Annotated in this window: 32 protein-coding genes and 1 riboswitch; of the genes, 26 read left to right on the plus strand and 6 right to left on the minus strand. The window is 42.1% G+C overall.

What is annotated here, in order from left to right; genetic code table 11:
* Window positions 1–475: 475 nt before the first annotated feature.
* The 14 genes from Q0I54_RS05610 (at window position 476) to Q0I54_RS05675 (ending at window position 19,430) form a co-directional block, all read left to right on the plus strand.
* Window positions 476–823 carry an Hpt domain-containing protein gene (locus Q0I54_RS05610; RefSeq protein WP_294785901.1) on the plus strand — a complete coding sequence of 116 codons (348 nt, stop codon included), beginning with the start codon at window positions 476–478 and terminating at the stop codon, window positions 821–823.
* A 23-nt stretch (window positions 824–846) separates the two neighbouring features.
* Window positions 847–2,805: a diguanylate cyclase domain-containing protein gene (locus tag Q0I54_RS05615; RefSeq protein WP_296117150.1), complete on the plus strand. Its 1,959-nt coding sequence runs from the start codon at window positions 847–849 to the stop codon at window positions 2,803–2,805.
* Window positions 2,806–3,081: 276 nt separating this feature from the next.
* Complete coding sequence (sdaAB, locus tag Q0I54_RS05620) at window positions 3,082–3,747, plus strand: L-serine ammonia-lyase, iron-sulfur-dependent subunit beta (protein WP_296117152.1); 666 nt, start codon at window positions 3,082–3,084, stop codon at window positions 3,745–3,747.
* A gap of 28 nt (window positions 3,748–3,775) precedes the next feature.
* Complete coding sequence (gene sdaAA, locus Q0I54_RS05625; protein WP_296117153.1) at window positions 3,776–4,639, plus strand: L-serine ammonia-lyase, iron-sulfur-dependent, subunit alpha; 864 nt, start codon at window positions 3,776–3,778, stop codon at window positions 4,637–4,639.
* Window positions 4,640–4,710: 71 nt separating this feature from the next.
* A complete protein-coding gene (locus Q0I54_RS05630) occupies window positions 4,711–5,190 on the plus strand; it encodes a gamma carbonic anhydrase family protein (RefSeq protein WP_296117155.1) in 480 nt (159 codons plus the stop codon).
* 587 nt (window positions 5,191–5,777) lie between these two features.
* Window positions 5,778–8,816, plus strand: coding sequence for a hypothetical protein (locus Q0I54_RS05635; protein ID WP_296117157.1), 3,039 nt, complete (start codon window positions 5,778–5,780; stop codon window positions 8,814–8,816).
* A 374-nt stretch (window positions 8,817–9,190) separates the two neighbouring features.
* Window positions 9,191–10,126 carry a substrate-binding domain-containing protein gene (locus tag Q0I54_RS05640; protein WP_296117158.1) on the plus strand — a complete coding sequence of 312 codons (936 nt, stop codon included), beginning with the start codon at window positions 9,191–9,193 and terminating at the stop codon, window positions 10,124–10,126.
* 157 nt (window positions 10,127–10,283) lie between these two features.
* Window positions 10,284–11,144 (plus strand): phosphate ABC transporter permease subunit PstC, encoded by an 861-nt coding sequence (gene pstC, locus Q0I54_RS05645; protein WP_296117160.1) that lies wholly within the window; start codon window positions 10,284–10,286, stop codon window positions 11,142–11,144.
* Entirely contained in the window at window positions 11,144–11,980 is an 837-nt protein-coding gene (gene pstA, locus Q0I54_RS05650) for a phosphate ABC transporter permease PstA (RefSeq protein WP_296117161.1), read from the plus strand. The genes pstC and pstA overlap by 1 nt, the downstream gene beginning before the upstream one ends.
* A 119-nt stretch (window positions 11,981–12,099) precedes the next feature.
* A complete protein-coding gene (pstB, locus tag Q0I54_RS05655; RefSeq protein ID WP_109215090.1) occupies window positions 12,100–12,858 on the plus strand; it encodes a phosphate ABC transporter ATP-binding protein PstB in 759 nt (252 codons plus the stop codon).
* Between the two features lie 19 nt (window positions 12,859–12,877).
* On the plus strand, window positions 12,878–13,543 hold the full coding sequence (gene phoU, locus Q0I54_RS05660; protein WP_296117164.1) for a phosphate signaling complex protein PhoU: 666 nt from the start codon (window positions 12,878–12,880) through the stop codon (window positions 13,541–13,543).
* Between the two features lie 143 nt (window positions 13,544–13,686).
* Window positions 13,687–16,179: a metallophosphoesterase gene (locus Q0I54_RS05665; RefSeq protein ID WP_296117166.1), complete on the plus strand. Its 2,493-nt coding sequence runs from the start codon at window positions 13,687–13,689 to the stop codon at window positions 16,177–16,179.
* Window positions 16,180–16,330: 151 nt separating this feature from the next.
* Window positions 16,331–17,479 carry a YibE/F family protein gene (locus Q0I54_RS05670; RefSeq protein ID WP_296117167.1) on the plus strand — a complete coding sequence of 383 codons (1,149 nt, stop codon included), beginning with the start codon at window positions 16,331–16,333 and terminating at the stop codon, window positions 17,477–17,479.
* A gap of 175 nt (window positions 17,480–17,654) precedes the next feature.
* The gene (locus Q0I54_RS05675) at window positions 17,655–19,430 is read left to right on the plus strand and encodes a Na/Pi cotransporter family protein (protein WP_296117169.1); all 1,776 of its coding nucleotides are present in this window, start codon (window positions 17,655–17,657) and stop codon (window positions 19,428–19,430) included.
* A 167-nt stretch (window positions 19,431–19,597) separates the two neighbouring features.
* Here Q0I54_RS05675 and Q0I54_RS05680 read toward each other — a convergent pair whose 3' ends face one another.
* The gene (locus tag Q0I54_RS05680) at window positions 19,598–20,254 is read right to left on the minus strand and encodes an HAD family hydrolase (RefSeq protein WP_296117171.1); all 657 of its coding nucleotides are present in this window, start codon (window positions 20,252–20,254) and stop codon (window positions 19,598–19,600) included.
* Window positions 20,255–20,817: 563 nt separating this feature from the next.
* Here Q0I54_RS05680 and Q0I54_RS05685 point away from each other — a divergent pair.
* The 5 genes from Q0I54_RS05685 (at window position 20,818) to Q0I54_RS05705 (ending at window position 34,584) form a co-directional block, all read left to right on the plus strand.
* Window positions 20,818–21,414 carry a histidine phosphatase family protein gene (locus Q0I54_RS05685; protein ID WP_296117173.1) on the plus strand — a complete coding sequence of 199 codons (597 nt, stop codon included), beginning with the start codon at window positions 20,818–20,820 and terminating at the stop codon, window positions 21,412–21,414.
* Entirely contained in the window at window positions 21,383–21,841 is a 459-nt protein-coding gene (locus Q0I54_RS05690; RefSeq protein WP_296117175.1) for a GNAT family N-acetyltransferase, read from the plus strand. Before Q0I54_RS05685 ends, Q0I54_RS05690 begins: the two co-directional genes overlap by 32 nt.
* Window positions 21,842–21,895: 54 nt before the next feature.
* Complete coding sequence (locus tag Q0I54_RS05695) at window positions 21,896–23,251, plus strand: MATE family efflux transporter (RefSeq protein WP_296117176.1); 1,356 nt, start codon at window positions 21,896–21,898, stop codon at window positions 23,249–23,251.
* 1,091 nt (window positions 23,252–24,342) lie between these two features.
* Window positions 24,343–28,008: a hypothetical protein gene (locus tag Q0I54_RS05700; protein ID WP_296117178.1), complete on the plus strand. Its 3,666-nt coding sequence runs from the start codon at window positions 24,343–24,345 to the stop codon at window positions 28,006–28,008.
* Between the two features lie 630 nt (window positions 28,009–28,638).
* A complete protein-coding gene (locus Q0I54_RS05705) occupies window positions 28,639–34,584 on the plus strand; it encodes an endo-alpha-N-acetylgalactosaminidase family protein (RefSeq protein ID WP_296117181.1) in 5,946 nt (1,981 codons plus the stop codon).
* Window positions 34,585–34,722: 138 nt separating this feature from the next.
* On the opposite strand, the gene Q0I54_RS05710 is transcribed toward Q0I54_RS05705, so the two are convergent.
* Window positions 34,723–35,604 (minus strand): AraC family transcriptional regulator, encoded by an 882-nt coding sequence (locus tag Q0I54_RS05710; protein ID WP_296117182.1) that lies wholly within the window; start codon window positions 35,602–35,604, stop codon window positions 34,723–34,725.
* A 339-nt stretch (window positions 35,605–35,943) separates the two neighbouring features.
* Here Q0I54_RS05710 and Q0I54_RS05715 point away from each other — a divergent pair, with 339 nt between their 5' ends.
* The 7 genes from Q0I54_RS05715 to ribE all read left to right on the plus strand — a co-directional run bounded on the left by Q0I54_RS05715 (window position 35,944) and on the right by ribE (window position 43,387).
* Window positions 35,944–37,167, plus strand: a complete 1,224-nt coding sequence (locus tag Q0I54_RS05715; RefSeq protein WP_296117184.1) for an MFS transporter — start codon at window positions 35,944–35,946, stop codon at window positions 37,165–37,167.
* A 160-nt stretch (window positions 37,168–37,327) separates the two neighbouring features.
* Window positions 37,328–38,266, plus strand: a complete 939-nt coding sequence (locus tag Q0I54_RS05720; RefSeq protein WP_296117186.1) for a D-2-hydroxyacid dehydrogenase — start codon at window positions 37,328–37,330, stop codon at window positions 38,264–38,266.
* Window positions 38,256–39,245 (plus strand): lysylphosphatidylglycerol synthase transmembrane domain-containing protein, encoded by a 990-nt coding sequence (locus Q0I54_RS05725; RefSeq protein WP_296117189.1) that lies wholly within the window; start codon window positions 38,256–38,258, stop codon window positions 39,243–39,245. The genes Q0I54_RS05720 and Q0I54_RS05725 overlap by 11 nt, the downstream gene beginning before the upstream one ends.
* Window positions 39,246–39,305: 60 nt before the next feature.
* Window positions 39,306–39,463, plus strand: a riboswitch (FMN riboswitch).
* Window positions 39,464–39,721: 258 nt separating this feature from the next.
* Complete coding sequence (gene ribD, locus Q0I54_RS05730; RefSeq protein ID WP_296117200.1) at window positions 39,722–40,825, plus strand: bifunctional diaminohydroxyphosphoribosylaminopyrimidine deaminase/5-amino-6-(5-phosphoribosylamino)uracil reductase RibD; 1,104 nt, start codon at window positions 39,722–39,724, stop codon at window positions 40,823–40,825.
* Window positions 40,826–40,925: 100 nt separating this feature from the next.
* Window positions 40,926–41,582, plus strand: coding sequence for a riboflavin synthase (locus Q0I54_RS05735; protein ID WP_296117191.1), 657 nt, complete (start codon window positions 40,926–40,928; stop codon window positions 41,580–41,582).
* A 112-nt stretch (window positions 41,583–41,694) separates the two neighbouring features.
* Complete coding sequence (locus Q0I54_RS05740) at window positions 41,695–42,900, plus strand: bifunctional 3,4-dihydroxy-2-butanone-4-phosphate synthase/GTP cyclohydrolase II (protein ID WP_296117192.1); 1,206 nt, start codon at window positions 41,695–41,697, stop codon at window positions 42,898–42,900.
* Window positions 42,901–42,925: 25 nt separating this feature from the next.
* The gene (gene ribE, locus Q0I54_RS05745) at window positions 42,926–43,387 is read left to right on the plus strand and encodes a 6,7-dimethyl-8-ribityllumazine synthase (protein WP_177976282.1); all 462 of its coding nucleotides are present in this window, start codon (window positions 42,926–42,928) and stop codon (window positions 43,385–43,387) included.
* Between the two features lie 101 nt (window positions 43,388–43,488).
* Here the strand turns inward: ribE and Q0I54_RS05750 are convergent, their stop codons facing one another.
* The 4 genes from Q0I54_RS05750 to Q0I54_RS05765 all read right to left on the minus strand — a co-directional run bounded on the left by Q0I54_RS05750 (window position 43,489) and on the right by Q0I54_RS05765 (window position 46,771).
* On the minus strand, window positions 43,489–44,172 hold the full coding sequence (locus Q0I54_RS05750) for an HAD family phosphatase (protein WP_296117193.1): 684 nt from the start codon (window positions 44,170–44,172) through the stop codon (window positions 43,489–43,491).
* A 43-nt stretch (window positions 44,173–44,215) separates the two neighbouring features.
* Window positions 44,216–44,362, minus strand: coding sequence for a hypothetical protein (locus Q0I54_RS05755; RefSeq protein ID WP_296117194.1), 147 nt, complete (start codon window positions 44,360–44,362; stop codon window positions 44,216–44,218).
* A 93-nt stretch (window positions 44,363–44,455) separates the two neighbouring features.
* Window positions 44,456–45,982 carry a sodium/proline symporter gene (locus tag Q0I54_RS05760; RefSeq protein ID WP_296117196.1) on the minus strand — a complete coding sequence of 509 codons (1,527 nt, stop codon included), beginning with the start codon at window positions 45,980–45,982 and terminating at the stop codon, window positions 44,456–44,458.
* Between the two features lie 198 nt (window positions 45,983–46,180).
* Complete coding sequence (locus Q0I54_RS05765; protein WP_296117198.1) at window positions 46,181–46,771, minus strand: TetR/AcrR family transcriptional regulator; 591 nt, start codon at window positions 46,769–46,771, stop codon at window positions 46,181–46,183.
* Window positions 46,772–46,988: the final 217 nt, after the last annotated feature.

A 46,988-nucleotide genomic window follows, 5' to 3' on the forward strand; every position in this document is an offset into this window, starting at 1 on the left:
TCAGTTGGTAGAGCACTTGACTTTTAATCAAGTTGTCCCGGGTTCGAACCCCGGCACGCTCACTATAAAAGAACACGTAAGTGTTCTTTTTTTTGTGCCGGCGTTCGAACCAAGGTTCGGTCTCCGCTTCGCTTCGGTCGGACCTAAACAGACATCCCCTGGATGTCTGTTTAGGTCCCCGGCACGCTCACTACAAGGAATGCGAAAGCATTCCTTTTTTCTATTTTTCATATAATACATTAAAAATATATGTAAAAAATTTCTGTACACGTTTAGTTAATACTTGTGATTACAGAGAATATCCTCTATAATGTGCATATATAAGCGAAAAATGTGGTTGATAGACGAAAGCATTATAGAACAATTTAGTAACTATATAAGTTTATTGGAATGAGCCACGCCTAAGGCGTGGCTCATTATGACATATGGAGAGATATACAACGAAATATACAGGTACTATTACAGGAGAAAAATAATGACAATCAGAGAATGCTACGACAAGATGGGCGGAGATTTTGATGACGTAATGCAGCGCCTTGGAAGCGAAAGCTTTATTCAGCGTTTTGCGGTACGTTTTTTAGATGATACAAGTTTTCAGATGATCAAAGATGGTATTGCGAATGGAGATGCAGAGCTTGCATTTCGCGGAGCACATACGTTAAAAGGTGTATGTTCTAATCTTGGTTTTACAAAATTATACGAAGTTAGTTCAGAACTGACAGAAATTCTTCGTGGACGGGAGTTGAAAGCATACGAAGAAGCATTTGCTGAAGTGGAAAAATGGTATCAGATCACCGTGGATGCAATTAAAGGTTTGAACTAGTAGAAAGTAATCAGGGATAAGATATGAAGTCAGAGATAAAAATGACGATGGAACAGGCTCAACAGGAAATGGAATTATTTCGCCGTTTATTCAGCGAAGTTCGTTTGCTGGACGCAGAGGAGCTTGGACTGAAACCGGAAACGGACGGATGGAACGGTTTTAAATCTTGCATCTGTAAATCATGTCTGGGACAGGATAGTTGTGAGGAAGAATGTATTGCAAGAAAGGTTTTGCAGGAGAAAAAACAGAAAACAAAATTTGAATATATTGATGAAAATCTCCACGAGATCATTGCAAAATATGTGGAAGTAGATGATACGCCATATGTGATGGAACTGGTGCGACATGTGGATACAGATGTAATGATTGGAAAAGTGCAGCATCAGACAGAAAAGGCAAACATGGCCGAGTTTTATGACCTGTTGTATACGGATGCGCTTTCGCAGGCATATAACCGCAGATACTTTGAAGACCGGATTCGTAAGAAAGAAGTGACTGCGGGTATTGCAATGATTGATCTGGATGATTTCAAGATCAGCAATGATACTTATGGTCATGAAATTGGAGATAAACTGCTTTGCACGGTTGCAGCAACGATTAAAAATGTAATTCGAACAACTGATACGCTAATCCGTTATGGTGGCGATGAGTTTTTGCTTGTTATTCCGAATATCTCTCAGAAAATGTTTGAACAGAAACTGAATGAAATACTGTATCATATTCGACTGATACAGATTTTGGAAAGCAAAAATCTGTATCTTTCTGTCAGCATTGGTGCTGTTATGGCGAAAAATCAGCGTGTGGAAGATGCCATGCAGAAGGCTGACAAGTTGATGTATGAGGCGAAACAGACGAAAAATACGGTTGTGGCAGAGTGGGGCAGAATAGGTGAGAAAGAAGCGTCAGAGCAGTACGGCGGCAAAAATCAGCGACAGTGTATTCTGATCGTAGATGATTCTGAGATGAATCGTGCAATTCTCTATGAAATGCTGCACAATAATTTTGATATTCTGGAAGCGGAAAGCGGAGAAATCTGTATCAGCATGCTGGAAAAATACAACAGGGATATTTCTTTACTGCTGCTTGATATTGTAATGCCTGGAATGAATGGTTTCGATGTGCTGGAGCAGATGAATCGGAGAAAATGGATTAAATCCATACCGGTTATTATGATTTCCAGTGAGCATTCTGATTTTTATATTCAAAACGCATATGACATGGGCGTGTCAGATTACATCAGTCGCCCGTTTGACATAAAAGTGGTATGCCGTCGGGTGAATAATACAATAAAACTGTATGCAAAACAGAGACGATTGACCACGATCCTGACAGAACAGGTGAAATCAAAAGAGGAAAGCCGGAAGATTATGGTGGCAATTTTGAGCCAGATCGTTGAGTTCCGTAATGGAGAGAGCGGTCTGCACGTTACCCATGTAAATGTTCTGGTAAAAATGCTGATCGAGCGGCTGCGTCAGGTGACAGATCAATACGATATTTCCTGGGTGAAACAGGATCTGATCGTCATGGCATCATCGCTTCATGATATTGGAAAAATCGGTATTGATGACAAGATTTTAAATAAAAAAGGAAAACTGACCCAAGAAGAGTTTGAAATTATGAAAACTCATACATTGATCGGTGCGTCGATTCTGGAAAATCTGGAAGAGTATCAACAGGAACCACTGGTACAGACGGCCTATGATATTTGCCGCTGGCATCATGAGCGATATGACGGAAACGGATATCCGGATGGATTGAAGGGTGAGGAGATTCCGATTTCTGCGCAGGTTGTTTCCATTGCGGATGTGTATGATGCATTGGTAAGCAAACGTGTATACAAAGAGCGTTATACTTATGATAAGACCCTGGAGATGATTCTGGGAGGAGAATGTGGAGTGTTTAATCCAATTCTTCTGCAATGTCTGAAAGACATTCATGCAGAAATCCCTGATAAAATCTATCGGGGGGGGGTAAAAATATGATATGGTAAGTGGTAAGCAGGAAGTGTTGTTTATATAAAAACCGGAGCCTGTAAAGGCACATATGATAGACCCGAAAACGACAGAGCGTTTTTTGAAAAACAAACGATCTGTCGTACTTTTTGTTATAAACAAAAAATGAAGTAGTGACTATTATTGATACATTTATTGAAAAAATCTGTATGGAGGTGAAATCCAGCAGATGGAAAATCCACATGCCATGCATTATGAAACATTGTATGACTGGAAACATTTTAGAAAACAGAGGAGATAGCAGGAATGGATTTGTTTGATATTGTAGGTCCGATCATGGTCGGACCTTCCAGCTCCCATACTGCGGGAGCCGTGCGGATGGGGTATGTAGCAGGAAAACTGTTGGGAGAACCAATCCGCAAAGCAGAGATTCTGCTATATGGTTCCTTCCTTGCAACAGGCGAGGGGCATGGAACGAAGAAAGCACTGGTTGCAGGTCTGCTTGGGATGCAGCCGGATGATTATCAGATTGCGGATAGTTTTGAAATTGCGGCACAGCAGGGGATAACGGTAGTGTTTGGTGAAGCGCATTTGGAGGATGCGCATCCGAACACGGCGGTGATCCGATTAACCGGTGTCGGGGAAAAATGTACGGAAGTACAGGTGTCCTCCATCGGTGGTTCACGCATTAGTATTGATAAGATTGACGGTATCAATACCGGTTTTTCCGGGGAATGTCCGACGCTGATCGTGCATAACATTGATCAGCCGGGATGTATCGTAGCGGTTACATCTATGCTGGCAAAGAAAAATGTCAATATTGCGACCATGCAGGTATACCGTTCTGCCAAAGGTGAGCAGGCGGTCATGGTGGTTGAATGTGATCAGCCAATTTCTGAAGATGGAATTGTATGGCTGGAGCAGGTGGAAGGCGTACTGAAAGTGACGTATTTTGCCGGAATTGGGGCATAAAAAATAAATAGAAAAGGAAACCATAATTATGGCAGCAGAATATCACAGTCTGAGAGAACTGATAGAACTGGCAGAAGCACAGGAAAAATCTGTGTGGGAGATTGTACAGCAGTCGGATATGGAAGAAAGTGAGCGAACAGCAGGGCAGTCTTTTCAGAAAATGTATGAGATGTATCTGGCAATGAAGCAGGCAGATCAGGATTATGACGGAGAACGCCGTTCTGCAAGCAAGCGCGCAGGTGGAGATGGAGAAAAGTTACATCAATATAATGAGGCAGGGAAAAATATCTGTGGACCGTTTATCGGAAAAGTTATGGAAAAGGCTATTAAAATGGGTGAATCCAATGCATGTATGCGGCGTATCGTTGCGGCGCCTACGGCAGGATCTTGCGGCGTACTCCCGGCAGTGTTACTTAGCTATGAGGAAGAATTTCAGGTAAAAGAGGAACAGGTAATTCATGCTCTTTATGTTGCCGCTGGAATTGGAAAAGTGATTGCGGAAAATGCGTCTCTGGCAGGTGCTTCCGGTGGCTGTCAGGCAGAGATTGGTTCTGCTAGTGCTATGGCAGCAGGGGCACTGGTTAGTCTTCAGGGTGGTGATGCAAAAACCATCATGCATGGAGCCGCACTGGCATTAAAAAATATGCTTGGCCTGGTTTGTGATCCGGTGGCAGGATTAGTAGAAGTTCCATGCATTAAGAGAAATTCTTCCGGTGCGGTTAATGCAGTAACATCCGCACAGCTTGCCTTAGCTGGAATTCAAAGTGCGATTGATCCGGATGAAGTCATTGACAGTATGCGGCGTATTGGAAATCAGTTACCGGCTTGTTTAAGAGAAACCAGTGAAGGTGGATTGGCAACAACGGAATCGGCCATAAATTATCTCAGTTAAGGGGAAATAGTTGCTAGACAGTGAAAAAGTATTGTAAGATAGGTTAAAAAGGAAAAATGGGGGCTGAAGATATGAGCAAAGATAAAAATGAAACTGTATATATTGCACCAAATGCAACTGTTGTTGGAGATGCGACCATAGGAAAAGACAGCAGTCTCTGGTATCAGGCAGTAGTCAGAGGAGATCATGACAGTATCACCATTGGGGAAGGAACGAATATTCAGGATGGTTGTATCCTTCACGCAGATGAAGGATTTCCAGTTGTGATCGGAGATTATGTTACGGTTGGACACGCAGCGATCATTCATGGCTGTGAGATTGGAGATGGCGCACTGATCGGCATGGGAGCCATTGTTTTGAATGGAGCAAAAATCGGTAAAAATGCCATTATTGGTGCGGGTGCACTGGTGACACAGGGAACTGTGATTCCCGATGGCATGCTGGCAGTTGGTTCTCCGGCAAAAGTCAGACGTGAAGTAACTGCCGAGGAAATAAAGCAGAACCATGAAGATGCTTTGGAGTATATTAAAACTGCAAGAGAACAATTCTGAAACAATACAAATTAACAGATAATTTAAAATAATATAAAAAATATACAGAAAAAGTGTTGACAAATCAACAAAAGTGCAATACAATAAAGACAACAAAAGAAGAGAGAAAACAAAATAAAAAATCTTCTTTCGTTAAATAACTACAGGAGGTCAGTCCAATGGAGTAAGCAAGATAATAATCTCTTTTGACAGAGTTTATCATTATAAAACAATCAGTTAAAGGAGGACAAGTCCATTGAGAGGTAGAGATCCATAGTTGAGACAAAAGAAATAGCAGAAAGGGAGGTTATATAGTGAAGCTTAGATTTAACAGGTGACAGAGCTATCTGATGACGAGAAAGTCGGATAGCTCTTTTTTTATGTCTTTTTATCTCAGTCGAGAAGACTCACGCACCAAGTCTCACGTGCGTTCGACTTGAACTGGTGTGTAATATGTGACATATTAAACAGAACAAATATATCAAAAACTAAAAAAATGTCCATTTATTCGAAAAAAACTTCCTTTTGGTAAATTCATCTTTTTGACATAATGAGCTTGGATGGTTATGCAGAAATGCAGGTAAGTTTATCAAAAGAGAGGAGATCGTATGAACAGAAATTCGAAGCTGTTACGGAAATCTTTGGTCGTAGCAGGGGCAGTAACTCTATCCTTATCTATGTGCAGTCCGGTACTTGCGTCAAATACAGCAGGCGCAGCCGGCAAAGGGGAATTAACAATCACGGATGTTGCCTATGGAAATAGTGATACATCGACAGGAAGAGCGTCCAGTGTACAGAGTGTTACTTATACACTGAACGGAAAAGAGTACACGCAGAAAGCAGAGGATGGCAAAGTTCTGACTCTGGTTGTAGACGGTGCACAGAAAAATATTTCCAAAGGTGCAAGCTACGAAGTATCCGACAGTGATGCAGTAACTGTAAAAGAGACAAAAGTATACAAATCTGGCGGACCGAGTTGCCCACCATGGGATATGATGAAACCGGGGGTTAAGAAATCGGTTTACAATTTCCGTCAGGCATTGTTAGTAAATAATGGCGCAATTGTAAATGACGCATCTGTAACAGAGGCCATTACCGGTGGAAGTTATGATGCTTCCAAGGCAGAGGGTGTAACAGTAACATCCGATGGTGAACATTTCAATGGCATTTATGTAACAGGAAATTCCAAATACGATATTAATAAATCCACACTGAAAGCAACCGGAGACGGTGGAGACGATTTCTCCGGCTGGGGTGCTGCAGTGATGGCTGATGAAGATACAAATGTCAACATCAAAGATACAGTGATTGACACTGCAGGAACAATCCGTACTGCAATTTGGGTAGGTGGAAATTCAAAAACAACAGTAGATAATTCACTGATCTATGCAAAGGAAACAACCGACGATTACCAGACATATACCGATCTGGTACCGGCTATGATGAAACGTGTACCGTTTGCGCTCGGTATGGAGGGAACCGTCCGTGCGACGAATGTATTGGGAGCAGGTCAGGCAATCTATAACAACAGTATGATCATTTCTACCGGTTGGGGAGCACTTTCTACAGATTCTGGTACATCTCACACGCAGACTGGAACGTATGCACTGACCGTAAATAATTCTGTTTCCGGTATTGGTACAGTAGAAGTTGCACAGGCTGCAAAGAAATATACCGCAACACAGGAAGTGAATGGTGTAACTTATGGATATACTATGGGTGGATCCGGTTATGTAACATATGCAGATTCCGGTGTATGGAACAAATACAGCAATGTACAATTCTATTCTCCGGATTATGTACAGATACTTGCCTCCGGAGAATCAAGTTCCGAATATGATAAATCTTATATGTATTCAGACCGTATCGCATTTATGACACAGCAGGCAGGCGGCGGTACACTGACATTAAAAGACAGTGACGTTGATACCAAAGATGCCCTGATGCAGATTAAATCCGGTAAGGCAAACAAAGGTTACAGCCATCTTGTAGTGGACAACACAGATGTAGATTTCTCGGGAGACTCTAAACGTACGGATGATGGAATTCTGGTAGAGCTGGTAGAATCTGATGATGCAGGAAATCCGGGTGTAACATCCTATACCATCAACGATGTGGGTGAAAATGCAGTACCGACAGGAAAAGAAATCAATGATTCCAGTGCTGACTTCAAGAATGGAACTTACAAAGGTGATATATGGAACAGTATTTACAACAACAAACAGGCATTGGATGTATCTCTGGAAAATGCAAAACTGGAAGGAACGGTTTCCTCTTCCGTAGCAGTTCATATAGATCCTGATACAGGTAAAACGGTTGAGAATGGAACTGTTCTGCAGGCATATACAGGATCTGAAAAAGAAAACCATGCAGATTATCTGGCAGAAAAAGGTGGAACAACCGGCGATTATATGACAATCGGTAGCTTCTCTCATACAGCACACAAGACAATCAATAATCCGGTGAACCTTACTGTCGATAAAAAATCTGAATGGACGGTAACGGGTGACAGTTATCTGAATACTCTGGATCTTGCATCCGCAGACTGCATTACAGCGTCTGAACCTGAGACTGTATACACAACTGCTCTGACAGTTGATAACAAAGAATATGCTTATGGAACCTATACATTTGATAATGTAACTGTTAAAGTTGAGGCAAGTGATATTGTAATTCCGGATACCGGTATTGTGGCTGAAGGACAGACATTCAACAGCATACCATATGCATTCTATGTAGTGAATGAAGATGGATCTTATAATTCTGCTGCTATTGATTTTATATCTCAGAATACACCGTCCGGAACTGTAATTTTTGGTGCTACAGCGAAAGATGGTTACGAGATTGTATCTACGAAAGCAGAAGGTGGAGCAATCACTCCAAGCACAGATTTTGCAGAGTATCCATATGAATTAACTTCTACCGGAGATCCGAGAGAAGGAATGAAAGTTATCATCAAAGTTAAATCCACTGCACAGGCAGATGGTCTTGCAAACCAGAAAGCTGCAGATGGAAACTGGTACTACTACAAAGATGGTAAAATCGCTACAGACGTTACAACCGTAGCAAAGAACAAAAATGGCTGGTGGTATGTAAAGAACGGAAAAGTTGACTTTACTGCAAATACTGTAGCAAAGAACCAGAATGGCTGGTGGAAGATCGTTAATGGTAAAGTAGATTTCAACTATACAGGAATTGCAAAGAATCAGAACGGCTGGTGGAGAATCGTAAACGGTAAAGTTGATTTCAACTGTAACAGTGTTGAGAAAAACGAGAATGGCTGGTGGAAACTTGTCAATGGTAAAGTTGATTTCGGTTACACAGGAATTGCAAAGAACCAGAATGGCTGGTGGAGAATTGTAAACGGTAAAGTTGATTTTAACTGCAACAGCATTGAGAAAAACGAGAACGGCTGGTGGAAACTTGTCAATGGTAAAGTTGACTTTGGTTATACAGGCGTAGCAAAGAATCAGAATGGCTGGTGGAGAGTAGAGAACGGTAAAGTAAACTTTAATTACAATGGAATCGCTCAGAACCAGAATGGCTGGTGGAAGATTAAAAACGGAAAAGTAGATTTTTCTTACTCTGGAAAAGTAAAAGCGAACGGAAAAACATATCGTGTAAAAAATGGTAAGGTAAAAATGTAATTCACATGTTTATATTTTTGCAATAAACAAACCTGTAAAAGCATAACATAATATCCTCCACAAAGAGAAAGTGCGGCACATTTTGTGCGGCGCTTTCTTTTGCGTCTGCAGACCATTTTCGGTTAAAAAGTAAAGTTTTTTACAAAAGCTTTACTTTTTTTTTTCGCAATCCTGATAGTATGAAAACCCAAATCCGATTAAAGTATACGTCGTAAGGCAAACAAAACAACTTGCCAACAACATAAAACATAGTATTATCCAGAGCCATTCGAAACAAAACTCGCATTGCGAGCATGATTCGCATATTTCCAAGAATTGCCTTGGCTCTGAATAGTAGTCAGAAAAAGATGTAAATCGAAAAGGAGAGAATCGAAATGAAACTGAAAAAAATGATGGCACTTGTACTTTGCGCAGTAACAGTAGCAGGACTTGGACTTACAGGATGTGGAAACAGCGGTGATAACGCTGCAGCAGATAATACAGGAAGTGCAGCAAAAGAAAGCAGCGATACAGGAAGCGCAGATGCATCTGATTTTTCCGGAAATATCACTGTATTATCCCGTGAGGATGGTTCCGGTACAAGAGGCGCTTTCATCGAACTGTTTGGAATTGAAGAGAAAAATGAAGCAGGCGAGAAAGAGGATATGACAACCGTAGATGCAACCATCACAAACAATACAGAGGTTATGATGTCTACGGTAGCCGGTAACGAATATGCAATCGGCTACTGTTCCCTTGGTTCTTTGAATGATACAGTAAAAGCTGTAAAAATCGATGGTGCTGAGGCAACAACAGACAACGTATCCAATGGAACTTACAAAGTATCCAGACCGTTCAACATCGTAACAAAAGACAACGTAAGTGATGTTGCTCAGGATTTTATCAACTATATTATGAGCGCTGATGGACAGCAGGTAATCACAGATGACGGATACATTTCTGTAGCAGAAGGTGAGACATTCACATCTACAGGAGCAAGCGGAAAAATTACAATCGACGGTTCTTCCAGCGTATCACCAGTTATGGAGAAACTGGCAGAGGCTTACAAAAAAGTAAATCCGAATGCAGAAATTGAGCAGCAGACAACAGATTCAACAACAGGTATCACATCTGCAATCGACGGAAAATGTGATATCGGAATGGCTTCCCGTGACCTGAAAGAAGAAGAAACAGGTGTAAAAGCTACCAAGATCGCACTTGATGGTATCGCAGTTATCGTAAACAATGATAACCCAACAGATGAGATCAGCTCTGATATGGTAAAACAGATCTTCACCGGTGAAGTTACAAAATGGCAGGATGTAAAATAATTGATTCAGTAAAATAACAATTCAGAACAACATATAAATACTGGTTATAGAAAAGTTCCTATGTTCTGAATAACTATCATGTATGCGCCATGACAGATTCAAATCTGAGACAGAAAAGGGTCTGTGTGGCGCATTCCCACAGGGAGAACTAAAACATATGAAACGAAAAGAAAAAGTGTTTGAAATCATTTTTCTGTTAGTTGCCTGTCTTTCCATTGTGGCAGTAGCGATGATTTGTATCTTCTTATTTGCAAATGGAATTCCGGCAATGGGAAAAATTGGACTTGGAAAATTCCTCGGCGGACAGGTATGGAAGCCGGGAAATGATAAATATGGTATCTTTCCGATGATCATCGGAAGTCTGTACATTACAGGCGGTGCCATTGCAGTAGGTGTACCGATCGGTATTTTTACTGCAGTATTTCTTGCAAAGTATTGTCCGGAAGGACTTTACAAAATCATTAAACCGGCAACCGAACTTCTGGCCGGAATCCCTTCTGTCGTATATGGATTCTTCGGATTGATGGTAATCGTGCCGGCGGTTCGAATGATCTTCGGAACGGATAACACAGACGGTATGAGTATTCTGACAGCATCTTTCCTTCTTGGAATCATGATTTTGCCAACGATCATCGGTGTGACGGAGACGTCCATTCGGTCTGTAAATAATGCCTATTTTGAAGGCGCACTGGCATTGGGTGCAACAAAGGAAGCAAGTATCTTCCGCTGTGTGATCCCGGCAGCAAAATCAGGTATCTTAGCCGGTGTGGTACTTGGCATCGGACGTGCCATTGGTGAGACCATGGCGGTAGTAATGATCGCCGGAAATCAGCCACGTATGCCGCAGGGGATTTTGCAGGGAGTACGTACACTGACTACAAACGTTGTACTTGAGATGGGATATGCGACCGGACTTCACAGAGAAGCACTGATCGCAACCGGTGTGGTACTGTTTGTATTCATCCTGATCATTAACCTGGCATTTAGCATTATCAAAGGAAAAGGAGAGAAGGAATAATGAAAAAGACAAAGAAAAAAATTTATGCCGGCTCTCTGATTTTGAAAATACTGGTCATTCTGGCAGCAATTTTTACGATTGTGATGCTTGGTTACCTGATTGTATACATTCTTGCAAAAGGAATCCCGCATCTGACACCGTCACTGTTTTCTATCCATTACGACAGTGACAATGTATCAATGCTTCCATCTATTATCAATACATTGATCATGATCGGTGTAGCGTTACTGATCGCAGTTCCGGTAGGTGTATTTTCAGCGGTATATCTGACAGAGTATGCAAAAAAAGGAAATAAACTTGTAAAAGTAATCAGAACTACTGCAGAAACTCTGACAGGTATTCCTTCTATCGTATATGGATTGTTTGGTATGTTGTTTTTCGTAACAGCCTGCCACATGTCCTATTCCTTAATGGCAGGTATTTTAACAGTAGCGATCATGGTTCTGCCAACAGTTTTGAGAACCACAGAGGAAGCGCTTTTAGCAGTGCCGGACAGCTTCCGTGAGGGAAGTTTCGGACTTGGCGCAGGAAAACTTCGTACGGTATTTCGAATTGTGCTTCCAAGTGCGATACCAGGTATCCTTTCCGGTGTTATTCTTTCTACCGGACGAATCGCCGGTGAGACAGCTGCACTGATCTATACCGCAGGAACCATGGCAACTTTACCGAAAAATCTGCTTTCTTCCGGACGTACGCTGGCCGTTCACATGTATGTGCTTTCCCAGGAAGGTCTGCATACAGATCAGGCATTTGCCACTGCAGTTATTTTGCTGGTAATGGTACTTCTGATCAATATTTTATCTTCTGTCATTGCAAAGAAAATGCAGAGAGACTAAAGGAATATGATCGGTACCATAGAGAAATACTTTTGCAATAGTTTTTACAAATATCAAAAGAGAACTGGATGAGAGTAATTTGCAAACAGCAATATGTGAGAGAGGACAACGAAAAGAACATGTTAAAAAATAAAATGACAATCGAGCATATGAATCTTCATTACGGAGATTTCCATGCGTTAAAAGATATTAATCTGGAGATTAAAGAACATCAGATCACTGCGTTTATCGGACCTTCCGGATGTGGTAAATCTACTTTGCTGAAATCATTAAACCGTATGAATGATCTGGTAGAAGGATGTAAAATTGACGGTCTGATCGCATTGGACGGCGAAGATATTTATGGAAATAATATGGATGTAAACCTGCTGAGAAAAAGGGTTGGTATGGTATTTCAGAAGGCAAATCCATTTCCGATGAGCATTTACGATAACGTCGCATTCGGACCGAGAACACACGGTATCCACAATAAAGCACAGTTAGATGACATCGTAGAAAAATCACTTCGTGATGCAGCAATCTGGGACGAAGTCAAAGACCGTCTGAAAAAAAGTGCTCTTGGCGTGTCCGGCGGACAGCAGCAGAGAATCTGTATCGCCCGTGCGCTGGCAGTTCATCCGGAAGTACTTCTGATGGATGAGTCTACATCTGCGCTGGATCCGATTTCTACATCCAAAATCGAGGATCTCGTTATGGAACTGAAATCCCAGTACACCATCGTTATGGTAACACATAACATGCAGCAGGCCGTGCGTGTATCTGACCAGACTGCATTTTTCTTGCTGGGCGACCTTGTAGAGTATGGTGATACCGATCAGTTATTCTCCACACCGAAAGAGAAAAAGACAGAAGATTATATTACCGGTAGATTTGGTTAATGCAAGGGAGAACATAAAAATGAGAAATCAATTTGACAGACAGTTAAATACTTTAAATGGTGAATTGATCCAGATGGGTCACATGGTAGAGCAGGCCATTGAGCATGCAATTGAAGCCATGGTACATCAGGATGCAGAAAAAGCAAAACAAAACATGGAATTTGATTCAGAAGTAGATCAGCAGGAAAAAGATATCGAGACACTGTGTATGAAACTTTTGATGAAACAGCAGCCGGTAGCCAGAGATCTTCGCCTGATCTCAGCAGCATTAAAAATGATCACAGATATGGAACGAATTGGTGATCAGGCAGCAGACATTTCAGAATTAGCCTTATGTCTGGTAAATGAAAAAAAACTGCCGATGATGGATCGTATGAAACAGATGTCACAGGAATGTATGCTGATGGTCATGAAAGGACTGGAAGCATTCGTGGCAAAAGATATTGAGATGGCAAAAAAAGTAATTGCCAGAGATGATGTGGTTGATACCATGTTTGATGATACAAAAAAAGAAGTGATCGAGCTGATCCAGAATCATGGAACAGGTGCAGAAGTAGCAACGGATCTGCTGATGGTTGCAAAATACTTTGAGCGAATTGGTGATCATGCGACAAATATTGCAGAATGGGTTATCTTTTCCATTAATGGAACCCATCCGACGATAAATCCGGAGCCGGTTTTGTAAAAGGCCAAAAAGCAGTTCACATATTCCCTTCACAGGCAATATGTGGGCTGAACATAAGTAATAGCGGATGTTGCTCCGATATTATAAAAAAACAGGCAATTGCCTGAACCACTGTAAAAACAGCACAAATTGTGGAGGATGAGATGAACACAAACAAAAATTTATGGAAAAAAGGTGTAGTTTTAGCTGCTGCGGCAACTATGATCGCAGGCGCGGTGCCAACAGTAAATGCATTCGCATATGGTGCTTATGATGTAAACAAGAGCACCTTTAAGTCAGACACCGACAATTCCGCAGATTTCCAGAACTGGAAAACCAATGTATGGCAGGGTGGAGAAAATGCTTATGCAAATACAAATGAAATAGCACTGACACCGGGAACCGATGCCACAGGATTAAATTTCGCATGGTATTCTGAAAGTAAAGGAACACCGGCAGTGATGATCTGGAAAGATGGTGCCAAAGGAGCAGCAAAAGTATTTACCGGAACAGCAAGTGATATCAGCGCTGCAAACTGGCAGGGAAAAACTTATGCGGCATCCAATAAAGTAAGCATCGCGAACTATTTTAATGAAAATACAAAATATATCTATCAGTATACGGATGATTACAAAGAAGACGGTACAAGCGTATGGTCTGAGGAATATAATTATACTACACAGTCTACCGATAAATTCTCCGTAATTCTGACTGGTGACCCACAGGTAGGAGCCTCCGGAAGTTCTTCCGACAGACAGGCTGATGATGCAAGTGTTGCAAGAGATGCCTATAACTGGAATAAAACCATGCAGCAGGCATTAAAGACATGTCCGAACGCATCATTCCTTTTATCCGCAGGTGATCAGATCAATGAATCCAATTCTAATACAGATGAAGTAAGAAAAACAAGAGAGAGTGAGTACGCAGGTTATTTATATCCGTCAGTATTTCGTAATCTTCCAATCGCAGCAACCATCGGAAACCATGATATGAACGGTTCTGATTATTCTGCTCATTTCAATAATCCAAATTCAGAGGAGCAGTTGGGACAGACAGCTGCAGGAAGTGATTTCTACTTTAACTATGGTGATGCATTATTTATTTCACTGAACAGCAATAACCGTAATCAGGCAGAGCACAGAAAACTCATGCAGGAAGCAATTGCAAGCAATCCGGATGCAAAATGGAAAGTTGTTATTTTCCACAGTGACATTTACGGTTCCGGTCAGCCGCATGCAGATACAGATGCTTCTACAAACAGAATTATTTTCGCTCCACTGATGGATGAATTCGACATTGATGTCTGCCTGACAGGTCATGATCATACTTTCTCACGAAGCTATCAGGTGCTGGATGGAAATGTCATCGATTATGATATCAGCAATGGAACAGTTGCTGATCCGGAAGGTACAATGTATATTACGACAGGCTCAGGATCCGGTTCCAAATATTATAACCTGTTGAACTATACACCGTATTATATTGCTGAGAGAACAAATGCATGTCTGCCTTCTTTCTCAACCATTGATTTTACGGATGATTCCTTTACCATCAAGACTTATGATTATAACGGAAACCGTTACGCAGATGATTTTACAATTACAAAAAATGAAAATGCACAGTCTGTCGATGATGTGATCGCATCCGCAGAAAAACTGGCAAACAGTACAGATGTGACTTATACAAAAGAAAGTATGGCTGTATTGACATCGGCACTGGATCAGCTGAAAACACTGAAAAACTCCAATGTAACGGCTGAAGATCCGATGGCAGCAGACATTATAACAAACTATGGTACATCTTCAGACAGAGTCAAAGGATATGGTTCTGTGGCAAATAGTGAAGATAAAGACGGAAAAATGAACCGTTTCAAAAAAGGTCTTTCCACATTGCTTGACAAGACTATCTATACACAGGCAGCAGAAGGAGCGCAGGAGCAGGCAGCAGATTATACCGCTGATAAAGCACCGGTTGTAAAAGGCATGGATGAGGCCAAGAGCGCTGTCATTAATGCAATGAATGCTCTGGAAGAAGCAAAACCGGAAGTTGTAAAACCAGACGGACTTGCAAATGAAGCAGCCGAGGACGGAAACTGGTATTACTACAAAGACAACCAGATTGCAACAGATTACACCGGAGTAGCAAAAAATAAAAACGGCTGGTGGCGTGTAGTCAATGGAAAAGTAGATTTTAGCTGCAACAGTGTAGAGAAAAACGAGAACGGCTGGTGGTATATCCGCGGAGGCAAAGTAGATTTTAATTACACCGGAGTAGCAAAAAATAAAAACGGCTGGTGGAGAATTGTCAATGGAAAAGTAGATTTCGATTGCAACAGCGTGGAGAAAAACAGCAACGGCTGGTGGTATATCCGCGGAGGCAAAGTAGATTTTAATTACACCGGAATAGCAAAGAATAAAAATGGCTGGTGGAGAATTGTTAATGGAAAAGTTGATTTTGGCTGCAACAGCGTAGAGAAAAATGAGAATGGCTGGTGGAAACTCAGTGGAGGAAAAGTAGATTTCAACTATAACGAAATCGCAAAAAATGGCAATGGAACCTGGGTGATCAAAAATGGTAAAGTTGACTTCTCACGTAACGGCAAAGTAAAAACAAACGGAAAAACTTACCGTGTCACAAACGGCAAAGTGAAACTGTAAGACAATGTAATTTTACATAATTTCTTTTTCATATGTTTTAATAATATTTCGGGAAGAATGGGTGTTGTATTTCAGTGCGACATCCATTTCCCTTTTGGCGTAAAGTAGAGCATATAACAGGTAAATAAGCAAAGAAAGAAGGATTTAAATTTTGGAAAAAAAGAAATCATTTTATAAATGGGGAAAATATCTCATTGTGATAGGCATTACATTCTTGATGTTTCTGTTTTTTCGAAGTGTGGAACGTGTACCGTTGCTGGCAGATGACAATATGGTGTTCGTAAAAGCAGTGGTTGTCCAGAATGACTATGAGGACGAACAGGCACAGGCATCACTGGACAGCGGTGATACCCAGCAGGTAGTTCTGGAAATTCGGTCGGGTGCTCATAAAGGGGAAAAAGCAGAGGCCTACAGTCTTAATGGCTATCTGTATGGTGCAAACTGTAAAGTAGGAACAAAAGTCATTGCAAGTTTGTCGGAATGTGACGGAGTGCTGTCAGCAAACGTATACAATTACGACAGGGAGGCAGAAATCGTTGTTCTGCTGGCAGTTTTTTTCGGACTGATGTGGCTGGTAGGTGGAAAGAAAGGATTTAATTCCATACTGGCTTTGCTCTTTACCTTCGTCACGGTCATTATGATGTACATTCCACTGATGTATATCGGAATATCACCGTTTATCGCTGCTACGGTATCCGTTGTTATCATCACACTGGTAACCTTTATGCTGATTGCGGATTTTCAGATGAAATCCATCGGAGCAATGCTTGGCACGATATTTGGTGTCATTGTATCCGGATTGATAGCGTTGGCTTTCGGACATTTTAGTCATGTCACCGGATATAATGTAGATGATATTGAAAATTTGATCTATGTGGGACAAAATTCTAAACTGGATATCAGTGGTATGCTGTTTTCCGGAATCCTGATCGCATCTCTGGGAGCCGTCATGGATGTGGCAATGTCCGTGTCCACCTCTTTACATGAGATTAAAGAGCAGCGACCGGAAATTACGGCAAAAGAAATTTTCAAATCTGGTATCAATATCGGACGGGATATGATCGGAACGATGTCAAATACCCTGATTCTGGCTTATGTGGGCGGCAGCCTTGGACTGGTCATGATCATTTATGCGTATTCTTACCAGATACATCAGATAATGAATATGTACTCTATTGCTATTGAAATAATGCGTGGAGTTGCAGGAACTATTGGAATAATACTTACAGTTCCGATCACTTCCCTGATCATGTCTGTATTGCTGCCCAGAGAAAAGAAATCCGTTCTGAAAAAACAATAAAGCGCGGAATGTAAATAAAATGTAAAAATTTTACAAACACTTTACATTTGAATCTCCTGAATTTTACATACATCCATTACAGTGGTAACTGTTAAATGATATTATTACTTAATGACAGTTCACCCGCGCCATTCGCGCAAATGAATTGTATGGAAAATTCAGGAGGTTTCTATTTATGGATATATTTGCGATTTTATCGTTGATTGGCGGCCTGGCCCTGTTTTTATATGGAATGAATGTTATGGGGGACGGTCTGACCAAGGTTTCCGGTGGTAAGCTGGAAAAGATTCTGGAAAAACTCACATCAAATCCAATCAAAGCGGTATTGCTTGGTGCCGGTGTTACAGCCGTGATCCAGTCATCTTCCGCAACGACGGTTATGGTAGTTGGTTTTGTAAATTCCGGTATCATGAAACTGTCTCAGGCAGTCGGAATTATCATGGGTGCCAATGTAGGTACTACAATTACATCATGGATTTTAAGTCTTTCCGGTATTGAGAGCAGCAGCTTTTTTATCCAGATGCTTAAGCCGACATCATTTTCTCCGATTCTGGCAATCATCGGTTTGCTTTTGATGATGTCATCCAAAAATGACAAGCACAAAGATGTGGGAAGCATTTTACTTGGTTTTGCAGTTTTGATGTTTGGAATGGATGCCATGAGTGCTGCGGTAGAGCCACTCAAAGACGTTCCGGAGTTCACGCATCTGCTTACAATGTTTACGAATCCGCTGCTTGGTATGCTTGCAGGTTTGATCCTGACGGCGATCATTCAGAGTTCTTCTGCATCGGTCGGTATCCTGCAGGCATTATGTACTACCGGAGCGGTAAGTTTTGGATGCGCGATACCAATTATTATGGGACAGAACATTGGTACTTGTGTGACGGCAATCATTTCATCTTTCGGAGCATCTAAAAATGCAAAACGAACCGCGTTAGTTCATTTGTATTTTAATATTATAGGTACGGCATTGTTTATGATCGTATTTTATGCAATCAATGCGTTTGTTCATTTTGATTTTCTTGGAGATGCAGCGACACCGGCAGGAATCGCCGTTGTCCACAGTATCTTCAACATAGCAGCAACCATTGTATTGCTTCCATTTGCAAAAGTACTGGAAAAACTGGCTTATATGTCCATTAAAGAAGATCATACAGAGCGCAGACATGTTGTGCAGGAATCTGAGGAAGAACTGAAAAAGCTGGATGTGCGTTTCCTGGAGCAGCCGGGACTGGCCATCAGCCACTGTATGGAAGCCACTGCTTATATGGCGCATATGAGTGAGGCAGCACTGAATGATGCACTTGACCTGATGGATCAGTACGATGAGGAAAAAGCAGCGAATGTGGAAAAGATGGAAAATAGAATCGATCATTTTGAGGATAAGATAGGTTCTTATGTCATCCAGATCACAAACCGCAATATGCTGGAAAACGACAGTGCGAAAATGTCCATTGTTCTGCATAGTATCAATGATCTTGAGCGAATTTCTGATCACGCCGTGAACTTAAAGGAAAGCGCGCAGGAGATGAAGGAGAAAGGTCTGAAAATGTCCTTTGAGGGAAGTTCCGAGATCATGTATCTGCGCAAAGCCGTAACAGATCTGGTAAATATGACAGTTCAGGCATTAAGCCATAATGATAAAGAACTGGCAAAAGAGATCGAGCCGTTGGAGGAGGTTATTGATGACCTCAGCGATGAACTGAAACGGCGTCATGTTATCCGATTGAAAGAGGGCAAATGTACCATTGAAATGGGATTTGTGCTGACGGATATGACAACAAGTCTGGAGCGTATTGCAGATCATTGTTCCAATATCGGTGTAAGTATTCTGGAGAGCAGTGAGGAGGATATGGGACGTCATGCGTACCTGCATTCTGTGAAAAAAGAGGATACCGAGAATTTCCAGGATCGGTATGAACATTATCGGGAAATATATTTTTTTGAGTAATTGTGTGGTTTAAAATTTAGGTAGTGAAGGCGCCAGCCATCAATCTTACCGCTGCAGCTAATAATCGCTTGCGAGGAAAGATTGCATGACTGGCGCCATTTACGTTGCTGTTAAAACCGTGATGTTTGCCATTAGGTTATGACGTGCTGATTTCTTTACCGCAGATTTTATAAAGAAAAAATCGCGTTCGCAAGTTCTTCCGGTGTTGACACAATCTGTGTTGCTCCATTTTCTTTTAGAAATTCTGTGGATTTAAATCCCCAGTTTACACTGATGCATGGAATTCCGGCATTTGCAGCGGTCTGAATATCCACTTCAGAATCACCAATGTAAATACAATTTTCCGGTTTTGCATTTAATTCACGCATTGCCTGAAACACGGTATCCGGAGCTGGTTTTTTATGAATAGAAGGTGACTCACCGATAGCAACTTCTATTTCATCCGCAAAAAAATCTTTGCAAAGTCCCTTTACAGCCGCATCAAATTTGTTGGAAACGATAGCCAGTTTATAGCCACGGTTTTTCAGGATATGAAGCATATCAATAACTCCATCGTATGGTTTCGTGTTATCCATCATATGTTCTTTGTAATGCACTGGAAAATCCTTCATGCAAGCCTCATAATTTGGATTATTACGTCCGTCTGGCAATGCTTTTTCCATCAGTACATAAATGCCGTTACCGACTTTTTCTCTGATTTCTTCGCATGTATAAACAGGACCGCCATATTTTTTCATGCAGTAATTCACACTGTTGGTCAGATCCTGTAATGTATTCAATAATGTTCCATCGAGGTCAAATATCGCTGTGTTTCGTGTAGACATTTTAAGTTCCTCCTGAGTTATTTAAACGGTATTAAAAAGCGAATCACATGGGTTCTCTTAAGTTCGTCTGTCATTCTAGCAGAAAACGGATATTTCGTCAAAATAATATTGACTATAAAAATAAGCTGATTGACGTGGAGAAAAAAATATGATAATCTAATAACGAAAAACAATATTATATGTATTGTTGCATATACTGATTTTAATTCTGTTGCCTACGGGCAGAGAATTATTTGGCAATTGGCTGATGAAGTTTGTGTGAGTGATACCAAATGCAAATGGAGGTCTTCGCGTTGGTTTAGACGTTGAGCCAGCAGTATCTTACTCATCTGAGGAAAAAGAAAAAATGTCTATAAATGTCTTCTGGTTTTGCTGGAAGACATTTATTATTTTATGGGGGATAAAACTTGAACTTACATGGAGCAGGCATTTAGGTGGACGAATGAGGAAAAAAGGTATATTTTAGAGTTGATGGAAATTCAGAAAAAGAATTTTTTACCGGAAGATATAAAAGTGTTACTTAATGTATATCGACAAAAACACAGTTTAGAGGAACAATAAACATGCAGATTTTATGGATACGTCATGGTCAGACGCAAGGCAATGTCGAGCGGCGTTATGTCGGCAGAACGGATGAAGAGCTGACCTTGGATTCGAGAGAAAAATTGAAAATGCGAAAACAGCAGGGCATTGGTTTTGCACCGGAGGTGGTGTATGTCAGTCCGATGATTCGCTGTCGGGAAACGGCAGATCTTTTGTTCCCGGAACAGAAAAAAGTGCCATGGGACGGATTGCAGGAAACGGATTTTGGAGATTTTGAATATAAAAATTATGAAGAATTGAAGGATGATCCGGTGTATCAGGCATGGATTGACAGTAATGGTCAGATGCTGATTCCGCATGGTGAGAGCGGCGCGGATTTTCGCGCCCGGTGCTGCGAAGCATATGAAAAATGCATCGCTGAGGCGAGAGAAAAAGACCTGGAGAAGATTGCAATTGTGTGCCATGGTGGTACAATTATGTCTGTTATGGAGCGTTATGGACTGCCGAAAAAATCTTTTTATGAGTGGCAGGTAGGAAATGGCTGCGGGATTTTGACGGAAATGACAGAAGAAGGGGGAAACGGATATGGTATTCGGGAAATTAGTAAGTGGGAGTGAAAAAAATGAACAGATGCAGCAGATCACAGACATTCGCAATGCGGTGTTAGGTCAGGAACTGCAGCTTCCGATAAAGGAAGAACCGGATGCATTTTGCATGTATGCACTGGCGTATGAAGGGGAAACAGCAGTTGCAACCGGCGGGATTTCTTTTGATGGAGCATCCTATCAGATGAAGGAAGTGGCTGTATTGCCGGAGTTTCGCAGAAAAAAATATGGTGATTTTATTGTGCGTCTGCTGATCGATAAAGCGATGATGTCAGGAGCACAGATGATCAATGCGGATGTACTGCAGGAAGCGGTACCGCTTTTTGAGACAGTTGGATTTACAGCAAGTGGTGCGTTGTATGAAAAGGACGGAAAGCAATGGCTTCCGATGCAGCTTCAGGCAGAAAGCATTCACAAGTGCTGTAATTGTGGGCACTAAAAAGCACAAAAAATGTATTTTGGAGGGATTTAGAAAGCAGGTGCTTAGTCAGGAATGACACAGAATGGAGATTTTTCAAAGGGAAGTATTATAAAAATTTTACTGCGTCTGGCGATTCCAATGACGCTGGCGCAGCTTATGAACGTTCTTTATAACGTGGTGGACCGTATGTTTATCGGGCGGATCGGTGGAGATTCCATGGATGCGTTGACGGGCGTTGGTGTGTGTTTGCCGATGATCACGATTGTTATTGCGTTTGCAAATCTGGTGGGAATGGGCGGTGCGCCGCTGTTTTCCATTGAGCGTGGAAAGAAGAATGAACGGGAAGCAGAATATATTCTTGGAAACTGCGTGGTTCTGTTTTTGATTTTCGCAGTAGTACTGACAGTGGCAGGACTGATTTTCAAGCGACCATTGCTGATGCTTCTGGGAGCCAGTGAGGTCACGCTGCCTTACGCGGAACAGTACATAACGATTTATCTGCTTGGAACGATTTTTGTTATGTTCGGTCTGGGACTGAATAACTTTATCAATGCACAGGGCTTTGCAAAAATTGGCATGTGTACAACCGTGATCGGTGCGGCTTTGAATATTGCGCTGGATCCGATTTTTATTTTTGTGTTGAATATGGGTGTGCGTGGGGCGGCGATCGCAACGGTAATCTCACAGGCGGCAGCGGCCGTGTGGACGGTGCGTTTCCTGACTGGAAAAAAAGCGTTGATCCGAATTCAGAGACGTTCTATGCAGTTACAGGGACAGCGCGTGAAGAAAATTATGGGACTTGGTTTGGCTGGATTTACCATGTCGGTCACAAACTCAACGGTACAGATGGTGTGCAACGCGACGCTGCAGACTCACGGCGGAGATGTGTATGTCGGCATTATGACGATCATCAATTCTGTGCGGGAGATTATTTCTCTGCCGGTGCAGGGATTTACCAGCGCCAGTCAGCCGGTGCTTGGCTATAACTACGGTGCAAAGGAATATGAGCGTGTGAAAAAGACGATTCGGACCATGGCGGGAGTTACGATTGTGTATACACTGGCGGTCTGGGGACTGGTTTCTGCAATTCCGGGAGTTTTTATCCGGATGTTTGGCGGAAATGGTAACACACTGACACTTGGAATCTCAGCAATGCATCTGTATTTCTTCGGATTTTTCTTCATGTCGTTTCAGTTTTGCGGACAGTCAACGTTTACGGCACTTGGAAAGGCAAGACATGCGATGTTTTTCTCAATTTTTAGAAAGATTATTATCGTGGTGCCACTGACATTGATCCTGCCGCATTTGTTTGGTTTGGGTGTACATGGGGTGTTTATTGCGGAGCCGATTTCCAATGCAATCGGTGGTCTGGCATGCTTTATCACAATGATTATGACTGTTTACCGGAAACTCGGCAAAGAAAATTAAGTTGAAAAACACATGTGATAATGAAAATAACAGATCGGTTTTCTATGAAATTCTATAGAAATCATTTGTTCCGAATTATACAAAAAGGAATCCGAAAGACACATAAAAGGGCAAGCTTTTTTACATTAAAAACGGTATGATGATGTAGAAAAGTAGTTCATAATATATAAAAAACGGTAAAGAATGTTTCACAGGCCTGACGCTTGTTTTTCCGAGCAGCAATATAATGAGGAGGTATTGCCGCAGTATGGGAGCGACGGTATGTCTTTGAAATGGGGTTCAAAGGCGCGGTCAGTCCGGTACAGGAAAGATAAGACATTTTTATGAGCGACAGATGCGTAGTCAGCAGGGCAGAAACAGGTCAGAAAAATATATTTGAACGATAGCGGAAAATCGAAGGAAAAACAGTGGCATCCGGAACAGAAAAGATTCCGGATCAGGCATCGTATGCGGGGGCAGGAGAATGGTTTGGACAGTTTCAAGTCGAACGGATGTTGCTGGTGTTCCTTTGGTGAAAGTTACATATGCTCTTTTCCATTTTTAACAAATGATTATATAATGCGAAATTCCCATGCTGTATCGTGTGGGGATTTTGCATTTATAATCGAAAAAGTTTATCTCAGTCGAGATGACTCCCACTTCTGTAAGGGCGAGTAATAACAAGTCTTTCTCAGTGGGAGTACAATCTTCGACTGAGATAAACGCTCCGCGAGGATGTGCAGTGATTCTGAGAAGAATATGTCAGCTTACGCTGACCAGAATCACGCACCAAGTCTCACGTGCGTTCGACTTGAACGAGTGAAAAATATCAGCTTTGGTTTTGGGGGAAATCAGGGCTGATATTTTTTTACTCGAAAATATTAAAGAAAACATTAAAAATGCCGGATAGAAATAATAATAAACGTTGAAAAAACATTAGATTACATATATAATTTAAATATGTTTATGTGTCACAAACGATACAAAGATGTGAAGCAATTCTGGGAAATATGTCGGTTGGCGTTGAACAGAAATGTGTGGCAGGGTTCACGGGAGTTTGATGTGAATGTTTTGCAGATGTGACGGGAGCAAAAGAAGAAAGGGGAAAGAGCATGAAATTACGATGGAAAAAATGTGTTGCATTGATGGGTGCGTTGTGCATGACAGTGAGTAGTGTACCGACTTATGCAGCAGCAGTACCGCAGAATGATGCAAATGCGGAAATTGCAGTGCAAAGTGAGGATGAAGCGGAAAGTAAGATGCCGTTTCATGTGACAGGATTGTCATTGAGTTCAGATACGGAAGGGTTTAATAAGGATGAGATTACGACACCGCAGAATTTTAAGGTGAAGTTGAATTTTGGCTGTGACGAGACAATTTATATTGGATCTATAGAGTTACAGTATCGGTGTGGTGACATTATAAAAACTTTTAAATATGAAACTATGCGGGAACAACTGGAAAAAGGCAATCAAAATGTAGTTATTCCAGCGAGTGTATCTGATAATAGTACGGAAGGAACATATACATTACAAAAAATTTCATTTTCTGCAATGGGAATGTTAGAGAATACATATAGCGTATATAGCTATGTATATGATAAACAACAAGATAAATTTGTAGCGAATACAGATAAGAATGCTACTTTTGCTTATGATAACAAAGCAGATTTTACTATTATAAAATCAAATCAGACAGTACAAAGAAAAAATTATTTACAGGATATGTGGCTTGATGTTGACACAAGAGAAAATATTCCCGTACCAGCCAGTTTTGATTTGAAATTAAAAATAGGAGAAGCAGAAAATGTAGGTGGTATTTGGGTTACATATATTAATCCTAAGAAGAATGATATGCAGCAGGGTTATTCTGTGAATTTTGCATATCATGAATCTGATGGAAAAACGGAAAATGGCATATATACAATTCCGATTGAATTTAATAAATATACAAGTTCTGCACAGTATAAATTACAGACAATCGTTATAGAGGACGGAGCTCATGATTCATATAAATACATTAGATATGAAATGGATGCAGATGGTAATTTAATTGCAGATGATGAAGTGACGGGAGAAACATATCTGGTTGAATGCAATGGAAAAGTAGATTTTTCTCTTGCTGGATCAGAGAATGTAGAATTACCAATGCTGGTTGAAAAAGTAGAGTGGGTTGATGCTGATCAGGTTAAAAATATTGAAACTCCTGCTGAAATAGTTGCTCGTATTTGGATGAAGAATGTGGAACCAGCAAGTGAAGGAGATATAGTTTTAGAATATAAGATTAATGAAAAACCATATTCGTTAGGAATAGAAATAGACGAAGATGGATGGAAAAATATTGTAAGTAAGGGCTATATTGACGTCCCGATAAAATTGACAGAATTTGATGAAATAGGAGACTATACCTTTAATTCGATGATGATTGTCGGAAAAGAAGGGTCAGTAGGATATGGTGTTAATGATGGTAAATTACAAGCTCATTGGGGAATTCAGGGGTTATATAATAGTGAATATTCTATTTCATATAATAATGAATTAGATTTTACTGTAGAAAAATCAGCTTATAGTGATAAGATTCCGACAATGATTCATAGCATCAGTTTAACAGGAATCGATGATAAAAATGATATTGAAGCGCCAGCAAAATTTTTCGCCAATATGTCATTGGATTATGTTTGGGAAGATGGTATAAAATCTGCTAAGTTCAAATACATCAATAGTACAACGGGAACTTCGTATGAATTTAAAGTAAATAATCTGAATGCAGATAATGGAAAAAATATCCAAATTCCTATCGATTTAAGTACTTCGATAGAAGAGGGAGAGTACAAGTTAACACAAATTATAGTACGCGGAATGGATGAAGAGAGTGAGTATCGGCAGTTTGATTATAATGAAGGTGAAGAATCTGGAAAATTTGTAACTGTAGATATGAATTTAAACTGCAGACAGCAAGTGTATCCATATGATGGAGAATGTGATTTTAAGATTACAAAGGTCAATGATGTTAAAGAAATGGCAGACTACACAAAGGTAGATGCAGCCCTCAAGACAATCCCATCAGACAAAGACCTGAAGAACCTTTATACAGAAGAATCTGTAAAAGCAGTAACAACTGCAAAGAATGCGGTAGTAAGAGACCTTGATGCACCAGAGCAGACAAAAGTAGACAAGATGGCAAAAGACATTGAGGATGCCGTAGCAGCACTGAAGTATAAAGATGCAGATTATAGCAAAGTAGATGCAGCGCTTGAAACGATTCCAACTGATTTAAGTATTTACACAGAAGAATCTGTAAAAACGGTAACAGCCGCAAAGAAGGCAGTAGTAAGGGGCTACGATATCACAAAACAGTCTGATGTAGATGATATGGCGAAAGCTATCGAAGAAGCAGTTAAGGGCTTAGAAAAGAAACCAGTAGAACCTGTGAAAAAAGCAGACTACACAAAGGTAGATGCAGCCCTTAAGACAATCCCATCAGACAAAGACCTGAAGGATCTTTATACAGAAGAATCTGTAAAAGCAGTGACAGCTGCAAAAGATGCAGTAGTAAGAGATCTTGATGCAACAGAGCAGACCAAAGTAGACAAGATGGCAACCACCATCGAAAAAGCAGTCAAAGGACTGAAGTATAAAGTTGCAGACTATAGCAAAGTAGAAGCTGCATTAAAGACAATTCCGTCCGATTTAAGTTTTTATACAGATGCAAGTGTACGTATTTTAGTGGAAGCACAGAATGCAGTGATTTCAGACCTCGATATTACACATCAGAGCGAAGTTGATGCGATGGCAAAAGCAATCACAGACGCAGTAGCAAATCTGGAAATGAAACCGGGTAAACTTGCAGACAAACCGGACAACGATGGTAACTGGTATTATCGTGTGGATGGTAAAATCGCAATAAATGTTACAACGGTAGCAAAGAACCAGAACGGCTGGTGGTACGTGAAAAATGGTAAAGTAGATTTCTCTGCAAATACGGTTGCTGCAAATGAGAACGGCATGTGGCTCATCCGTGGCGGTAAAGTAGACTTTTCGGCAGACACCGTAGCGAAAAATGAAGAAGGCTGGTGGCTGATCCGGGGAGGAAAGGTACAGACAGGCATTACAACGGTAGCAAAGAATGAAAACGGCTGGTGGTACATCGGCAAAGACGGTAAAGTAGATTTCTCTGCAAATACCGTTGCCAAAAATGAGAATGGCTGGTGGAAGATTGAAAACGGTAAGGTTAACTTCAATTACACCGGACTGGCTGACAATGAAAACGGTCGTTGGTACATCAAAAATGGAAAAGTTGATTTCAGCTATAATAATATCGCAAAATTTGGTGATACCTGGTATCTGATCCGTGGCGGAAAAGTACAGACAGGTGTTACAACCGTAGCGAAAAACCAGAATGGCTGGTGGTACATCGGCAAAGACGGTAAAGTAGATTTTGGTTACACCGGCGTAGCAAAAAATGAAAACGGCTGGTGGCGTATCGTAAACGGTAAGGTTGATTTTTCTGCAAATACCGTTGCCAAAAATGAGAACGGCTGGTGGTATATCCGCGGCGGTAAAGTTGATTTTGGTTATAACGGCGTAGCGAAAAATGAAAATGGCTGGTGGCGTATTGAAAACGGAAAAGTAAACTTTGGATTTAACGGTATCGCAAGCAATAGCAATGGCTGGTGGTACATTCGTGACGGTAAGGTTGATTTTTCCTATAATGGAACACTTCATATGCGTGACAGCAATAAGACACTCACCATTAAAAACGGAAAAGTGCTTATGTAATCACAGGTAATAGGTAAAAATCTCCCGGCTTCCAGATGGAAGTCGGGAGATTTTACTTGTTCCGAATTGTATAAAAAGTTGTGGAAAAGGAAGTGAAAATGGCAAGCATTAAAACATCAAAAGGCATATAATAAAACTTGTAAAGTAGTTCGGATATACAGATATGTGAGCCAGAGGCGGTAATGAGGAAACGTTTTTGGTGGGATAGACAAAGGACATGTATGTTAAAGATGGGGATTAACACACATGCTTTTCGTACTTCATAGAAAGTGTCAGAGCGGAAAAAAGGAAACTTTTGATGAAAAGTGAAACAACCGGTCGAAAAAAGGTATTGATATATTTGAACTATAAATTATGGCAAAGGTAAGGCAGTTGTACCTGCGAATTGAAAAATTAGTATGACTTGTGTTAGACGCGGGGAACATGAAACAGAGGAAAAGAAAACAGATGCACCTGTCTGGCCATTGCTCTTTAGGAAAAAGCTCCTTTTCCATTTTTTTATGATTATATAATGTAGAATTCCCATACCATCTGGCATGGGAATTTTACGCTTTATATATAAATGATGCAGAGATTCACTGCATCATGCAACAAAGGTGATTATGGGGATCATACGAGGAGGAAAATAGTATGAGAAAGAAGCTTGTAGTTCGGATGCTCTGCCTTGCAATGGCAACATCAATGATCGGAACAATGGTTCCGACAAGCCTGTATCCAGTTATTGCCAATGCAGCGGAATCAGATCAGAACGCAGCAGATGATCAGGTTGCTGTACAGGCATTGGAAGATGGCATAATTGACAGCTGGACACTGGAAAATAAGGTTGGGGAGGATGCCGTTTGTACCGTAGAAAATGGCTGGCTGCATCTGCAGTCCGGTACCGGAAACGGAAATAACCCGGGTACAAATCCGGCAATGTTTGTAAATCCAAATACATTTGATTTTTCAAAAGCTGGTTATTTTGATTTTACGATCAAACCGGGAAGCAATGATACAAGCAACAACCGCTTTGGTGTATATCTTGGATACAATAAAGACACGGTTGGTATGATGATCGGTTTTGATGCCGGCGGATGGTTCTGGCAGAAATATGGTGCATCAGGAAATCCTTGGTATTCCGGAAACAGAGTGGGTAGCCCGGCAGCCGACACAGAGACAAAAGTTCATATTGAATGGACAGCGGACAAAAAAGTAACTGTAAAAATTGGTGATACCGTTGCATTTGAAAATGAAGACTTCAGTGGAATCACAGGACTTGGAAACAAGATTGCCTTTAAGGCAGGAAGTTATGGTGGAAATGTAACAAACGTATTATTAAAAGATATCCATTATACCGGACAGAAAGAAGCCGTTGAGGTAAAAGATTATGCGGTAACTGGAAAAGTCGTAGACGCAGAAGGAAAAGGCATTGCAAATGCAAGCGTATCTATCAGTGGCGAGACAGTAAAGACAGATGCAAATGGTGCATATAGCTTCAGCTTAAAACCGGGCAAATACCAGATCAGTGTTTTGCGTGACGGTTACGAGAATGCAACGCAGGAAATTACCGTTGGTGAGCAGAATATCGAAGTAGCAGACATTGTACTGACACAGGTAGCTCAGATGGAGACAGAGACACTTTCTACAGCCGATATGGATGTAGTAGTTTCCAAGACATTCCCAAGTGTTGTCAGATATGACATGAAAAAAGGTGATCTGGCTGGTAAAGTGTTCTATGGACAGAGCGAGAAGATCAATACAGTAACAATCAACGGAACAGCTGTAGAGCTGGATGATGCTGATGTAAAAGCTACTTTTGACGGTGCAAAAGCGACTTATGTAATGACAGTCAAAGGTGACAAAATTGATGCAGTGATCACATCTGAGCTGGTTGCTGAAGGTAATACACTGGAATTTAACATTACAGATATCAAGAATAATCTGGAGGACACAGTAGATGGAAATCCGATCCAGACAATCGAGATTCCAAACCAGAGTCTTGTTTCTGTAAGAAGTTCACAGAATGGTGCTAACTTCAAAGGTGCTTCTATGTCTTCTAATACCAAGATCAGTGGTGACTACTATCTGGAGATTAAAGACAATACAACACACAACAGAGATTATGCATATGGATTTGTATCCAATGATGAGATGAGTGCCGGTCTGTGGAGTAACTCCGAGCATGACGGATATGCAGCAGCAACTACAGTATCTGGTGGTTCCAGAAACACACGTGTTCAGGCAACTACGCAGAAAAAACAGGATTATGTATCTCTGGGACTGAGCAGTTGTGCATGGTATTATCATCGTGTGGTAACAGATTCACACAACAGATCTTATATGGTAAAAGAGACAGAAATGCCTCGTACAAAAGTAATTATTGCAGGTGATATGAATGAGGATGCACAGATTGACTGGCAGGATGGTGCAGTAGCATACCGTTCTATCATGAACAACCCATATAAGAGTGAAGAAGTTCCGGAGCTGGTAGCATACCGTATCGCCATGAACTTTGGTGGACAGGCACAGAACCCGTTCCTGACAACTCTTGATAATGTAAAGAAAGTAGCATTACATACAGATGGCCTTGGACAGTCCGTACTGTTAAAAGGTTATGCAAATGAAGGTCATGACTCCGCACATCCGGATTATGCTGATATCGGTAAACGTATCGGTGGTGCTGATGACATGAATACTCTGATGACAGAGGGTGCTAAATACGGTGCAAGATTCGGTATCCATGTAAATGCCGGCGAGATGTATCCGGAAGCAAAAGCGTTCAAAGATGACAATGTTCGTCGTGACACAGCAGGTAACCTCCGCTATGGATGGAACTGGCTGGATCAGGCAGTTGGTCTTGACAGTATCTATGATATGGCAACAGGTGAGCGTGAAGGACGTTTTGATGACCTCGAGAAACTGGTAGGAACAAACCTTGATTTCGTATATGTAGATATCTGGGGAAATAATACCGGAAGTAATGATGATGACTCCTGGCAGACACGTAAACTGTCAAAAGAGATCAACAGCAATGGATGGCGTATGGCAAATGAGTGGGGTGTAGCAAATGAGTATGATGCAACATTCCAGCACTGGGCAGCGGACTTAACTTATGGTGGAGCAAACCAGAAAGGTCAGAACAGTGAGGTTATGCGTTTCCTTCGTAACCATCAGAAAGATTCCTGGGTTGCTGATTATCCTTCTTACGGCGGAGCTGCAATGATGCCTCTGCTTGGCGGTTACAACATGAAAGACTTCGAAGGATGGCAGGGACGTAACGATTATGATACATATATCACAAACCTGTTCACACATGATGTAACAACCAAATTTATCCAGCATTACAAAGTAATCAAATGGGTAGATGGAGATCCGGTAAATGCAGGCGGAGCTACAAACTGGACACCGGATATGGAAATCACATTGAAAGATGATGATGGAAATAAACTGGTACTGAAAAGAGGTTCTAACGATCCATCTGATGCTGCTTACAGAGAGAGAACCATGACATTAAACGGAAAAGTTGTTGCACAGGGTGCACCTTCTGTTGGTGATCGTCGTGATTCTGATATTCAGGCAGGTAACAAACGTGGTACAGAGAGCTATCTGATTCCGTGGAACTGGGATGCTGAGACTGGTAAGAAAGTAGCATCTGCTGATGAGAAGATGTATCACTGGAATACACAGGGCGGCACAACTACATGGGATGTTCCGGACAGCTGGGCTGGATTAAAGAATGTTAAAGTATACCGTCTGACCGATGAAGGTAAGACAGATGAGCAGACTGTTGATATCGTAAATGGACAGTTGACACTTACAGCAGAAGCTGAGGTACCTTATGTTGTATGCAAAGGTGAGAAAGGCAATATCGCTGTAACATGGAGCCAGGGAATGCATATCGTAGATGCCGGATTTAACGGTGGAGCAGCTTCTCTTGCTACAAATTGGACAAAAGTTGGTGATGGAACAGCTGAGATCGCTAAGAGTCAGTACAGCAATCCGATGCTGAAACTGAGCGGTGATGTAGCTATGACACAGGAACTGACAGATCTGAAACCAGGTCAGCAGTACGCAGTACTCGTAGGTGTGGACAACAGAAGTGATTGTAAAGCATCTATGACCGTAAAAAGCGGAGATGAAGTTCTGGCAACAAATTATACAGAGCGTTCTATCGCAAAGAACTTTGTAAAAGCATATACACACAGCAATTCCAGTGCAACCGTTGACGGAAGCAGCTATTTCCAGAATATGTATGTATACTTTACAGCACCAAAGAGCGGAAAAGTAACCGTAACACTTGCAAAAACAGCTGGCGAAGGAGAGGCTTACTTTGATGATGTTCGTGTTGTAGAGAATGATGCAAATTATATTACAACAGATAAAGACGGCAAATTCGTTAGATTCGAGCAGGATTTCGAGAATAATGTACAGGGAATTTACCCATTCGTTATCAGCGGAATTGAAGGCGTAGAAGATAACAGAATCCATCTGTCTGAGCTTCATGGACCATATACCCAGGCAGGCTGGGATGTGAAGAAGATGGATGATGTTCTGGACGGAAACTGGTCAGTTAAGATCAATGGTCTGACTCAGAGACAGACGCTTGCATACCAGACAATTCCTCAGAACTTCCGTTTCGAGCCAGGTGTAAAATATCGTGTAAGCTTTGATTACCAGGCAGGTAGTGATGGAACATACGGCGTTGTTGTAGGCAGCGGCGAGTTCTCAGAAGCAACAGAAGTCGATACACTGAACAAACACATGGGCAAAAACAAAGACGGACATTATGTCTGTGAGATCACAGGTGACCTTTCCGGACAGACATGGTTTGGTATTTACTCAACAGGTAAAGCACCAGATCTGCAGGGATCCCAGGGAAGCGCACAGAACTTCGGCGGATATAAAGAGCTTGTTCTTGATAACCTTGTAATTGAGCGTGTAGATGAGAAAATTACAGCAAAATCCTTAAAGAAACTGATTGAAAAAGCAACAGATCTGGATGAAGAGAAATATGCAGAGGCTGATTGGAAGACACTGTCAGAAGCAATTGACGATGCAAATGTTGCATTAAACAGAGACAACACTTCTTCCGAAGAAATCGAAGCATGCTATCGTCATTTGAATGCAGTATTAGAGTATCTGTCAACTCGTGAGGTTACTGTAAATGCAGGTGAAGAATTTGACATTCCGGTTGCAGGCGTAAAAGTAACAGCAGGAAGCCAGGACAATGGTACACACTATGGTTCTAACTTCGGTAATCCGGCATATGCAATTGACGGTGATACCAATACGCACTGGATGACAGACTTTGATGGATTTAGCTCCGCAATCAAAAACAGAGAATGCTGGATTGATTTCGAATTCCCGGAGGCACATACAGTAGACGGACTTCGTTATTTACCGGGACCGAATATGGGCGGATACCTTACAACAATCACAAAATTCGAGCTTTCTGTAAAAACAGCTGGTTCTGATGAGTATCAGTTAGTTCAGAAAGGAGAATGGGAGAACTCCGCCGGATGGAAGATCACAGAGTTTGAGCCGGTAGAGAATGTAACAAACGTAAGATTACTTGCAACAGAAGCAAAATCTACCAACTGGTGGGCGGTTGCATCTGAGATCCGCGTTATGAGTAAAGTAGAAAACGGAAATACCGGTGGTGGCGATGAAAACACAATCGATAAATCCAGTCTGGAAACACAGATTGCAACCGCAAACAAACTGCTCTCCAGAGAGAAACAGTATTCTGCAAAATCCTGGAAGACATTTGCAGCAAAACTGAAAGCAGCAGAAGATGTTATGGCAAATGCCGATGCGACTCAGTATGAGGTAAAACTGGCTCTTGCAAATCTGAAAGACGCTATGAGCGGATTACAGATGAAGGATGGTCTGGCAGATGTGAAAAATGAGGATGGCAACTGGTACTACTACAAGAATGGCAAGATTGCAACTGATGTAACAACCGTAGCAAAGAACGTAAATGGCTGGTTCTATGTAAAAGACGGTAAAGTTGATTTCAAAGCAAATACCGTAGCAAAGAATGAAAACGGCTGGTGGAAGATCACAGACGGCAGAGTTGATTTCAAAGCAAACACCGTAGCAAAGAATGAGAACGGCTGGTGGTACATCCGTGGCGGTAAAGTAGACTTCGGCTACACAGGAATTGCCAAGAACGAAAATGGCTGGTGGCGTATTGTTAACGGTAAAGTTGATTTCAACTGCAACAGTGTTGAGAAAAACGAAAATGGCTGGTGGTACATCCGCGGCGGTAAAGTAGATTTCTCCTACACAGGTGTAGCTAAGAACAAAAATGGCTGGTGGAGAATCGTCAATGGTAAGGTTGATTTCAACTGCAACAGCATTGAGAAAAACGAGAATGGCTGGTGGTACATCCGCAATGGTAAAGTAGACTTCTCTTACACAGGTGTAGCTAAGAACCAGAACGGCTGGTGGAGAGTTGAAAACGGTAAAGTAAACTTCAACTATAATGGAATCGCTAAAAATGAAAATGGCTGGTGGTACATCCGTAATGGTAAAGTAGACTTCTCATACAATGGCGGAACATACAACGTTGTGAACGGTAAAGTTCAGAAATAATAATTTCATAATGACTCCCAAGGTATGACAAAAAAAGAAGCGGCTTTCGAAAGAGAGCCGCTTCTGCTGTGTGTGAATAAAATTATTGCAGACCATATGTAGCGTTGCTAAAAATATTTGATCATAGCTTTTATTGTGTTAGTTGTAATAATTTTTGATATAAGATTTACGATAGCTGGAAGGAGATTCCCCAATGACCGTCATAAACAGTTTGGAATAATGCTGGGAATCTTTCAGACCGACTAATTGCGCAATTTCTGTCAGTGATTTATCCGTATCCTGCATCAGATCAATGGATTTATTGATCCGGTAGATATTGATGTAGTTGGACAGGGTGACTGTCATATATTTCTTGAACAGGCTGCTCAAATAACGGACGGAGATATGAAGCTCTTTGGCGATATCTTCCTGAAGAATTTTGTGCATGTAATTTTCATGGATGTAATCCAGTGTGTATGCCACATAACTGTTTTGCAGGTTTGGATCGGTAAAATCATGGTTTGGCTGCTTTTTATCCAAAATATGAAGCATGATGCTCATAATGGATATGTTGATATTTGCGGCAGTAAATAAACTGTTTGCGGAAGAGCGCAGCGAAATGATTTTATTTACACAGTCATCCAGCACCTGATCAGATTTCTGACGATAGTAGGTCTGACAGTGGAAATGGATCGCATGCATCATACCGATGGGATAAATGCCGTCATCACTCAGGATAATTTTTGCAAATGTATCCGGTCGGAAATGAATCTGCTGATATTCGCAGTCACCACTGTCATCCACGCGGAACGAATGGATGACATTTGGCAGGATCATAATGAAATCGCCTTCCGCACAATGGATGGATTCAGAAGCAATATCCATATGGCAGCTTCCGGAAACGATCCGATAAATTTCGATTGTTGTATGAATGTGAAAACCAAACTGATAGCCGGCTTTCTGCTTTTGAATAAGTGCGCCTGTCAGAACGTCATTTGACAAAGACAGTGCCAACTGTTCCCGTGTATTTTGATTTGCCATAGTATCGCTCCTTATATCATTGCGTTATTACGATTTGTTGTGCCCCTATTATAGCAGAACTTGTAAAAAAGAGATACTGTTTGTTATCAAAACAATTAGACAATATCTGTGTTTGAATCTGTTGAAACAGAGAAATACAGGTGAAAATCATGAGAATGCAGATGCCAATATACAAATTTTTTACACAATTCCCCAAAAAAGGCTATAAATCAGAAAGAAAAAAATCTTGCAAGATGCAAAAAGTTCGATTATAATAGTAACGTTGCAAGGGGAGAATGTAGTTTCTCCGTTTTTTTTATGGAATATAGATAGTATAAATTTTTAGGAGGGAAAGTTAGCATGAAAAACTTAAATCGCTGGGTATATGCGATCATCGGTGTCATCACTCTGCTTCTTGCAGGTCTGGTGTACGCGTGGTCCGTTATGTCCAAATCTATCGGTGCTTCCCGTCCGGACTGGACAGCAGCACAGTTATCTATGACATTTACCATGGTTATGGCATTTTTCTGTATCGGATGTCTGATTGCCGGTATGATGGCAAAGAAAGTCAGCCCGAAGATCTACATCATTCTTTCAGGAATTTTATTTTTAGCAGGATTTATGATCGCTTCCACAACAGGCGATTCACCGGCTACCCTGTATCTTGGATTCGGTGTTCTGTGTGGTCTTGGTGCAGGATTTGCTTATAACGCAGTTATGAGTACCATGTCTTTATGGTTCCCGGACAAACAGGGTCTGATCTCAGGTATTCTTTTGATGGGATTTGGTCTGAGCAGCTTTATCGTCGGTAAAGTATTTGCAGCTGTTACACCGTCCGATGGAACTGACAAATGGCAGGCAACCTTCCGTATTCTCGGTATCATTATCGTAATTGTAATGGTAATCTGCAGCTTCTTCTTCGTAAAACCGGAAGCTGGTTACAATCCGGGTGGTGCAGCTGCTCAGAAAAAAGCAGTCCGTGAGCCGGCTTGTGAAGTAAACACAGGAAAAATGGCAACAATGCCGACATTCTGGTTCTACTATATCTGGGCGATTCTGGTAAGTGCTGCAGGTCTTGCACTGGTTTCTCAGGCAAGTGGTATCGCAAGCCAGGTTGGAACGACTGTATCGGATGGAAACATTGCGACTGTTGTAGGTCTGATCTCTATTTTCAATGGTATCGGACGTGTAATCTTCGGTGGATTATTTGATAAAAAAGGTCACAGATTCACAATGATTCTTGATATGATCATTTTCATCGTTGCAGCTCTGATCCTTGTAGTTGCTCTGGTGAGCGGAAACTTTGCATTCATCGTGATCGGTTTTGTTGTAGGCGGACTTGCTTATGGTGGAGTTACACCGACAAACTCTGCTATCATCAGTGATTTCTTCGGACGCGAGAACTATTCTATGAACTTCTCACTGATCAATACAAACCTGCTGATCGCATCTTTTGCTTCTACTATCGCAGGTAAACTGTATGATGCAAGCGGATCTTTCATGACAACAATCTTCATGATGATCATCGTAACAGTTCTTGGTTTTGTTGTATCCTTCGGAGTACGCAGACCGAAAGCAAAATAAATATAAAATATCAGATTATAAAAAACTAAGAAAGTGGAAAAGTTCTTTTTGGGGACTGCCACTTTCTTTTTTTAAAAAAATGAGTTACAATGGGCGAAGTCAGAAAAGAATCATCTGTAATGGGTGATAGAAATGGATGAATGTAAGGAATGTGAAAGATATGAAGATAGTTTTTTTAGATGATAATTCAATTGGAACGGACATTGATCTTGGCGGGTTCGAGTCTCTGGGCGAGGTGGTTCGTTACGGAAGCAGCAAGCCGGAGGAAGTCCCGGAGCGTGTAAAGGATGCGGATGTGGTCATCATCAACAAGATGGAGATCAACGAGCAGACCATCGGAACGGCAGAAAAGTTGAAACTTGTGTGCGTGACTGCTACAGGTACCAATAATTTGGACAAGGAGTTCCTGGCAAAAAGGAATATTGCATGGCGAAATGTGGCAGGCTATTCTACAGAATGTGTGGCGCAGCATACGTTTGCACTGCTGTTTTATTTGTTGGAGAAAATACCTTACTACGACAATTATGTTAAATCAGAGAAGTATGTAAATGATTCCATGTTTACACATTTTTCAAATCATTTTCATGAGCTCAGTGGTATGACATGGGGCATCATTGGACTGGGGGCCATCGGCAAGCGTGTGGCAGATCTGGCAAAAGCCTTTGGCTGCCATGTGATCTATTATTCTACTTCCGGAAATCATACGGAGGATGGCTATGAGCGTGTGGATTTCGATACCTTGCTTGAGACGTCTGATGTCGTGTCTGTACATGCGCCGCTGACGGAGCAGACGGAACATCTGATGAATGCAGCTGCATTTTCAAAAATGAAAAACAGTGCGATTTTTATCAATGTGGGACGTGGCCCCATCGTGGTGGAAGCGGATCTGGCAGATGCACTGCAGCAGGGTGAGATCGCGGCAGCAGGCCTGGATGTACTGAGCGCGGAGCCGATGCGTGAGGACAATCCACTGCGTTGCATCAAGGACAGCGAGAAACTTGTGATCACGCCGCATATCGCATGGGCAGCGGTGGAGACGCGCAAGCGTCTGATGGACATTATTTTACAGCAGGTGAAGGAGTTCTTTTATGAAAAATAAAAAACTACTGGCGAAGCTGATTTTTGTGGTGATCCTGCTTCTGATCATCTGGTATACATTCAAGGATTCGGCAGCGGATATTGTAGAACAGCTTGGAAAAACGTCGTTGGCAGTACTGGTTGCCATTATGGCGGCAACTGTGATCTATCATTTATTTGAGGCATGGATCACCTATTCACTGGCGCGCAGATATAATCCAAAATTCAAGTTCCGGGAAGCCGTTTACTGTGCTTTTAACTGCTCTTTTTATCGTTTGTCTACACTGGGAAGTGGCTCCGGTGTGGCAGCAATCGTGTATCTTGGTAAAAAGGGCGTTGGCTATTCGGAAGCAACCGGACTTTATATGATTCAGTACATGGTGCACAAAGTCAGTGTGGCGCTGTTTAGCGGATTGTTATTTGTCCTTAATTGGAAGGTAATGTCTGTGAATTATAGAGAATATGGCGTGTATCTGGGACTTGCTTATGCGTTGACTGCGATGATCAGTATTGCATTGGTTATTTTTGCGGTATCTGCGAAATCTCATCAGTTGATCTTGTGGATCGTGCGTAAGTTTAACAAAAGTGGAAAACTGACTCCGGCACTGACAAAACTGGAGCAGAGCTGTGATATCATGGAAAAATCTACTTCAAAATTATTGAAGGATGTACCGTCACTGATTTTCATGGTGTTGAAAAATTTGGCAAAACTGTGTTTCTGGTATAGTATTCCGTTTTTAATCCTGTTTGGAACAAATGAGATTTCCCTGCTGGATTCGCTGTCGATCACATCGCTGTCTGTTATGGCGGCTGCTGTAATCCCGACACCGGCAGGAGTCGGAGCGGTGGAACTGATCATGACGAACCTTTTTGCGGTGCTGGTAGGTGTTCACAAGGCCGGTGCAATCACGGTGCTTTACCGTGTGGCAACTTTCATTTTCCCATTTGTAGTTGGCGGCGTGCTGATTGTGATTAGTAAGTTTCTACATCGGCATAAATAAGTAAAAAATTAGCTATTGCATTTGAAAAAAGTATGTGCTATCATAAGTGCAGAAAAACAAAGAAATCTTCAGGGCAGGGTGATCTGAACCGAATGTAATTCGAAGCAGAGAGTCCCGACCGGCGGTATAGCCCGCGAGCGTGAAAGCGTTGATCTGGTGATTCTGGTAAGCAGAAGATTCCAGAGCCGACAGTATAGTCTGGATGAAAGAAGAACAAGCGAAAATAACTACTTAAATGAGACCGAAAAACAAGTGTTTTAAAGTCTGTTTAACAAAAAAGATTTTCACTCCCTGAGATTTATTTCTCAGGGATTTTCTTTTACCATAAATTTTTGATCTGAAAGAAATTTTCGGAGCCGGGATGTTTGGGTTACATAAACCTGACAAAATATCAGGTTGTGAAAATGGGAATATCAGGAAACGCAAAAATTTATGGAAGCAGAAAATCCCTGGAAGATGGAAGGGAGTGTTTTTTTATGCAGGGAAAAGAAGAATACATGAGACGGGCGTTGGAGCTGGCACGAAAGGGAGAAGGTCATACATCACCGAATCCGATGGTTGGCTGCGTGGTAGTAAAGGACGGACGGATTATCAGTGAGGGGTATCATGAGAAATACGGAGAGTTTCATGCGGAGCGAAATGCACTGACGAGATGCACGGAGGACACCACAGGAGCTGACTTGTATGTGACATTGGAGCCGTGCTGTCATCAGGGAAAAACCCCACCGTGTACGGACATTATCATTGAGAAAAAAATCGCCCGTGTGTTTGTGGGAAGTATGGATTCTAATCCGCTGGTAGCAGGAAAAGGTGTACAGATCCTGCGGGATCATGGCATTTATGTAGAAACCGGAATTCTGGAAGCGGAATGCCTAAAATTAAACGAAGTATTTTATCATTACATTACGACAAAGACACCCTTTGTGGTTATGAAATATGCCATGACACTGGATGGAAAAATCGCCTGTGCGACAGGAGATTCCAAGTGGGTGACCGGCGAAACAGCCAGAGCGCAGGTGCATCGGATGCGAGGACGTTACCGGGGCATTATGGTAGGAATCGGAACGGTGCTGGCAGATGATCCGATGCTGAACTGCCGCGTGGATGGCGGTGTGGATCCGGTGCGAATCATTTGCGATTCGAACCTGCATATTCCGCTGGTGAGTCAGATTGTAAACACAGCATCGGAGATTGAGACGATCGTTGCCTGCAGTCAGGAAGCACTGGAATCGGAACGGAAGCAGGAAAAGATCAGGAAGCTGCAAGATGCAGGAATTCAACTGATCGGCACGAAAGGCGCACATGGAGTTAATCTGGTGGAACTGATGAAAAAACTTGGCGAGCAGAACATTGACAGTATTTTACTGGAAGGCGGCGGAACGTTAAATGCATCCGCGCTGGAAGATGGCATCGTAAATAAAGTATATGCTTACATTGCAGGAAAACTCATCGGTGGCATGGATGCCCGCTCTCCGGTAGAGGGAATGGGAATCGACCGAATGGCAGATGCGATCACATTGAAACATATGGAGATTGAACGGCTGGACGATGATTTCTGTATCGTAGGATATGTAAAATAATAATTCATTATAAATTAGTGAATGGAAAAATGTGAATCATGCGTGCATGAACAATAATATTTACAAAATTGAAAGTTAACTTGAAAAGAGGCGATCATACATGTTTACAGGATTAGTTGAAGAAGTGGGAACCATTCAGAATGTACGACGCGGCGCCCGGTCCTGTGTACTGACCATCGGCTGTAAAAAAGTGCTGGAAGGAAGTCAGATCGGAGACAGTATTGCGGTCAACGGTGTGTGTCTGACCGTGACGAGCATGGGTGGCAGTTACTACACCGCAGATGTCATGGCAGAGACTATGAACCGCAGTTCTCTGGGGCAGTTAAGCACCGGGGCAAGTGTGAATCTGGAACGGGCGATGCCGGCAAATGGCAGATTTGGCGGACATATCGTATCAGGACATATCGATGGTACCGGAACGGTGCAGAGCATTGAGCCGGATGACAATGCGATCTGGTACACCATCGCGGCAAAGCCGAACCTGCTTCGCTACATCGTAGAAAAAGGCTCTATTACGATAGATGGTATCAGCCTGACAGTGGCTTATGTGGATGAACATTGTTTTAAAGTATCCATCATTCCGCATACACAGCAGGTAACTGCGTTACATGACAGAGGCGTTGGAGACATCGTGAATCTGGAATGCGATATCATTGGAAAATATGTGGAAAAACTGTTACAGCCGGCAGCGGCAGAAGAAGAAACAAAAAAAGAAAGTGGAATCACCGAAGACTTTCTTAAGAAGTATGGATTCTAAATTCGCAGGAATCAGAACTATGATGAGCAGGCAAGACAGGAAAACTAATTTTTGGGAAACTGATAAAATCCTGAATAAATGAAATCTAAGGGAAAACCGGGAGGATATAAAGATGGCAAAAGCAATTGGAACAGTAGAAGAAGCATTACAGGATCTGAGAGACGGAAAAGTAATTTTAGTAATCGATGATCCGGAAAGAGAAAATGAAGGCGATCTGATCTGCGCGGCAGAATTTGCAACACAGGAAAATGTAAACTTTATGGCATGTGAAGCAAAAGGACTGATCTGTATGCCGATGAGCGGTGAACTCTGCGACAAACTGGGACTGGATCAGATGGTAAATGTGAACACAGATAATCATTGTACAGCATTTACGGTATCTATCGATCACGTGGACACCACAACCGGTATTTCCGCTGCAGAGCGTTCTTACACAGCATTGAAATGTGTAGAGGATGGCGCAAGACCGGTAGACTTCCGCAGACCGGGTCATATGTTCCCGCTGCGTGCAAAAGAAGGCGGCGTACTGGTGCGTGACGGTCATACAGAGGCAACAGTAGATCTGGTAAAACTGGCTGGTTTAAAACCATGTGGACTGTGCTGTGAGATCATGCGTGAGGACGGAACCATGATGCGTACCACAGAGCTGTTACAGTTTGCAGAAAAACAGAATCTGACCGTTATTACAATTGCTGATATCATTGAATATCGCCTGCAGCATGAGAGCCTGATCCGCCGTGAGGCAGATGCAAAACTTCCGACAAAATATGGCAACTTCGAAATTTACGGTTATGAAAATATTTTAAACGGAGATCATCACGTAGCGCTTGTTATGGGTGATGTGACAGACGGAGAGCCGGTACTTTGCCGGGTACATTCCGAATGCCTGACCGGAGATGTGTTTGGTTCCAGCCGTTGCGACTGTGGTGAACAGTTAGACGCAGCCATGAAAGCGATTGCAAAAGAGGGCAGAGGCGTATTGTTATATCTTCGTCAGGAAGGTCGTGGCATAGGTCTCATCAATAAATTAAAAGCATATGAGCTGCAGGAGCAGGGGTATGATACCGTAGAAGCAAATATCAAGCTTGGCTTCCCGGCAGATATGCGTGAGTATGGTGTGGGTGCACAGATCCTGCGTGATATCGGAGCAAAACGTCTGCGTCTGCTGACAAATAACCCAACCAAGATCACAGGACTTGCAGGATATGGCATTACCATTGAGGAACGTGTGCCGATCCAGATCAAAGCACAGAAATTTGATTATTTTTACCTTAAAACCAAACAGGAAAAAATGGATCATATGACAGACTATGAATAAAATTTAAAATCAGGAGGATAAGAAAATGAGAGTTTTAGAAGGAAATGTAGTAGCAGAGGGCATTAAAATCGGTATTGTAGCGGCACGTTTTAACGAGTTCATCGTATCAAAACTGGTTGGCGGCGCACAAGACGCATGTGTACGTCACGGTGTAAAAGATGAGGACATCGATCTGGCATGGGTTCCGGGCGCATTTGAAATTCCGATCGTTGCAAAGAAAATGGCAGCTTCCGGAAAATACGATGCAGTACTTTGCTTAGGCGCTGTGATCAAAGGTTCTACAAGCCACTATGATTATGTGTGCGCTGAGGTCAGCAAAGGAACAGCAATGGTTGGCCTTGAGACCGGCGTACCGACACTGTTTGGTATCCTGACGACTGACAATATCGAGCAGGCTATCGAGCGTGCAGGTACAAAGGCCGGAAACAAAGGTTATGATGTAGCTTGCTCCGCTATCGAGATGGTAAATCTGATGAAAAATATCTAATTAAAATAGTGAAATAAAATATAGAAAATCCCCTGTTTTCATTGCGCAAAGCAATAGGCAGGGGATTTTTATTACTGCTATTTTTGTCAAAGATAAGCATTTTACCTGACTGAATTTTCTTCCCAGGTAAATAACTGAATTACATCTGTTGCACTTGATACAATTGCAGCAGTTTTTTTTGCAATTTCTTCAGCGGGTATTTTTAGATCCGGAATACATACCACCGGGATATCCGCATTGGATGCGGCCAAAATACCGTTTTCGGAGTCTTCCAGAACCAGTGCGTGTTCTGGTTTGATATCTGCGCACTGGCAGGCAGCAAGAAAAATATCCGGGTTCGGTTTGGAACGCTGCACCTGATCGCCACCGATGACAAAAGCAAAGTATTTATCGAGTTTTGCCAGGTGAAGATATTCAGCGACAATGTCATGTTTGGTGGAAGAGGCCACACAGCATGGAATATTGTTGGCTGCAAACCAGGCGAGAAGTTCCGGGATCCCTGGCTTCACCGGCGGTCCATTGCGGCGTATTTTTTCTGTGACAAGTGTACGGCATTTCTGACTGATCTCTTCTGCCGGGTAATCGTCCCCGTAAAGTCTGTGCAGAATATCCAGTAATTGCTGTCCGCAGGTTCCGATGGTGTGAAGGTAATCGTCTTTTTGCTGCGTGTAGCCGTATTCTTTCATGACACCATCTTTGGTTGTCATAAAGAGGCGTTCAGTGTCAAAAATCAGACCGTCCATGTCAAAAATTGCAAGTGCGGGTATTGTTAAAGTTGAAGTCATAATTTTGCCTTTCTTCTAAGCGGAATAATGTTTCGATTATAAATCAGTATACAGGAAATGAGCCTGAAAGGAAATGATAAATCACTTCCATCAGGCTCATTTCTGATATTTTTTTGTTCAGTTCACCCGCGCCCATTCGCAAAACGCCCGTTCCGGGCTTTTCCGTAGCTTCGCTACTAATTTTGCTCATGAAAGCTGGCGCTCCCTGCATGTCTCTGCCAGTGCTTCGGGCTTTATGCAAGCATAAGCCCGGAAGCACTTGAACAGGACATGCGTGAACTGTTTAAACGCTTTCAAATTCGTCGATGATTTCCTGTGCCGGCGGAGCGGTCAGCAGGCTGACGATTACGATGGCAGCTGCGGAGCACAGGAATGCAGGCAGCAGTTCGTAAATACCAAGCAGTCCGCCGTGCGGAGCAATCAGGAATTTCCAGATAAATACCATGGCACCACCGACAATCATTCCGGCAAGAGCGCCGTTTCGATTGGAACGTTTCCAGAACAGGGCAAAGAGCATAACGGCACCGAAGGTAGCTCCAAATCCTGCCCATGCGAAGGATACGATACGGAAAACGGAACTGTCCGGGTTACGGGCAAGAAATACACTGATCGCTGCGATGATAAGCACAGTGATACGAGCTATCATCATGGACTGTTTTTTGGTACATTTGATTCCGAAGCAATCCTTCAGCAGGTTTTCTGAAATACTGGAAGAGGCTGCCAGAAGCTGGGAATCGGAGGTGGACATGGTGCTTGCAAGGATACCGGCAAGAATCAGACCTGCCATGAGTACAGCAAGGAATCCGTGATTGCTCAGCAGTACAGCAGTTCTGACAATCAGTGTCTCTGCCTGAGAGGAATTCTCCAGTACGTCCATGGTGCCTGCCTTTGTCATTGCATTTCCGATGATACCGATAAAGATGGCGATAAACATGGAAATAACGACCCATACAGAGGCGATGCGGCGGGATGTTTTTAATTTGTTTTCATCTTCAATACCCATGAAACGCAGCAGAATGTGTGGCATTCCAAAGTAACCTAAGCCCCAGGCCAGAGTGGATGCAATGGTCAGTCCGTTGTACGGTGTGGTTCCGCCGGTTGCTGCATCGTGAGACATAGTCATACTTAAGTAGCCTTTCAGTGACTGTGCATTTGTGATAACAGCATCCATGCCACCGGCCATATGTACGCCGTAGATCAGTACGACGACCAGGGCGCCGGTCATGATAATACTCTGGATCAGATCAGTGGTACTTGCTGCCAGGAATCCGCCCAGGGAAGTGTAAGCCACGATGATGATGGCACTTACGATCATGGCAGGCATATACGGAACACCGAAGAGTGTGGCAAAGAGTTTGCCGCAGGCTGCGAACCCGGATGCGGTGTACGGTACGAAGAAAATTACGATCATAATAGCCGAAATCGCCAGCAGGGAATTACTTTTATCCCGATAGCGGTTTGCAAAAAAGGACGGGATCGTAATAGAATTGTTTGCTTTGTGGGAATAGCGGCGCAGACGTTTTGCAACGATGAGCCAGTTTAAGTAGGTTCCGATGGCAAGTCCGATGGCGGTCCATCCTGCTTCAGCACAGCCGGACAGATATGCGACACCCGGCAGACCCATCAGAAGCCAGCTGCTCATGTCGGAGGCTTCGGCACTCATGGCGGTCACGATCGGACCGAGTTTTCTGCCGCCCAGATAAAAATCACTGGTGTCGTTGTTTTTCTTGGAAAAGAGAACGCCAATCAATACCATAACACCCAGATAGATGATCATGATGATCAGCATTCCAATTGTGTTTGCGTTCATAAAATCAATCTCCTTTATTACGTTACTTCAACAAATTTCTGCCAGTATAACATGAATAAAAACAGACTGCAATACAGAATGAAGTATAGACTGTAGTACGAAAAGATGCCAAAAAATACGCATTAAACATGCAGAAATAAAGGAAATATAAAACTAGACTAAACTATGAAAGAAAACATAGAATAAAAATAAATACAATTAATTAACGCTACGAATCTGCGCCAGATAAATTGGTATCGCCGTGGAACCATAGGTTTTCAGCGAATATTCTCCATTGCAGATGCACCAGTCATAAAGCAGTGCACGTTCCGCGATCGCATACAGTTTCACCATTTCATTGACAGACAGATCCGTACGAAATTCCCCGTTTTCCTGCCCTTCCCGGATAATACGGCGCAGTAGTTTATAATAGTAGCGGTTGCGGTCCAGCAGATGTTTTTCTCCTTTGGTGATCAGCTGAGTGGACAGCAGCCGTGCCAGCAGATCCAGAGAAATACTGTTTTCAATCATGGAAAAAAGTTCCTGGTTCAGATAGATCAACTGTTCATAACGGGTGGAAAACTGATCCAGCTGCGTTTCCAGTTCAGTATATTTTTCGTCAAAAAGGAAAGAGAGAGATCCAAGCAGGGCGTCTTTCCCCTCAAAATAGTGGTAAAAAGAGCCTTTGGAGGTGCTGGACTCTGCAATGATCTCGTCGATGGTCGTATCGTCGTAGCCCTGTTCATAAAACAGTTTCCATGCGGCGGAGATGATTTTTCCTTTTGTGTTGCGTGGTTGTTTTTTACTCATATGTAAAATCCTTTCAGAAAATAAATGCATAAACAGTATTATTGTATCAGAAAAAATGAAAAATGTGTGAAAAAATAGCAAAAAAGTAGTGATGGCTTGTGAAAAATAGACAAAAGTGGTAAAATATATCTTACAGTTCACTGTTAAGAACTATTGACTGCAAGTGAGAACTTTTGCGAATGGTGCGTGTGAACGGGATAAAACTTTGGAGGAATAT

Source organism: uncultured Eubacterium sp. (genome assembly GCF_934295145.1).
Taxonomy (GTDB): Bacteria; Bacillota; Clostridia; order Lachnospirales; family Lachnospiraceae; genus Eubacterium_I.

Bases quoted from the DNA above. Each gene is read 5' to 3' on its own strand.
- Q0I54_RS05610 (WP_294785901.1), top strand. From the start codon at position 476: ATGACAATCAGAGAATGCTACGACAAGATGGGCGGAGATTTTGATGAC.
- Q0I54_RS05615 (WP_296117150.1), top strand. From the start codon at position 847: ATGAAGTCAGAGATAAAAATGACGATGGAACAGGCTCAACAGGAAATG.
- sdaAB (WP_296117152.1), top strand. From the start codon at position 3,082: ATGGATTTGTTTGATATTGTAGGTCCGATCATGGTCGGACCTTCCAGC.
- sdaAA (WP_296117153.1), top strand. From the start codon at position 3,776: ATGGCAGCAGAATATCACAGTCTGAGAGAACTGATAGAACTGGCAGAA.
- Q0I54_RS05630 (WP_296117155.1), top strand. From the start codon at position 4,711: ATGAGCAAAGATAAAAATGAAACTGTATATATTGCACCAAATGCAACT.
- Q0I54_RS05635 (WP_296117157.1), top strand. From the start codon at position 5,778: ATGAACAGAAATTCGAAGCTGTTACGGAAATCTTTGGTCGTAGCAGGG.
- Q0I54_RS05640 (WP_296117158.1), top strand. From the start codon at position 9,191: ATGAAACTGAAAAAAATGATGGCACTTGTACTTTGCGCAGTAACAGTA.
- pstC (WP_296117160.1), top strand. From the start codon at position 10,284: ATGAAACGAAAAGAAAAAGTGTTTGAAATCATTTTTCTGTTAGTTGCC.
- pstA (WP_296117161.1), top strand. From the start codon at position 11,144: ATGAAAAAGACAAAGAAAAAAATTTATGCCGGCTCTCTGATTTTGAAA.
- pstB (WP_109215090.1), top strand. From the start codon at position 12,100: ATGTTAAAAAATAAAATGACAATCGAGCATATGAATCTTCATTACGGA.
- phoU (WP_296117164.1), top strand. From the start codon at position 12,878: ATGAGAAATCAATTTGACAGACAGTTAAATACTTTAAATGGTGAATTG.
- Q0I54_RS05665 (WP_296117166.1), top strand. From the start codon at position 13,687: ATGAACACAAACAAAAATTTATGGAAAAAAGGTGTAGTTTTAGCTGCT.
- Q0I54_RS05675 (WP_296117169.1), top strand. From the start codon at position 17,655: ATGGATATATTTGCGATTTTATCGTTGATTGGCGGCCTGGCCCTGTTT.
- Q0I54_RS05680 (WP_296117171.1), bottom strand. From the start codon at position 20,254: ATGTCTACACGAAACACAGCGATATTTGACCTCGATGGAACATTATTG.
- Q0I54_RS05685 (WP_296117173.1), top strand. From the start codon at position 20,818: ATGCAGATTTTATGGATACGTCATGGTCAGACGCAAGGCAATGTCGAG.
- Q0I54_RS05690 (WP_296117175.1), top strand. From the start codon at position 21,383: ATGGTATTCGGGAAATTAGTAAGTGGGAGTGAAAAAAATGAACAGATG.
- Q0I54_RS05695 (WP_296117176.1), top strand. From the start codon at position 21,896: ATGACACAGAATGGAGATTTTTCAAAGGGAAGTATTATAAAAATTTTA.
- Q0I54_RS05700 (WP_296117178.1), top strand. From the start codon at position 24,343: ATGAAATTACGATGGAAAAAATGTGTTGCATTGATGGGTGCGTTGTGC.
- Q0I54_RS05705 (WP_296117181.1), top strand. From the start codon at position 28,639: ATGAGAAAGAAGCTTGTAGTTCGGATGCTCTGCCTTGCAATGGCAACA.
- Q0I54_RS05710 (WP_296117182.1), bottom strand. From the start codon at position 35,604: ATGGCAAATCAAAATACACGGGAACAGTTGGCACTGTCTTTGTCAAAT.
- Q0I54_RS05715 (WP_296117184.1), top strand. From the start codon at position 35,944: ATGAAAAACTTAAATCGCTGGGTATATGCGATCATCGGTGTCATCACT.
- Q0I54_RS05720 (WP_296117186.1), top strand. From the start codon at position 37,328: ATGAAGATAGTTTTTTTAGATGATAATTCAATTGGAACGGACATTGAT.
- Q0I54_RS05725 (WP_296117189.1), top strand. From the start codon at position 38,256: ATGAAAAATAAAAAACTACTGGCGAAGCTGATTTTTGTGGTGATCCTG.
- ribD (WP_296117200.1), top strand. From the start codon at position 39,722: ATGCAGGGAAAAGAAGAATACATGAGACGGGCGTTGGAGCTGGCACGA.
- Q0I54_RS05735 (WP_296117191.1), top strand. From the start codon at position 40,926: ATGTTTACAGGATTAGTTGAAGAAGTGGGAACCATTCAGAATGTACGA.
- Q0I54_RS05740 (WP_296117192.1), top strand. From the start codon at position 41,695: ATGGCAAAAGCAATTGGAACAGTAGAAGAAGCATTACAGGATCTGAGA.
- ribE (WP_177976282.1), top strand. From the start codon at position 42,926: ATGAGAGTTTTAGAAGGAAATGTAGTAGCAGAGGGCATTAAAATCGGT.
- Q0I54_RS05750 (WP_296117193.1), bottom strand. From the start codon at position 44,172: ATGACTTCAACTTTAACAATACCCGCACTTGCAATTTTTGACATGGAC.
- Q0I54_RS05755 (WP_296117194.1), bottom strand. From the start codon at position 44,362: ATGAGCAAAATTAGTAGCGAAGCTACGGAAAAGCCCGGAACGGGCGTT.
- Q0I54_RS05760 (WP_296117196.1), bottom strand. From the start codon at position 45,982: ATGAACGCAAACACAATTGGAATGCTGATCATCATGATCATCTATCTG.
- Q0I54_RS05765 (WP_296117198.1), bottom strand. From the start codon at position 46,771: ATGAGTAAAAAACAACCACGCAACACAAAAGGAAAAATCATCTCCGCC.